This window comes from Bacillus sp. NPDC093026 (assembly GCF_044754665.1).
GTDB classification, from domain to species: domain Bacteria; phylum Bacillota; class Bacilli; order Bacillales; family Bacillaceae; genus Bacillus; species Bacillus maqinnsis.
This window is the reverse complement of record NZ_JBIVPN010000001.1, coordinates 864227-921897: the sequence shown is the minus strand read 5'-3', so window position 1 is coordinate 921897 and position 57671 is coordinate 864227. Positions and strand designations below refer to the sequence as shown.

53 protein-coding genes and 2 pseudogenes (2 of these 55 running past the window's edge) are annotated in these 57671 nt (G+C 39.4%); 36 read left to right on the top strand and 19 right to left on the bottom strand.

Annotated features, from left to right (window positions below; all coding sequences use genetic code 11):
• The 6 genes from ACIQCE_RS04685 to ACIQCE_RS04660 all read left to right on the top strand — a co-directional run.
• Nucleotides 1-977, top strand: partial view of a PrkA family serine protein kinase gene (locus ACIQCE_RS04685; RefSeq protein WP_400493789.1) — the 3' portion only. It extends 919 nt beyond the left edge of the window; 977 of the gene's 1896 nt are visible here — the last part of the coding sequence; the start codon falls outside the window, past its left edge; it ends in the stop codon at nt 975-977.
• Between the two features lie 142 nt (nt 978-1119).
• Nucleotides 1120-2283: a sporulation protein YhbH gene (gene yhbH / locus ACIQCE_RS04680; RefSeq protein WP_353856298.1), complete on the top strand. Its 1164-nt coding sequence runs from the start codon at nt 1120-1122 to the stop codon at nt 2281-2283.
• Between the two features lie 362 nt (nt 2284-2645).
• Nucleotides 2646-3278: a biotin/lipoyl-containing protein gene (locus tag ACIQCE_RS04675; protein WP_353856297.1), complete on the top strand. Its 633-nt coding sequence runs from the start codon at nt 2646-2648 to the stop codon at nt 3276-3278.
• A 39-nt stretch (nt 3279-3317) separates the two neighbouring features.
• Nucleotides 3318-4937 carry a DHA2 family efflux MFS transporter permease subunit gene (locus tag ACIQCE_RS04670; protein WP_400493788.1) on the top strand — a complete coding sequence of 540 codons (1620 nt, stop codon included), beginning with the start codon at nt 3318-3320 and terminating at the stop codon, nt 4935-4937.
• 17 nt (nt 4938-4954) lie between these two features.
• Nucleotides 4955-5479 carry an NAD(P)H-dependent oxidoreductase gene (locus ACIQCE_RS04665; RefSeq protein WP_400493787.1) on the top strand — a complete coding sequence of 175 codons (525 nt, stop codon included), beginning with the start codon at nt 4955-4957 and terminating at the stop codon, nt 5477-5479.
• 16 nt (nt 5480-5495) lie between these two features.
• Nucleotides 5496-5855: a hypothetical protein gene (locus tag ACIQCE_RS04660; RefSeq protein ID WP_400493786.1), complete on the top strand. Its 360-nt coding sequence runs from the start codon at nt 5496-5498 to the stop codon at nt 5853-5855.
• Between the two features lie 114 nt (nt 5856-5969).
• Here the strand turns inward: ACIQCE_RS04660 and cspB are convergent, their stop codons facing one another.
• The 3 genes from cspB to ACIQCE_RS04645 form a co-directional block, all read right to left on the bottom strand.
• Nucleotides 5970-6170: a cold shock-like protein CspB gene (cspB, locus tag ACIQCE_RS04655; RefSeq protein ID WP_353856293.1), complete on the bottom strand. Its 201-nt coding sequence runs from the start codon at nt 6168-6170 to the stop codon at nt 5970-5972.
• 212 nt (nt 6171-6382) lie between these two features.
• The gene (locus tag ACIQCE_RS04650; protein WP_400493785.1) at nt 6383-7474 is read right to left on the bottom strand and encodes a GGDEF domain-containing protein; all 1092 of its coding nucleotides are present in this window, start codon (nt 7472-7474) and stop codon (nt 6383-6385) included.
• 398 nt (nt 7475-7872) lie between these two features.
• Entirely contained in the window at nt 7873-8283 is a 411-nt protein-coding gene (locus ACIQCE_RS04645) for a spore coat protein (protein WP_400493784.1), read from the bottom strand.
• A 154-nt stretch (nt 8284-8437) separates the two neighbouring features.
• On the opposite strand from ACIQCE_RS04645, the gene ACIQCE_RS04640 reads away from it, so the two are divergent.
• On the top strand, nt 8438-8944 hold the full coding sequence (locus ACIQCE_RS04640) for a YhcN/YlaJ family sporulation lipoprotein (protein ID WP_400493783.1): 507 nt from the start codon (nt 8438-8440) through the stop codon (nt 8942-8944).
• 150 nt (nt 8945-9094) lie between these two features.
• Nucleotides 9095-9970, top strand: a complete 876-nt coding sequence (locus tag ACIQCE_RS04635) for a hypothetical protein (RefSeq protein WP_400493782.1) — start codon at nt 9095-9097, stop codon at nt 9968-9970.
• A gap of 28 nt (nt 9971-9998) precedes the next feature.
• Here ACIQCE_RS04635 and ACIQCE_RS04630 read toward each other — a convergent pair whose 3' ends face one another.
• Complete coding sequence (locus ACIQCE_RS04630; protein ID WP_400493781.1) at nt 9999-10634, bottom strand: spore coat protein; 636 nt, start codon at nt 10632-10634, stop codon at nt 9999-10001.
• A 145-nt stretch (nt 10635-10779) separates the two neighbouring features.
• Between ACIQCE_RS04630 and ACIQCE_RS04625 the strand changes: the two genes are divergently transcribed.
• From ACIQCE_RS04625 to ACIQCE_RS04615, 3 genes and pseudogenes are all read left to right on the top strand, one after another.
• A complete protein-coding gene (locus ACIQCE_RS04625) occupies nt 10780-14160 on the top strand; it encodes a CheR family methyltransferase (protein ID WP_400493780.1) in 3381 nt (1126 codons plus the stop codon).
• Nucleotides 14161-14256: 96 nt separating this feature from the next.
• Nucleotides 14257-15651, top strand: a pseudogene (locus ACIQCE_RS04620) (thermonuclease family protein); the annotation flags it as partial.
• Nucleotides 15652-15839: 188 nt separating this feature from the next.
• Complete coding sequence (locus tag ACIQCE_RS04615; RefSeq protein ID WP_400493779.1) at nt 15840-16406, top strand: class D sortase; 567 nt, start codon at nt 15840-15842, stop codon at nt 16404-16406.
• A gap of 47 nt (nt 16407-16453) precedes the next feature.
• On the opposite strand, the gene ACIQCE_RS04610 is transcribed toward ACIQCE_RS04615, so the two are convergent.
• Nucleotides 16454-17362, bottom strand: a complete 909-nt coding sequence (locus ACIQCE_RS04610; protein WP_400493778.1) for an RluA family pseudouridine synthase — start codon at nt 17360-17362, stop codon at nt 16454-16456.
• A 127-nt stretch (nt 17363-17489) separates the two neighbouring features.
• Between ACIQCE_RS04610 and ACIQCE_RS04605 the strand changes: the two genes are divergently transcribed.
• The 13 genes from ACIQCE_RS04605 to ACIQCE_RS04545 all read left to right on the top strand — a co-directional run bounded on the left by ACIQCE_RS04605 (nt 17490) and on the right by ACIQCE_RS04545 (nt 34183).
• Nucleotides 17490-17816: a DUF5365 family protein gene (locus tag ACIQCE_RS04605; RefSeq protein WP_400493846.1), complete on the top strand. Its 327-nt coding sequence runs from the start codon at nt 17490-17492 to the stop codon at nt 17814-17816.
• A 308-nt stretch (nt 17817-18124) separates the two neighbouring features.
• Nucleotides 18125-18823, top strand: a complete 699-nt coding sequence (locus ACIQCE_RS04600) for an HAD family hydrolase (RefSeq protein ID WP_400493777.1) — start codon at nt 18125-18127, stop codon at nt 18821-18823.
• Nucleotides 18807-20345 carry a GNAT family N-acetyltransferase gene (locus tag ACIQCE_RS04595; protein WP_400493776.1) on the top strand — a complete coding sequence of 513 codons (1539 nt, stop codon included), beginning with the start codon at nt 18807-18809 and terminating at the stop codon, nt 20343-20345. The genes ACIQCE_RS04600 and ACIQCE_RS04595 overlap by 17 nt, the downstream gene beginning before the upstream one ends.
• A gap of 376 nt (nt 20346-20721) precedes the next feature.
• Complete coding sequence (locus ACIQCE_RS04590; RefSeq protein WP_400493775.1) at nt 20722-21141, top strand: VOC family protein; 420 nt, start codon at nt 20722-20724, stop codon at nt 21139-21141.
• A 651-nt stretch (nt 21142-21792) separates the two neighbouring features.
• Complete coding sequence (locus ACIQCE_RS04585) at nt 21793-23385, top strand: PucR family transcriptional regulator (RefSeq protein WP_400493774.1); 1593 nt, start codon at nt 21793-21795, stop codon at nt 23383-23385.
• A gap of 254 nt (nt 23386-23639) precedes the next feature.
• The gene (locus ACIQCE_RS04580) at nt 23640-24980 is read left to right on the top strand and encodes an aspartate aminotransferase family protein (protein WP_400493773.1); all 1341 of its coding nucleotides are present in this window, start codon (nt 23640-23642) and stop codon (nt 24978-24980) included.
• Between the two features lie 318 nt (nt 24981-25298).
• On the top strand, nt 25299-25856 hold the full coding sequence (locus tag ACIQCE_RS04575) for a glycerol-3-phosphate responsive antiterminator (protein WP_353856279.1): 558 nt from the start codon (nt 25299-25301) through the stop codon (nt 25854-25856).
• A 215-nt stretch (nt 25857-26071) separates the two neighbouring features.
• Complete coding sequence (locus ACIQCE_RS04570) at nt 26072-26887, top strand: MIP/aquaporin family protein (RefSeq protein ID WP_400493772.1); 816 nt, start codon at nt 26072-26074, stop codon at nt 26885-26887.
• A gap of 16 nt (nt 26888-26903) precedes the next feature.
• Nucleotides 26904-28400 (top strand): glycerol kinase GlpK, encoded by a 1497-nt coding sequence (glpK, locus tag ACIQCE_RS04565; protein ID WP_400493771.1) that lies wholly within the window; start codon nt 26904-26906, stop codon nt 28398-28400.
• Between the two features lie 139 nt (nt 28401-28539).
• Nucleotides 28540-30201, top strand: a complete 1662-nt coding sequence (gene glpD / locus ACIQCE_RS04560) for a glycerol-3-phosphate dehydrogenase (protein WP_400493770.1) — start codon at nt 28540-28542, stop codon at nt 30199-30201.
• 186 nt (nt 30202-30387) lie between these two features.
• Nucleotides 30388-32133: a phospho-sugar mutase gene (locus ACIQCE_RS04555; protein WP_400493769.1), complete on the top strand. Its 1746-nt coding sequence runs from the start codon at nt 30388-30390 to the stop codon at nt 32131-32133.
• 257 nt (nt 32134-32390) lie between these two features.
• Entirely contained in the window at nt 32391-33536 is a 1146-nt protein-coding gene (locus ACIQCE_RS04550) for a GAF domain-containing sensor histidine kinase (RefSeq protein ID WP_400493768.1), read from the top strand.
• Nucleotides 33533-34183, top strand: a complete 651-nt coding sequence (locus ACIQCE_RS04545; RefSeq protein ID WP_400493767.1) for a response regulator — start codon at nt 33533-33535, stop codon at nt 34181-34183. Before ACIQCE_RS04550 ends, ACIQCE_RS04545 begins: the two co-directional genes overlap by 4 nt.
• 113 nt (nt 34184-34296) lie before the next feature.
• Here the strand turns inward: ACIQCE_RS04545 and ACIQCE_RS04540 are convergent, their stop codons facing one another.
• A complete protein-coding gene (locus ACIQCE_RS04540) occupies nt 34297-34545 on the bottom strand; it encodes a YhdB family protein (protein WP_353856273.1) in 249 nt (82 codons plus the stop codon).
• A gap of 128 nt (nt 34546-34673) precedes the next feature.
• Between ACIQCE_RS04540 and ACIQCE_RS04535 the strand changes: the two genes are divergently transcribed.
• Nucleotides 34674-35057 carry a YqzG/YhdC family protein gene (locus ACIQCE_RS04535; protein WP_400493766.1) on the top strand — a complete coding sequence of 128 codons (384 nt, stop codon included), beginning with the start codon at nt 34674-34676 and terminating at the stop codon, nt 35055-35057.
• 157 nt (nt 35058-35214) lie between these two features.
• Here the strand turns inward: ACIQCE_RS04535 and ACIQCE_RS04530 are convergent, their stop codons facing one another.
• Both ACIQCE_RS04530 and ACIQCE_RS04525 read right to left on the bottom strand, forming a co-directional pair.
• Entirely contained in the window at nt 35215-36690 is a 1476-nt protein-coding gene (locus tag ACIQCE_RS04530) for a catalase (RefSeq protein WP_400493765.1), read from the bottom strand.
• A gap of 159 nt (nt 36691-36849) precedes the next feature.
• Nucleotides 36850-37281: an Rrf2 family transcriptional regulator gene (locus ACIQCE_RS04525; protein ID WP_353856270.1), complete on the bottom strand. Its 432-nt coding sequence runs from the start codon at nt 37279-37281 to the stop codon at nt 36850-36852.
• A gap of 182 nt (nt 37282-37463) precedes the next feature.
• Here ACIQCE_RS04525 and ACIQCE_RS04520 point away from each other — a divergent pair, with 182 nt between their 5' ends.
• Nucleotides 37464-38663 (top strand): globin domain-containing protein, encoded by a 1200-nt coding sequence (locus tag ACIQCE_RS04520; RefSeq protein ID WP_400493764.1) that lies wholly within the window; start codon nt 37464-37466, stop codon nt 38661-38663.
• Nucleotides 38664-38718: 55 nt separating this feature from the next.
• Complete coding sequence (locus ACIQCE_RS04515; RefSeq protein WP_400493763.1) at nt 38719-40143, top strand: SpoVR family protein; 1425 nt, start codon at nt 38719-38721, stop codon at nt 40141-40143.
• Nucleotides 40144-40199: 56 nt separating this feature from the next.
• On the opposite strand, the gene ACIQCE_RS04510 is transcribed toward ACIQCE_RS04515, so the two are convergent.
• A complete protein-coding gene (locus ACIQCE_RS04510; protein WP_400493762.1) occupies nt 40200-41564 on the bottom strand; it encodes an alkaline phosphatase in 1365 nt (454 codons plus the stop codon).
• Between the two features lie 336 nt (nt 41565-41900).
• Between ACIQCE_RS04510 and ACIQCE_RS04505 the strand changes: the two genes are divergently transcribed.
• Together ACIQCE_RS04505 and bcaP are read left to right on the top strand one after the other, a co-directional pair.
• Entirely contained in the window at nt 41901-42707 is an 807-nt protein-coding gene (locus tag ACIQCE_RS04505) for a C40 family peptidase (RefSeq protein ID WP_400493761.1), read from the top strand.
• A gap of 451 nt (nt 42708-43158) precedes the next feature.
• Nucleotides 43159-44559: a branched-chain amino acid transporter BcaP gene (gene bcaP / locus ACIQCE_RS04500; protein WP_400493760.1), complete on the top strand. Its 1401-nt coding sequence runs from the start codon at nt 43159-43161 to the stop codon at nt 44557-44559.
• A 64-nt stretch (nt 44560-44623) separates the two neighbouring features.
• Here bcaP and ACIQCE_RS04495 read toward each other — a convergent pair whose 3' ends face one another.
• Genes ACIQCE_RS04495 through ACIQCE_RS04485 form a run of 3 tightly spaced genes read right to left on the bottom strand, consistent with a single transcriptional unit; the run spans nt 44624 to nt 46444 of the window.
• Nucleotides 44624-44914 (bottom strand): anti-sigma factor, encoded by a 291-nt coding sequence (locus ACIQCE_RS04495; RefSeq protein WP_353856265.1) that lies wholly within the window; start codon nt 44912-44914, stop codon nt 44624-44626.
• Complete coding sequence (locus tag ACIQCE_RS04490) at nt 44902-45960, bottom strand: anti-sigma factor (protein ID WP_400493759.1); 1059 nt, start codon at nt 45958-45960, stop codon at nt 44902-44904. Before ACIQCE_RS04490 ends, ACIQCE_RS04495 begins: the two co-directional genes overlap by 13 nt.
• Nucleotides 45953-46444, bottom strand: a complete 492-nt coding sequence (locus ACIQCE_RS04485; RefSeq protein ID WP_400493758.1) for a sigma-70 family RNA polymerase sigma factor — start codon at nt 46442-46444, stop codon at nt 45953-45955. Before ACIQCE_RS04485 ends, ACIQCE_RS04490 begins: the two co-directional genes overlap by 8 nt.
• A 395-nt stretch (nt 46445-46839) precedes the next feature.
• On the opposite strand from ACIQCE_RS04485, the gene ACIQCE_RS04480 reads away from it, so the two are divergent.
• Nucleotides 46840-47442 (top strand): lysophospholipid acyltransferase family protein, encoded by a 603-nt coding sequence (locus ACIQCE_RS04480; protein ID WP_400493757.1) that lies wholly within the window; start codon nt 46840-46842, stop codon nt 47440-47442.
• 37 nt (nt 47443-47479) lie between these two features.
• On the opposite strand, the gene ACIQCE_RS04475 is transcribed toward ACIQCE_RS04480, so the two are convergent.
• A complete protein-coding gene (locus ACIQCE_RS04475; RefSeq protein WP_353856262.1) occupies nt 47480-48811 on the bottom strand; it encodes a hemolysin family protein in 1332 nt (443 codons plus the stop codon).
• Between the two features lie 60 nt (nt 48812-48871).
• A pseudogene (locus tag ACIQCE_RS04470) lies at nt 48872-49344 on the bottom strand (MerR family transcriptional regulator).
• Nucleotides 49345-49649: 305 nt separating this feature from the next.
• Between ACIQCE_RS04470 and ACIQCE_RS04465 the strand changes: the two are divergent.
• Nucleotides 49650-51032 carry a hemolysin family protein gene (locus ACIQCE_RS04465; RefSeq protein ID WP_400493756.1) on the top strand — a complete coding sequence of 461 codons (1383 nt, stop codon included), beginning with the start codon at nt 49650-49652 and terminating at the stop codon, nt 51030-51032.
• Nucleotides 51033-51119: 87 nt separating this feature from the next.
• Nucleotides 51120-51512, top strand: coding sequence for a transcriptional regulator (locus tag ACIQCE_RS04460; RefSeq protein ID WP_400493755.1), 393 nt, complete (start codon nt 51120-51122; stop codon nt 51510-51512).
• On the opposite strand, the gene crcB (ACIQCE_RS04455) is transcribed toward ACIQCE_RS04460, so the two are convergent.
• Genes crcB (ACIQCE_RS04455) through ACIQCE_RS04445 form a run of 3 tightly spaced genes read right to left on the bottom strand, consistent with a single transcriptional unit; the run spans nt 51509 to nt 52994 of the window.
• A complete protein-coding gene (gene crcB / locus ACIQCE_RS04455; RefSeq protein ID WP_400493754.1) occupies nt 51509-51874 on the bottom strand; it encodes a fluoride efflux transporter CrcB in 366 nt (121 codons plus the stop codon). The genes ACIQCE_RS04460 and crcB (ACIQCE_RS04455) overlap by 4 nt on opposite strands.
• A complete protein-coding gene (gene crcB, locus ACIQCE_RS04450) occupies nt 51875-52273 on the bottom strand; it encodes a fluoride efflux transporter CrcB (RefSeq protein WP_400493753.1) in 399 nt (132 codons plus the stop codon).
• Nucleotide 52274: 1 nt separating this feature from the next.
• Complete coding sequence (locus ACIQCE_RS04445) at nt 52275-52994, bottom strand: glycerophosphodiester phosphodiesterase (protein ID WP_400493752.1); 720 nt, start codon at nt 52992-52994, stop codon at nt 52275-52277.
• Between the two features lie 307 nt (nt 52995-53301).
• On the opposite strand from ACIQCE_RS04445, the gene ACIQCE_RS04440 reads away from it, so the two are divergent.
• The 3 genes from ACIQCE_RS04440 (at nt 53302) to ACIQCE_RS04430 (ending at nt 55414) form a co-directional block, all read left to right on the top strand.
• Entirely contained in the window at nt 53302-53403 is a 102-nt protein-coding gene (locus ACIQCE_RS04440) for a YhdX family protein (protein WP_264009245.1), read from the top strand.
• Between the two features lie 160 nt (nt 53404-53563).
• Entirely contained in the window at nt 53564-54652 is a 1089-nt protein-coding gene (locus ACIQCE_RS04435; RefSeq protein WP_400493751.1) for a mechanosensitive ion channel family protein, read from the top strand.
• A 30-nt stretch (nt 54653-54682) separates the two neighbouring features.
• The gene (locus tag ACIQCE_RS04430) at nt 54683-55414 is read left to right on the top strand and encodes an NAD-dependent protein deacylase (protein ID WP_400493845.1); all 732 of its coding nucleotides are present in this window, start codon (nt 54683-54685) and stop codon (nt 55412-55414) included.
• A gap of 55 nt (nt 55415-55469) precedes the next feature.
• Here ACIQCE_RS04430 and ACIQCE_RS04425 read toward each other — a convergent pair whose 3' ends face one another.
• The gene (locus ACIQCE_RS04425; protein ID WP_400493750.1) at nt 55470-56324 is read right to left on the bottom strand and encodes a polysaccharide deacetylase family protein; all 855 of its coding nucleotides are present in this window, start codon (nt 56322-56324) and stop codon (nt 55470-55472) included.
• Nucleotides 56325-56620: 296 nt separating this feature from the next.
• Here ACIQCE_RS04425 and dat point away from each other — a divergent pair, with 296 nt between their 5' ends.
• Nucleotides 56621-57478: a D-amino-acid transaminase gene (gene dat / locus ACIQCE_RS04420; protein ID WP_400493749.1), complete on the top strand. Its 858-nt coding sequence runs from the start codon at nt 56621-56623 to the stop codon at nt 57476-57478.
• A gap of 41 nt (nt 57479-57519) precedes the next feature.
• Here the strand turns inward: dat and ACIQCE_RS04415 are convergent, their stop codons facing one another.
• Nucleotides 57520-57671, bottom strand: the 3' end of a protein-coding gene (locus tag ACIQCE_RS04415; protein ID WP_400493748.1) for a universal stress protein. The gene runs 352 nt beyond the window's last position; the window shows 152 of its 504 coding nt (coding positions 353-504); the start codon falls outside the window, past its right edge — the gene reads right to left on this strand; it ends in the stop codon at nt 57520-57522.

The following is a 57671-nucleotide window of genomic DNA, read 5'->3' as shown; positions in this document are numbered from 1 at the left end:
AAAATGAAGCCTTGCATTCAAGAATTATCGTGATGCCGATTCCTTATAACCTAAAAGTGACAGAGGAAGAGCGGATTTATCATAAAATGATTTCAGAAAGTGATGTAGCGGATGTTCATATTGCGCCGCATACGCTGAAGGTGGCGGCAATGTTCTCCATTTTGACGAGATTAAAGGAGTCGAAGCGGTCTGATATTGATCTGGTGAAAAAAATGCGCCTCTATGATGGAGAAAATGTCGAAGGCTTCCAATCCGTTGATATTGATGAGATGAAAAAGGAATTTCACGACGAAGGGATGAGCGGAATTGACCCTCGATATGTGATCAATCGAATTTCATCGACCATTATTCGAAAGAATATGGAATCCATTAATGCACTTGATGTGCTTCGTTCTTTAAAGGAAGGATTGGATCAGCATCCGTCTATTTCCAGCGAAGATCGGGAACGGTATTTGAATTTTATTTCTGTCGCCCGAAAAGAATACGACGATATTGCGAAAAAGGAAGTTCAAAAGGCATTTGTGTATTCCTATGAAGAATCTGCGAAAACGCTCATGGATAACTACTTGGATAATGTTGAGGCTTACTGCAATAAAAACAAGCTTCGTGATCCGTTAACAGGTGAAGAAATGAATCCAGATGAAAAGCTCATGCGTTCGATTGAAGAACAAATCGGTATTTCTGAAAACGCCAAGAAGGCTTTCCGGGAAGAAATTTTAATTCGGATTTCCGCTTATGCTAGAAAGGGCAAGCGCTTTGATTATAATTCACATGAAAGATTAAGAGAGGCGATCCAGAAGAAGCTGTTTGCTGACTTAAAAGACGTTGTGAAGATCACGACTTCAACAAAGACGCCAGACGAGCAACAGTTGAAAAAGGTAAACGAAGTGGTGGCTAGGCTGATTGATGAGCATGGTTATAATTCAACAAGTGCAAATGAACTTTTAAAATATGTAGGCAGTCTTCTAAATCGTTAATAAATGAAGGAGGCATTATCGGCGTTTATAAGCACCGGTAATGTCTTTTTTAAAAATGATCGTCAAATCTGTATGAAGCATTGCATATGATAAAGGAATCTATCGCTAGAAGAATTATGTAAACAGGTGAGGAGGGGGATGAATGTCCCAGCAAGATAAAAGTCAGTTTATTGTTTCTCAGGAAGACTGGTCCCTCCATCGTAAAGGTTATGACGACCAGCAGCGCCATCAGAAAAAAGTAAAAGAGGCGATTAAAAATAATTTGCCGGATCTTGTCACAGAGGAAAGTATTATTATGTCCAATGGGAAAGATGTTGTCAAAATCCCAATCAGATCATTGGATGAATATAAAATTCGATACAATTATGATAAGAATAAGCATGTGGGTCAAGGAGATGGAGACAGTCAGGTTGGAGATGTCGTCGCACGTGATGGATCAGATGGCAAGCAAGGACAGGGGAAGGGCCAAGGTGCTGGAGATCAAGCGGGAGAGGATTATTACGAAGCAGAAGTCTCATTAATGGATCTTGAAGAAGCGTTGTTTCATGAGCTAGAGCTGCCAAACCTGAAACAAAAGGAGCTTGACGATATCATTGTCGAACAAATTGAGTTCAACGATATTCGTAAAACAGGTTTAACAGGGAATATTCATAAGAAACGAACGATGCTCTCGGCATTTAAACGAAATGCGATGACTGGAAGTCCTTCTTTTTATCCCATATATCCAGAGGATATTAAATATAAAACGTGGAATGAAGTCACCAAACCAGAGTCGAAAGCTGTCGTTTTAGCAATGATGGATACGAGCGGGAGTATGGGGCTTTGGGAAAAATATATGGCAAGGAGCTTTTTCTTTTGGATGACACGCTTCTTACGGACAAAGTATGAAACGGTCGATATTGCATTTATTGCCCATCATACCGAGGCGAAGGTTGTAGATGAGGAGAATTTCTTCTCGCGAGGTGAGAGCGGCGGAACCATTTGCTCATCTGTCTATCGGAAGGCACTAGAGCTAATAGATGAACGATATCCGCCATCACGGTATAATATTTATCCTTTCCATTTTTCTGATGGTGATAATTTGACCTCCGATAATGCTAGGTGCGTGAAGCTTGTTACTGAAATTATGAAGAAAGCCAATTTATTTTGCTATGGCGAAGTGAATCAATATAATCGGCACTCGACGTTAATGTCAGCGTATAAACATATTCAGGATGAGAAATTTAAGCATTATATTTTGAAGCAAAAATCAGACGTTTTTCTCGCATTGAAAAAATTTTTTCAAAAAGAAGAAGTCCTTTCTTAAATAGCACATTTGAAAAAACCTTTCAGCATAAGGGCTGAGAGGTTTTGTTGTGTGGAGAAGGAAGTGATATCCAGAAAAAAAGTAAAACTTTCTCTTTGACATTTCAATTTTCATTTATTAATATTTAATCTTGTTAAATATAAGTTTTTCAAAAGATGCCGATCGTCTTTTCCTCTTTTTCTGCTCTTTGCTCATAAGTGAACAATAAAGTATAAATGGCTGCACACCATTTTTAGCGGAGCAGAAGAAAGAGAAACCTTGCGGATATATGAGTTTGTTTCATATTCTGTCAGATGATGGGTATTCTAAGTTTGCTAAAGCAGATGACACTATATTTTCATACATGAAAGGAGAAACAAAACATGAACAGAGGTCGTTTATTGCTAACGAACATTATTGGTCTTATTGTGATTCTTGCCATTATTGCAGGAGGTGCTTATTACTACTACGAGAGCACAAACTTTGTGAAAACAGATGAAGCAAAAGTGACAGGTGATATGTATCAAATTACAGCACCAGTAGCTGGACAAATCAAAGGCTGGGATATCAATGAAGGTGACGAAGTGCAAAAAGACAGCACAGTTGCAAAAGTGGAAGGAGAAGCAAAAACAAATATCAAAGCAGTTGCTGACGGCACATTAGTCAAAAAAGAAGTGCAGAACAATCAACAAGTGCAGCCGGGTACAGTACTTGGAGAAACAATTGACCTAAGCAAGTTGTATATTACAGCTAACATCAAAGAAACAGATATTAAAAACATTGAAAAAGGCGACAAAGTGGACATCGTTGTAGATGGTGATCCTGATACAACATTTGAAGGAACTGTTGAACAAATTGGTTATGCAACAAACTCAACGTTTAATATGCTACCAGCAACAAATTCAAGTGGTAACTATACAAAAGTGACACAAAAAGTGGCAGTGAAAATTTCAATTAAAAACCCATCTGACAAAGTGCTTCCAGGTATGAATGCATCTGTCAAAATTTCATCTTAATGATGAGTGATATGAAAAAATGAAAGGAGGTTGTCTGAGATGGCAAATCAACCTGCAGCGACAAAACAGGGAACAGGCTCCTTGTCTTTACTGATCATCTTAATGGCCGGTTTATTCGTAGCGATTTTAAACCAAACGCTTTTGAATGTAGCCATGCCTCATTTAATGACAGAATTTAATGTCAGTGCGACGACAATTCAGTGGCTTACAACAGGTTACATGCTTGTCAACGGTGTGTTAATTCCGTTATCTGCGTTTTTAATTACACGTTTTGGACAGCGTAGTTTATTCCTTTTGGCCATGATCTCATTTACACTGGGTACATTTATTTGCGGAATTGCGCCTAACTTTTCTACGATGCTCATTGGCCGCTTAATTCAGGCAGTCGGTGGCGGTATCTTGCAGCCGCTTGTCATGACAACAATCCTTTTTATTTTCCCTCCAGAAAACAGAGGGAAAGGAATGGGGATTTTTGGTCTGGCGATGATGTTTGCACCAGCTGTAGGGCCAACATTGTCTGGTTATATTATTGAACATTATACTTGGCGTATTATGTTTTATGGCCTTGTACCAATCGGTGCGATTGTCATTATTGCGGCTTTCTTTATGTTTAAAAATATTATAGAGCCAAGGAAGATCAAGCTGGACAGCCTCGGTGCCGTTCTTTCTGTTGTCGGATTTGCTTCGCTTTTATACGGTGTGAGTGAAGCGGGAAGTGATGGTTGGACAGATCCGATCGTTTTATCCACAATCATTATTGGTGCGATTGCGATCATGATCTTTATTATCCAGCAGTTAAAAGTGAAAAATCCAATGCTTGACTTCCGCGTGTTTAAATACAGCATTTTCTCTTTATCAAGTGTCATTAACATCATTATTACCATCGCATTGTATACAGGAATGTTCTTACTTCCAATTTATTTGCAGAACCTTGTTGGATTTACTGCCTTGCAATCGGGTCTGTTGATGCTTCCTGGAGCGATTGCGATGCTGATTATGTCACCAATTTCAGGGATTTTATTTGATAAATTTGGGCCTCGTCCGCTTGCGATTGTTGGGATGTTGATTACAGTTGTCACAACTTACGAATTTACAAAGCTCACCATTGACACCTCTTACAGTCACATTGTGCTCATGTATGCAATACGTGCATTTGGTATGTCACTCTTAATGATGCCTGTCATGACAGCGGGAATGAACCAATTACCACAGCATTTAAACAGTCATGGTACAGCAATGTCCAATACGTTACGACAAATTAGTGGTTCTATTGGTACAAGTTTGATCACGACGATTTATACGAATCGCACGACGTTCCATTATTCAAATATGGCTGATCAAACAAATACAACGGATCCGTTCTTTATGAATTCGTTCCAATCTTCTGTGTCCAATGTGATGCATCATATGGGCATGACAGCAGAAGCGGCTCAAAAATATGTTTATACCCAGCTCTTTACAAAAGCACAAGTTGATTCAAACGTGATGGGGATTAATGATGCTTACATGTGGGTTACGTTATTCTGTGCGGCTGGTGTCATTCTTAGTTTATTCCTACGTGATGTACGTAAGGATAAAGAGCGCAAAGTGAAACAGCATACAAAACAAGAAATGACTTTGCTTCCAGCACCTAAGGAAGCAAACCAAGATGCAAGATAAGTGTGGAGGGACTATAAATGAAAATGTATGTTGTATACGATAGTGAAGGTGACCATACGAAAGCATTGGCTGAAGCCATTGCAGCGGGTGCGGGTGAAACAGAACATGCAGAAGTCTTCATTGACCATGTGAAGGATGCTGATATTCGCAAGCTCGATCAAATGGATGCGATTATTTGGGGCTGCCCTGGTCACTTTGGTACCATTAGTTCTGGATTAAAGACTTGGATTGATCGCCTTGGTTATTTATGGGCAGAAGGGAAACTCATTGATAAAGTTGGTGCAGTCTTTTGCACAACTGCTACGACGCATGGCGGGTTAGAAATGACAATGCACAATCTGATCACGCCTATGCTCCACCAAGGAATGATTGTTGTAGGTCTTCCTGGAAATGTACCGGAGAATGCTTTATACGGCTCTTATTATGGAGCAGGTGTGACATGTCCGGTTGATTCTGACGACTTGATTTCTGATGAAGGAATTGAGCTTGGAAAGGCACTAGGAAGACGTGTAGCATCAGTGACAGCGTCATTTAAGCGATAAGGAGAGGGTTCTTTTGGTGACGATTATTGTAGCGTTAGTAGCTGCTGTCCTTGTAATTATTGGATTAGTAGCGTTCAATGTCAGATACGCATCGGTCGAGAAGGAAGAAGAGAGTAAAAAAGATGTGCTAATTCAGCCTGACGTGCCACGCAATGAGCCGGAAGCATCCGCTAGACATGTAGAGCCAGAAGAAGAAACAAACACATCAGAGCCTTCTCAAACAAATAATCATGCATCTGGCGATGATTTCTACAGACAGGCACTTCAAAAATTTAAACAGCCAGAATCACCTATCAAACAAGAGGAACCAGACCAAAAAATGAATGATGACATGTATCGTGCTGCCTTGCAGAAGTTAAAGCAGAAGGATGAATAAAAAGAGAACCCGACCCGCGGTTCTCTTTTTTCATAAAAAAATAAAAAACCGCCGGCAGATGCCGAGCGGTTTCCTTTCACTCTATAAAGTGCTAAAAGAGCTATTGCTCTTAGATTACGCTTTGTTAACGTTAGCAGCTTGTGGTCCACGGTTACCTTCAACGATTTCGAAAGAAACTGATTGACCTTCTTCTAAAGTTTTGAAGCCATCGCCTTGGATAGCAGAGAAGTGAACGAATACATCATCTTGACCCTCAACTTCGATGAATCCGAAACCTTTTTCAGAGTTGAACCATTTTACTTTACCTTCTAACATGAAATTTCCTCCTAAAGCGATCAAAACGCTTAAATTCACTATTCTTGCTCTTACACAAACTTCAAAGACGAAAACTCTTTCAAAACTTTCTTCTTAAAGGTGATAACGAACAAAAATAATTACTTTTACTTTACCAGTGTTTGCGCGAAAAAACAACAGTAATCCGAAAACTTTTTTAAAAATAATTACATGTACCAAAATGAGGAAAAATTCTATGTCGGATGGTCTCTATTTCTCGCAGAAAAGCTCACTTGATTTCGACCTGATTGCTTGGCTTTATAAAGTTCTTGGTCAGCAATAATGGGTAATTGCTTGATGTCTGTAAGCGTTCCTGGGTAATAAGCACATCCGATTGAAACTGTAATATGAATGGATGTCCCATTTTGTAAATAAATCGGCTGATCGGCTATTTTTCTCCGCAATCGTTCTGCACTTTGCCATGTTTTTTCAACTGAGCAATTAGGAAGAAGGACAGCAAATTCCTCTCCTCCGATACGCCCAATGTAATCAGAGCTTCTTGTGTTTTTGATCAGCGTTGTCCCGATTTCTTTTAATACGATATCTCCCTCGTGATGTCCATATTGATCATTGATGGATTTGAAGTAATCAATGTCTATATATAAAAGGGATATTTGATGGAGAGGCTGCTTTAACTTCAAAGAAAAAGCGTGACTCAGCACTTCGTCAAATTTTCGTTTGTTTAAAACACCTGTTAAAAAATCATAATGAGCTTGGAATTCATACAAATTTAAAAGCTGATATGCTTTTGTTTGATGCTCAATGACGTAAAAGTTAAACACCCCGGCAATATACGAAAAAATCCAATAGGTGAAGTGCAGTTCAAACGATGTTTCGTGCACAAAGATGATAAATAAAATGGATGCCATCAGGTTACCTATCGTAATAGATAACAGTATTTTCACTACATGATTCATATGGCGTTCAGCAATTAGATAAGAGGCTGTGACGATCATTGTCAAAGAAAAAATATTCACGAAAGAAACGACATTTGTTTCGATTAATAATCGTCCAATGATGACAATACATGTTGCAACAAATGTTTGTACAATACTTCCATAAAAAGCCGTTAAAATGAGGGGAATATGTCTTAAGTCAATCATTGCTTGCCCTGTTTTAATAAAGAAGAACATTAATACAACACTAAGCAATCCAGATGCAATTCCTTTACATAATTGTCTGAGTAAGGTGTCTTCCTTTTTTGAAAAATACTCCTTAAACACAAGCATAAATAAATAATGGAATGTGACAAGGATTGTTAAATTAATAAAGAGGTCTCTTAACAAATGAAATCACCTTTTTAAAATTACTAAAATTTGTTTGAAAAGGAAAGTAAAAAAAGATAATTAATATAAAGTTCACTATGAGGGGGATAAGGCGTATGAGGGAAAAGTACTTTATTATATGCAGATCCAGACTGTGAATGATCACCAAATGCCAATTGAATACAAGATGTGAGGTTTCTTCTTGAGATTTAAGAGGAGCATTCTTGGTAACAGTTTGACTTGAAGGTGTTGGGATGCAAAATGTTTGCGTGTATACATGTAAGACAGTGGGCAGGGTGAAATCATGAAGGAAGAGATTTTGCTTATTTTATTCGTTATTACTCACAACTGTCGAAGGCTCTTTTTATAAAGAGCATATTCAGGTAAATAATCAGGAGCCTAGATTGGCCCCTGATTATTTATTTGTGCTCTATTTCATTGATCACTTGCTGGATGGAATCATCATCCATGACATTCATGACACTTTCATCAAGGTGAAGAGGCTTTGCATAAGCTCCTCTTGGCGGTTGATTTGGCCTTGATGATGAATGATGTTGATGATCTGTTTCATTCGGTTGATCTGATGAGAATGCCTGCTTCATCATTTGAGCGACTTCTGCAGTACCTTTTGTCTCTTGGTGCGCGTGCGATTGCTTTTGAGAATGCTCATGCTGTTGATGATTATGCTTATTGCCTTTCATCATAGGAGACATCTTCATAGTCGCCATGCCTTTCAACCTTTTCCGTAAAACAGGGGAGAATAGTGCAATAATGGCTGTTGAGCCAGTGATCAGTGCGCCTGTGCTAATGCCTTTTCTTTTTTTAAACAAACGAATCCCTCCATTTGATCGTGATGATACTTCTTCATCTTTTTTAGGATGACCAAACGATGTTTATTTATGAATTCATTTTGCTGTCATAGATGATATGTGCATAAAAAGTCTCTTTTATGAAAAACCTAGGAACAAAAGGAGGGAATCATTGATGAATAAGAAATGGATGCTATCTATACTACTTGTTCCCACTCTGATCACCACTGGGTGTGGAATGAACAACCAAGGTGATGAGCGAAGAGGAGCGATGGAACGTCAATATGAAAATGTCACATATAAAAATGATAACATGCGACAAGATCAGCCAGATGTCGAAACACCGCAGAAGGTAAAAGTGGCAGATAAGGCGTCAAAGCTCGTAGCCAACATGTCGGAAGTAAAAACAGCTCATGTGCTTGTCACAGGTAAAAATGCATTTGTTGCAGTGGTACTTGAGGGGAATAAAAGCGGCAATGTGACAGACGAATTAAAAAAGAAAATTTCAGACAAAGTGAAATCAACTGATCGACAAATTGATAACGTGTATGTATCTGCTAATCCAGACTTTGTTGATCGTATGAAAGGATACGTCAAACGCATTAGAAGCGGAGAGCCAATTTCAGGATTCTTCGACGAATTTACTGAAACAGTCAGACGTGTCTTCCCTGAATCGAAATAGCTACGACAAAAGCCGTATGTCATATGCGGCTTTTTTGTTTTAAAGAGAACCTCCCACATCATGCTGCATAAATTAACAAATATATCACCTCTTGTTGATCTTTGTTTTTTCATAGAAAGAGGATGCAGGATGATTTCAGGTGGGGAGTAAATGAAAGCCAATCAGTCATTAATTCAAAAGAAGCTTGTAGGCGGTATGATTGCAGCAGGTCTCATTTTTTATGCCTTCACCGCGTACTTAGTTTATGTTACATTTCAGTTCACAGGACAATATTTAGAGCAACAGTCATCTCCCAAAACGGTCTTAACGGAGGGGCTCAATAAGCAAATCTATGATCATATTCGAATTTACTATGCAGAGAAAGAGAAGGTATTCGTTGATCTGACGATAGAAGCTCTGGAGCAGGCAAAGAAGAGGACAGCTTCTGTGTTTCAATTTGAAACAGACAAACCTTTAGACATTATTTATTTCGATGATAAAAAAACCATTGAACAATTTGCAGGTATTCAGCATATTACAGGCTTTTATTCTGATCATGACCAAATGATTGGATTATATCCTGATAAGCGGGATGAACTGTTGAAAAAAGAGACATTGTCTCTTTACTTTTTCACAACCTTATTTATTCATGAATATGCTCATTTTGTATTTTATGAAAAGGTTCATGCATATGAAGTATCTCCTGCGATCTTTCCTCTATGGTTCCATGAAGGAGTAGCAGAATGGACAGCCTATGACGTCTTAAATGCGACATCTGAACGGTTTGAGGTCATCCCTTTTCATTCACTTCATTCCGATAGTGATTGGCAGGAATCACGGGTGAAATATGAGACAGATGTCTATGTACAAAGCTATTATATGATCTATGAGCTGGTACAATTTTACGGACGAGACATCATTCATGAGATCATGAAGGAAACCGCTAAAACTGGTCGCTTTGAAAGAGGATTTGAACAGGCAACAGGCCAGTTGCTGACTGAATTTGAAGAACAGTTTAAGACAACGTACGAAAGAAAAAACGGCTGATAGCAATACAGGTCAGCCGTTTTTTCAATTAATGAAGTGGTTTATCTGCTTTACTAGGCGGCATTTGAATTTGCTCTTTCATTGGAACGAAAGCAGAAGTCATAGCTTTCATGTCTTGTACAGAAAGCTGAGGGACTTGATAATATCCATGTTTGTTTTGATATAAAAATATTTCATACGCCATTTCGATAAAGTTTGGAATTTGAGCGGAAAGAACACGTCTAACGACTGGATTTGTTACTTCTAAAGCCGACATTGCTAGTAATCCTGAGTGTGACTTGACCAAATTAAGCATATGGCCTGTAATGCCTAAGTCTTTAACATCCTGTAACGATTGATTTGGTTTTTTCGGCTGTGATGGTTTGATGCCGTACGTCACCTGTGTCTTTTCTTTCATCATATAAGTCGATGTTTCTTCATTAGGCTTTTGTCCGGTAGAAAAACTATTGACAGTGACATTATACTGGGACAAAACGAATTGATATTGGCGATCCAAGATGTCGGTTAATACAGGATCTTGGATAAACTGCCTCAAGATCATATATTGATCTAAAATGTTGATCATCCCTGCTAAAATTTCATGTAAATCGAATAATTCATGCCCGCCATGGTTGAATTCAGGCTGCGGAGCACTGCCTTGTAATGGTTGCTGTTCGTTTTGCATAGAGATTCCTCCTTCTATTTTATACAATCTGTTTTAATGTGAGGAAGTTCTCCCTTTTTCATGCAAAAAACATTATTTACAATTAGAGGGTTTTCTTTCTTTTTGTCGAAAAAAAGTATCAGACGAATGAACATGGGGGTACCAGATGCAGGACAAAATCATGAATCGTTTGATAGAAGGCAAACATGTGCAGGCACCAGTGATTGGAATAGGTGTTACACCGTTTGAACAGCACAGTCTTAAGGCATTTTTTCAGTCGTTTCCACATGAACTGAATGCCTCTTTTATTGTCGTGCAAAATTGGGTGTCGAGCGATTGGATAGCAGATTTGGAAGAACTTGTTTTACCGATTGGTTACCGGGCAAAAACGATTAGTCATGGCGAAAAAATCATGAAAAACACGATTTATTTTTGTCCGCCTAATGCCATTGTGACGTTGACAGAAAACAATCAACTGTATGTATCAGAACGTCTTCCATCGGATAAGCAATGCTCTGTCGACTCTTTCTTTCAGTCACTTGCAAAAGTTCAAAAAGAGAAGGCTTTTGCCATCTTATTTCAAAAAGGCCATTGTATGGGGAGTGGTTTGCTTCAATTAATCGAGCAAGGCGGTACAGCAGTGTCTTGTAGTGATTTAGAAATTGGTTTTGACAGCATCTATCATCAAACATTCACAGATCCTTCTGCCCTTGCAACATATATAGCCAACATTTTGAACGTCCCACATGTCGATTTAGCAGATCGGGTACTGGGAAGAATTATTGAACGACTTGAAATGTACAAAGGTATCGCTTTTTCAACCTATGAAAAACAAAGAATGCTATCTGTTATTCAAAGACGAATGCGAAGTGCAAAAAAGCCGATTTCATTATTGTCAGAGTACGATCGCTTATTAGAGATGGAGCCAGATGAGCTTGATCGTTTACATGTCCAGCTTTTGAACGGAGCTACTTCTTTTTTTCGAGAGATGGAAGCCTTTCGCCTATGTGAAAATAAGATCATTCCAACAATTATTGAACATGTGGTAAAAAGCGAGAAACCTTGTTGTCGTATTTGGATTGCAGGATGTTCAACGGGCGAAGAAGCCTATTCTTTTACCATTTTATTTTTAGAAGAAATGAAGCGAAGACAAGTTTCAATAGAACTGCAAGTGTTTGCAACAGATATCAATCGGAAAGCCATTCAGACCGCAAGCAAAGGCCTTTATTCAGTAGAGGCAATGGCAAGGGTGCCAGAGAAATGGCGGGTGCGATATTTCAAAAAGAAAGGTGACGCTTTTATTGTGAAGCAGTCGCTTAGAAAACATATTGTCTTTGCCCCTCACAATTTATTGATCGATTCACCTTTTATCCACCTCGATTTTATCAGTTGTCGAAATGTTCTGATGTACTTCCAGCCAGAAGTGCAAAAACGAGTATTGTCCCGTTTTCAGTATGCTTTAAAAGATCAAGGGGTTTTGATATTAGGGACAAATGATAAAGTGCCTAATATCCCTCACTTGTTTCATCTGTTAAATGAAAGGTGGAACATTTACACTCATTCAAGCGTTCCTAAATGCAATGAACATCCGAATAATGCCAAGTTTCATGAAGAGTTGAAAAAACGAGCTGCAGAATATATGAAAGAAGTGAGTGCAAATTATGACGCATGTATGGTGATCAATGATTGTGACAAAATACTTGCCATTTCAAATGGTGCCTATTCCTTCCTAGACCATTCAGAAGTGCCGAATCAATCGTGTGAGTATGTGACACCTGACTATATGAAGGAGATGATGAGACAAACATTACAGAAGGTGTGGACAGATGAGACAGAGATTGTTTTTCAACATGTGCTTATTTCAAAAAAGGGCAGGAAGCAGTATGCAGATTTTACAGTGAAAAGTTTTGATCGCCGTTTTAAGGGAGTATACGTCATTCTCATTCGGATGAATGTGCTAGAAAAAAATCAAATGAACGGCAGGTACCTAGGCATGTCGGACCCAAACTCAGTCTATCAACAGCGTATTGTCGATTTAGAAAATGAACTTAATGAAGTAAAGCAAAAAGAGCAAGAGGCAAGGGCTCAATTGAAAATAAAGAACGCGCAAATAGAGGAGCTTCAGAAAAAGCACGAAGAATTTATCAATATCATAAACAACTTAAAGGTGACTAGAGAAGAGCTCTATCGTCCCTCGGTGAAACCTGAGCTTGCGACGTTGTTTGTGGATCAAGAGATGAATATTCGCTATTTCACGCCTGCAGCAGCATCTTTATTCACTTCGGCACAATTGCAGCATCATCAATCCTTTCAGTCGATTGCACAGGAGATGGCGCATGAGACGCTTTATCATGATATTCAATCCGTTATGTCAGACAGACGTGTCATTGAGCGTGAGATTGAGACAAACGAAGGGGAGCAATTTACCGTTCACATTACGCCTATTTTTTATCAGGATTATGAGGGAGCGGCGATGACATGGATTAAAATGACTGAAATCACGAAAATCAAACAGTCTCTTCATCTTGCGGTGACAGCACTGGATAACAGTCATATTCATATTGTTGTCGCAACTGAGGAAGGGATCATTCAATGCGTGAACCAGCGTTTTTGTCACTTTGTGCAACAGTATGAATTCGATCTGATCGGCAAGAATATTTTTTCGGTCTATCAAAGGTTGTGTCAATGTGATGATTTAGCGAAGCAATGGGATGTGTGCCTAAGAGAAGGTAGCTGGACAGGTGAGATGTACTTTCAAGATTTATCAGGACGAGAACATTGGGAAAGAGTCTCTTTACACCGAATTGATGACCCTGACAAAATGCAGTCAACAGTTATGCGCATTTCAGAGGATATCACAAACCAAAAGCAGTCAGAGAAGATGCTGATGAAATCTGAGATGCTGTCAGCAGTTGGTCAGCTTGCAGCTGGCATTGCTCATGAAATACGTAACCCGCTTACATCGTTAAAAGGATTCTTACAGCTGATGATTCAGAGTAAAAAATATCAAAAGGATTATGCAGATGTGATGATGTCAGAGTTTAATCGGCTCGAGGCGATTATTAATGAATTCCTTGTGCTCTCTAGAAGCAAGTCGGTGAAATTTGAACCTGTTCATGTCAACCTACTGCTAGAAGAAGTGAGTATGGTCGTTGAATCTCAGGCCGTATTAAAAGGGATATCGATTCAAAAAAATCTTTCACCATCTCTGCCGCAGATTCAAGGAATTCCAAATGAATTAAAACAGGTTTTCCTCAACATACTGAAAAATGGAATTGAAGCAATGGATGGCGTAACAGGCGTCATTCAAGTGACATCAATGCTAAAAAATAATCAAGTTATTTTAATATTTGAAGACCAAGGAAAAGGAATCCCAGAAGATGCGATTAGTAAGTTAGGGGAACCTTTTTATACGACGAAAGAAAAAGGAACAGGGCTTGGGCTTATGGTGACGAATAAAATCATTGAAAGTCATGGTGGTACAATCCATTTTGAAAGCAAGAATTTAAAGGGAACAAAAGTGACCATTACGTTTCCAATAAAATAAAAGCTAGAGATGTTTACATGAAATCCATTCAAATTCAACATTTCCTTTGTAAACTATGAAAGAGGTCAACTATAAAGAATAGGGGAGAGAAATGAAATGAAGCATATTCAAACAGTTCGATTGATCTGTTGTTTGATTTTGGTGATATGTAGTCTGCAATTCGTTTTGTCTGGCACTTTCACATTAGAGCAGGCAAGAGCTTTTGAGAAGAAAGTAACGACATGGCAACATGTGAAACCAATGAAAATCAAAAAAGCTCGACAGTTGATAGGAGAAACAGTGACAGTAAGTGGGGTTGTGACAGCGGATCAATCAGCCATAGGGAATGGGAAATTATCTACATATATTCAGGACAAAACGGCAGGAGTCAATATTTATTCAGCACAGCCAAAAAATTTCCCAGAACTGAAAGCTGGCATGAAGGTGACGGTCACTGGCAAAGTGACTACTTATAAAGGACTGATTGAGATCGTTCCAGAACATGGTCGCATCACAATAGATGCAAAGAATCAAACATTACCAACTCCGAATCGAATCTCGATTAAACAATTTGAAACTGGTCAAGCAGATAAATATGAAGGAAGCCTTGTGAAAGTAAAAGGCTATGTTGAATCAAAACCAGCTACACCTTTTGGTGGTGGATATAATGTGATCATTCTAGATGAAAAGTACACTAGCACGATCCTTAGGGTCATGGTAGACACAGAAGCAATTGATCAAGTGAAGTCTAGCCAATGGTATGAGTTTACAGGTATCTTAAGCAGGTATGACACGTTGCAGGTGCTTCCAAGGCATCAGCAGGATATCAAACGTTTAAAACGCCAGCCGAAGCCACCAAAGATCAAGAAAGAATATTCAGCAACCGTTGACCGTGTTGTAGATGGAGATACAATTCATTTAAAAGAACCTGTGCTTGGTACAACGAAAGTACGCTTTGTCAATATGGACACACCTGAAACCTACCACAAACCTAAAAATGAATTAGATGAAAACCAATTACGCTTTGGGCAAAAAGCAACAGACTATTTAAAAACACTCTTATCAAGTGGCGATAAAGTCACATTAACTATTGGTTCGGAAGTGAAAGACAGCTATGGGCGTCTTCTTGCTCAAGTGAAAACGAAAAAAGGTGTAAACACAAATTTGGAGCTTGTGAAAAAAGGCTATGCATCCACTTACTTTATTTGGCCGGTTGGAAATGACAAAGACTATCACACCTTCCAGCAAGCTGTGAAAGAAGCGAAGGAGAAGGGGATTGGAATTTGGAATCAAGCAGACCCGCTTTTGGAACAGCCATTTGAATTTAGAGCACGTGAGCAGAAAAAAGGATTAACACGTTATGTCGGTGATTCATCTGCGAAAACCTACGTATCACCTGATGAGTGGAAAGAGATAGATGTAGACAAACGAGTATTCTTTGCTTCTAAAGAGGAGGCAGAGCGTGCTGGATATAGGCCAGCAGAGGTGTCTGGAGAAGTGCCTTTAACCATTAATCCTGAAATAGGTCCTACAGACTTAGAAGCAACAGCTGCGTTCGTCAATCGCTTTAACGGTGTATCTATTTTGTTTCAAAAAGAGAGGCAAATTAAAAAAGCATTACAAGAAGATATAGCGACTGCAAGCTAAAAGCGTTCATGAAAGGCAGCCTTGAGTCTTAAAAGATAAGAAGGAGTTTAAGTATGATAAAGTGGCTTGCACTTATTGTGATGACTTCAGGCATTGTCTTGGTCGGGTGGGGAATATGGCAAATGGTCTCTACTCACCTTCAAACAGAGCAAACGTTAGATGAAGCCAAAAAAGTGGTAGCTGTTGATGATTTTATGTCAAAGGAGCAGTTTTCCCCTGAAGTCGGCAAAGGATCTGGCATTCTCATTATCCCAAGACTTAAAGCTGACCTTCCAATAGTAGAAGGAACGGAAGCTGACGATCTTGCCAAAGGAGTCGGGCATTACAAAGGCAGCTATTATCCTGATCAACATGGGCAAATTGTGCTGTCAGGGCATCGGGATACTGTGTTTCGACGTACGGGAGAGCTTGATATCGGGGATCAGTTGAAGATTAAGGTTCCGTATGGTGAATTTGCTTATGAAATCACTCATACAAAAATTGTAGATCAGCATGATACTTCTATCATCACCTTGCAAAATAAAAATGAAGAGCTGGTGTTAACGACATGTTATCCGTTTCATTTTGTCGGGAATGCACCAAAGCGATACATTATTTATGCCAAACGAACATCTGTTTAATGTAATAAGAGCCTGCTGGATAACGTGCAGGCTCTTATTTATATGGTTTAGTGCTTTATTGGCTCCATCAGCTTGACCATATCAGATGGAAGCGGGGCCTCAATGATAAGATGCTCTCCTGTAAACGGATGTTTCATTTCAACTTTTTTGGCGTGAAGAGCGCATCGAGTGATCCCATTACTCATCCCGCCGTATAACGAATCTCCAACCAAAGGATGGCCTATGCTGCTGAGGTGTACACGGATTTGATGGGTCCTCCCAGTGTCTAATTGGAGCTGGACTGCTGTGATATTGCGGCGTTTGTCCACACCCATCACCTGAAAATGAGTGATGGCTTTCTGCCCAGTTGGAGAAATTCTACGTCTCACTGCATGGTGCTTGTCACGGCCAATCGCAGCTGTAATGGTTCCTCTCTTTTTCTTGAACACCCCTTCTGCAATGGCGAGATATGTTCTGTTGATCATTTTTTTGGAAAGCATCTGATCAAGTACAGTATGTGCTAATCTGTGTTTGGCAAATATGACAGTACCGCTTGTGTCTTGATCGAGCCGATGAATATGTCTAACCCGTTTCTCCTCACCATTTGCTTGATAATGGAAGGCGACTAGGTTTGCAAGGGTGCCTGTCTGTCCTTTTTCATTCGGATGAGTTGGGCGTCCAGCGGGCTTTTGGACAATAAGTAAATGCTCGTCCTCAAACAATAGATCTAAATCACCATATTCTGGCGTGACATCACTTGTTTCAAATTCAAATAAATCAATTGTGACATTGTCGCCTGTACTTACTTTTGCAGCGTGATATGCTGGCTGTTGGTTTAATCGTACTTTTTGATGTTTGAGCCAAAAGTGAATAATCGGTTTAGAGGCAGATACCTCAGTTTTTAAGAAGTGACTTAATGATGTGTCGTTGTGGTGCTCATTTACTTTCAGAGAAAGCATGTGTCCTTTAATGTTCATGAAATACGTTCCTCTCTTCTCAACACATGGTGATATATAGGAAACACTTACCTTGGCGAATGCCTTTTTTTCTGTGCTATTCTGAATGGAGAATAACGACAGAGAGGGTAGATGTCACGTGAGATTAATGAAAGCTGCTACAGAACTTCAAGAACAGGCAATTGAAGAAATATCAAAAGAGTTCTATCATCTCTTATCCCATCATATGGACGGTTACAAGCAGCAGCGCGCCTTCACATTTATCGATGGGGTATACAACGGTACGATGGATGATGCCTTTCGAATTTTAACTGGACTTCAGCTTGTACATACCATTATTTTAAAGCCTAGACGTCATTTAACAAAACGAGACCGTGAGCTATTTGAACGAAATCGTGCGCAAATCAATGAGTGCGGCTTTTTCTTTCCGTTTGACCTAGACGATTTTGAGAGCCGTCACCTTCAAAATGCGTAAAAGTTGGTGTGAACTTCCTTGTTAACTTACAAGATGGGCGCACATACTATTTTTAAGGGAACGGAGAAACCTGTAATGATCTGTAATACCAACCCCGCTCTTTTTCACATTGCATATTCTCCACGAATCGGAGCGCTTGGATCTCTTGCAGAATGAATAGAACATGTTAGGAGCCTGACAAATCGTTGCAGGCTCCTTTTTTACATCATCATTTTAGCAGACATTCATCTTTGAAAGTAAATTTTATTAGCGTTATGATAAAAGTGAGTATCATTTTTTAGACTTTCGTAAAAAAAGGAGTGGCCTCGTTGGTAAAGGCGATTATATTTGATTTTGATGGATTAATTTTAGATACAGAAACTCATGAATATGAGGTTTTGCAGGAAATGTTTGCAGAGCATAAGGCAGAGCTGCCTCTTTCTGTTTGGGGCAACGTCATTGGCACGCAAGCAGGCTTTAAACCATTTGAGTATTTGGAAAAGCAGCTCGGTACACCATTGGATCATGAGGCGCTCACAACGGACCGACGTACCCGTTTTCAAAAAAGAATCATGAATGAATCAGCAAGACCTGGAGTGAAAGCTTATTTGGAAGCGGCAAAGGAGCTGGGGATTAAGATTGGTCTTGCCTCTAGCTCTGACTATAAATGGGTGTCTGATCACCTAAAACAAATTGGTCTTTTTGATTATTTTGAGTGCATCCGCACGTCAGATGACGTGGAGGAAGTGAAACCACATCCAGAACTTTATTTGCAAGCTGCAAGTTGCTTAGGTGTAGAGCCGGCGGATTGTGTAGCTTTTGAGGATTCTGTAAATGGATTAATTGCAGCAAAACGAGCGGGCATGAAATGTGTGATTGTTCCAAACAAAGTGACGAGCACCCTTCAATTTGAAGAATATGATTACAGGTTAGAATCAATGGCTGAAATCGAATTGCTCCAGCTTTTCCATCAGCTTGAAAAAGAGGATCAGTCAGGGGGCATAAGAAACAATGACAGAAAAGCTTGATTTAACGAGGTTTGAAAAAAGAATGGTCATTCGCAATATTAAAAAAGAAGATATTGACCGAATCATTGCATTGCAAGAGGTATGTTTCCCAGGAATGGATCCTTGGAAAAGAGAACATTTAGAAAGTCATCTCGAACATTTTCCAGAGGGGCAGTTCTGTGCAGAATTTGAGGGAGAAATCATTGGTTCATGTTCAAGCTTATTAATTAATTTTGATGAATACGATGATCGTCATACATGGCAAGACATTACTGATGATGGTTACATTACCAATCATAATCCTGATGGTATGAATATGTATGGGATTGAAGTGATGGTTAGCCCTGAGTACCGGCGCATGAAAATTGGACACCGGTTATACGAAGCAAGAAAAGACCTAGCAAGAAGATTAAATTTAAAAAGCATTATCATTGGAGGACGTATTCCGAATTATCATAAATATCAAGAAGAAATGACTCCTCGCCAATATGTTGAACAGGTCATGCTGCACAAAATTTATGATCCTGTTTTATCATTCCAGCTTTTAAATGAGTTTAGTCTGATGCGGATTAATCCTAATTATTTACCGGATGATAAAGCATCAAGCACGTATGCAACTTTAATGGAATGGAACAATGTCGATTATCGCCCGCAGTCAAAGCGGTATTATAAATCGGCTTTCCCTGTCAGAATTTGTGTCATTCAATATGCAATGAAACAAATTCACTCCTTTGAGGAATTCATGAATCAAGTGGAATATTATGTAGACGTGGCATCAGATGCTTCGGCTGACTTTGCCGTTTTCCCGGAAATTTTTACAACACAGCTTATGTCTTACTTAGAAGAGAGATCACCAAGTCTTGCGGTTCAGCGAATTACCGAATATACCGAGGACTATATTAATTTGTTTACAGACCTTTCTGTGAAGTACAACATTAATATCATTGGCGGATCACACTTTGTTGAAGAAGAAGGGAAAATCTACAATATTGCGTATTTGTTTAGACGTGATGGTACGATTGAAAAACAATATAAGCTTCATATAACTCCGAATGAAAGAAAATGGTGGGGAATTTCAAGTGGCGATCAAGTCCGGGTGTTTGATACCGATTGTGGTAAAATTGCCATTCAAATTTGCTACGATATTGAATTTCCTGAGCTAGCACGTATTGCTGCTGATAAAGGGGCGAAAATTATTTTCACTCCGTTTTGTACCGAAGATCGGCAAGGCTATTTAAGAGTCCGTTATTGTGCCCAGGCAAGAGCGGTTGAAAATCAGATATATACGGTTATCTCTGGAACAGTCGGTAACCTTCCGCAAACAGAGAATATGGATGTCCAGTATGCACAATCTGCTATCTTTGCACCATCTGACTTTGAGTTTGCAAGAGATGGTATTGTGGGTGAGTGTAATCCGAATATCGAAATGGTTGTTGTTGGTGATGTCGACTTAGAAATTTTAAGAAGGCAGCGTCAGGACGGAACCGTACGTCAATTGAAGGATCGTCGCAGAGATGTCTACCATATTGAATATAAAAAATAACCAGAACAAGCGCCTTGTTTTATGCGAGGCGCTTGTTTTGGTTTTACATGTTCTTTAACGACACGACAGTGTAGCGAACCGAACTGGGCAAAGCCTTTGACAGCGAAAAGGACACCTGACTAGATGAGAGATCCAGCATATATCTACTTCCTAAGCGCTTTTTTTATTCAGGGATCACATGCGATTGAAAGAAGGGATGGTGAGAGTCATCATTTGTTTTTTAAAAAGACAAAGGTTTGAGAACATCAATGATTTTTTATTTATGTAAAATTAAGGTGAATAAGGCGGAGCGCTGATTTTTTCATATAACAAAGGGATGCTGTAGCAAAAGATGAATATACTGAAAATAGGCAATTCGTTCGGAAAGGGGAGGACCATGGGGCGACAAGCAAAAAATGTGTATATCAATTTGCCTGTGAAACATGTGAATACATCGAGGGCTTTTTTTGAGCAGCTCGGCTTTGATTTTCATCAGAGATTTTCGAATGATCAGGTAGCTTGTGTGATCATCAATGAGAGGATGATCGTCATGCTTATCTCTCATAAGCATTTCCAGTTTATTTCAGAGAAACAGTTAGTTGATGCCAGAAACGCATCAGAAATCATCATATCTTTGCAGGTAGATACGAGGGAAGAGGTAAATGAACTGGTGAAGAAGGCGATACAAGCAGGAGGGTCACCGTTTAAGGAGAAGCAGGATTATGACTTTATGTATGGATGGAGCTTTCAGGATCTCGATGGTCATTTGTGGGAAGTGTTTTATATGGATGAGGAGAAGGGAAGCAGTCTTTCCTAAGAGTGCTTCTTTTTTATTGTTTATCAGTGGTATGATTATGACGAAGGGAAGAGAATAAGAAATTCTTCTAGTGAAGTATAGACATGGAGTTGTTATTGTTCGGAATTTTCCTGATTGGGTATATCGGGCAGAAGGCAATTGGTTTTGGTATACATAAGCTCTCATCAATGTCTTGATATGAGATGTCACCATTTCTTGCTTTCATCTAAAAGTCGTTCTTATAAATGACTGCACATGCCTGTTGCTAGGGGGCTCTGATTGGTCTATTATTTCAGTTGATTGACATTTCGCTACCTAAAGAATTGATGACAGGCGTTCTGCTTGTATGAGATGCATCTATACAGCGATGATGTTGATTTTGGTATGATGCTTGTGGTCATTTAAACAAGTGGGGATGATCGCATTTGGATTTACTTGATTTAAAAACCGGTAGATGATCTTAATCTAGTGAAACAAATGATGATCTTCGTCACAGCAATGTCAACTGTAGCGAATACAACATGGCTGTACAATGTCGAACGAAACCTAGGGTTGTCTCAAGCACGACTTTTCTCAGTGTGATACTGAGTATTGTCACTTTACTGTATTATGATGGATTTTGTCAATGCATCCTCTGGGATAGGGGATGGCTAACAAAGGGGGAACTTATGAATGAATGTAGATGTTCATTTCCAAGTGAATGATGTGTTGAAAACAAAGCATTTTACTCATGCAAAGGTGTTAGCGGGGGAAAAGGGGCTGTTTCGAGAAGTGAAATGGGTACATGTGTTAGAAGTGCCTGCTGTAGAGGATTTGTTAAATGGAGGCGAACTCATTTTAACAACGGCCGCAGCTTTTCATGATCAGCTCGATGTGTTTAAAGAATTTTTAAAACAGCTCATTGATTCAGGTGCAGCAGGCTTATGTATTGAATTTGTTCCGCTTCGTTATGATGTGCCAGAAGCTTTGATTGAATATGCAGATCAACGGGACTTCCCTCTGATCCTGTTTACCAAGGAAGTAAAGTTCGTCAACATTACACAGCATATCCATACGATGATGATTGAGCGTCAGTATCAAATGATGGCTGATTTAGAAACATTATCTTCAAGGCTCAATGAACTTTTACTGACACCTCATCCGCAGATGGACATTCTGGATCAAGTGTATCGTCATCTGAGAGGGATTCTCTTATTAATTCCAGTTCAAGGAGAGCCGATTATCTTATGTGAATCATCAAAGCAAACCGAAGAACTTGTTATGACGTATTTGCAACATGCTTCACTGCCAGAAGGTTATCAAGTATACCAAAAGCCAGTATTTGCACTCAAACAAACATTTGCAAACCTTGTGTTAATTCATGAACCAAATACACTCTCAGAATTTGAAATGCTCGTCATGGATAAAGGAGCGAATGCTCTTGCCCAGCAAACTCTTAGGGAGCTATATACAGAAGAGCTGAAGAAGACGAAAGAAAACGAATGGCTGCAAAAATGGTTTCATGAAGAGCATACAGAAAGGGATATTTTAGAGCATCTTGAAGAAACAGAAGGACTGAAAAAACCGACAGGCTGTGTTGTAATGCTCTTTCAAAAGAACCATAAAATAGAAGAGATTGCAGGGAATCTTTATTTTCTCGTATCTTGCCGTGCCATCTTTCAGCGTGCCGGTTTTCACCTGATTTCTTATGAACATAAAGGACAAACCTTGTTTATTTTAATGAATACGAGGAAGATAGAGGATTGGAAAGAGCGCGCTGAGAAAGCGGCAAATGAAATGAGGCAGTCATATGAGCGAGAGCAACATAATGGGACAGTCATCAATTTTGGGATCGGTCTTTACTGTGATCAGTTTCATCATATGAGGAAAAGCTTTCAGACAGCCAAAGAAGTCCTTCATTTAAAGAAAGTAATGCCGCATCGTGTGAAAAGTCCATTTTATCAAGATTTGCATATGCTTCGGTTAATGCCTGTCATGAAAGAAAGCGGCCTGCTTGAAAGTATGGTGAAGGAGTATTTAGAGCCAGTTATTTTATATGATAAGCAAAATAACGGAAGACTGTACCAAACGTTGAACATATTTTTACAAACCAATGGTTCTAAAAAAGAAACAGCGAGCCAGCTCTATATCGTCAGGCAAACACTTTATCATAGACTTGATAAATTACATGCCTTGCTTGGTGAAGATATGATGCAAGCGCCGAAACGTCAGGCACTTGAATTTGCTATTTTGGCTTATGAATTCTTGCAAGGAAGTCGGCATTAACAGCTTTCTGTTAGATCTGACGAGACTTCGAGTACAATGTCTTATCATTCTTTTCAATCAGTTGACGATCTGTCTAATGTAAACGGCCCGTACCCTTTTTTATAATGGAAAGAAATGATAGGTAATCTGATTCAGGTGGTCTTGTTTCAGTTTCATATGCTTCGCTTTTCTTCCATATACTGAATGGAGAGGCAATGTTATGGACCGTCTAAGCTTCTTTTATGATGAAAACGGATACATGGGGGCGTAGAAAGATGAAAATGCATGAGCAGGCTCAAAATCTTCAGAAAAAAGACGATCAATTGATTTGGCATCAAATGAAAGGCACAAACAAAGAAAATGAAAGTATGGTCATTCATGAAGCAGATGGCGCATGGGTGACAGATATTCATGGAAATCAGTATTTAGACGGGATGTCTGGTCTTTGGTGTGTGAATGTCGGCTATGGCCGAAAGGAGCTTGCTGAAGCGGCGTACAAGCAATTAAACACCATGCCATATTACCCGCTCACACAAAGTCACGTACCGGCGATACAGCTTGCTGAGAAGTTAAATGAATGGCTTGGTGGTGACTATGTCATCTTTTTTTCAAACAGTGGTTCTGAAGCCAATGAAACGGCATTTAAGATCGCAAAACAGTATCATGCGCAAAAGGGAGAAAGCACACGAACAAAATTTATATCTCGTTATCGATCCTACCATGGAAATACAGCCGCAGCCCTTGCTGCAACAGGTCAAGCGCAGCGTAAATTTAAATATGAACCATTAGGACAAGGCTTTATTCATGTCGCACCACCTGATCTGTACCGCTACCCCGAGGATCAAGATCATTTGGCAAGTGCAGATGCCATTGACCAAGTCATGACTTGGGAATTAAGTGAGACGATTGCAGGGGTGATAATGGAACCCATTATCACGGGAGGCGGTATATTAATGCCGCCAAAAGGGTATTTGAAGAAGGTGAAAGACATCTGTGAATCCCATGGAGCGCTGCTGATTGTTGACGAAGTGATTTGCGGATTTGGCCGGACAGGGAAGCGATTTGGTTTTATGCATGAAGAGGTAAAACCAGACATGATTACAATGGCGAAGGGAATCACTAGCGGCTATTTACCACTTTCCGCAACCTGTGTAAAACGTGAAATATATGAAGCTTATGCAGGTGAAGACACGTATGACCGGCTGCGTCATGTGAATACATTTGGAGGTCATCCAGCTTCGTGTGCACTTGCTCTTGTCAATATTGAGATCATGGAAAATGAGCATTTAGTTGAACGCTCTGAAACACTTGGTAAAGCCATGCTGGATCGTTTGCAGGAATTAAAAGAGCATCCATTCGTTGGTGATGTAAGAGGAAAAGGCTTGCTATTTGGAATCGAGCTTGTTGAAGACCAGCAGTCAAAAAAGCCTGCTGATGCGAGTGTCTTAGGCCAATTGATCGCAGAATGTAAAAAGCGCGGTCTCATCATTGGGAAAAATGGTGATACTGTGGCTGGCTATAATAATGTAGCGCAGCTTGCACCGCCGCTTAGTATCACAGATGATGATGCCTCGTTTATCATCAATACATTAAAAGAAAGCATGGCCCAGCTATAAGCAGAGATGTTTCTCTGCTTTTTTGTGTTAGTAGCGTGTGTGAATGTCACTCTTTATCAGAGAAAGTAATTGATCATATTCTTTACAAAGTCACAATGTTTTCTTTTGGTTTTCTCTCGCTAAAACCAATGTTTATTATTCTTATGTTATCCGGAACGATTGTTGATATGAGAATTTTTCATAGACAAGGATTAACGATTGGTACAAACTATGATATTGAATGACCAATGGGCACACGATATGTGTATTGAAAAAACGGAGATAATCTATTACTGTAAAAAGAAGGTTGGACCAATTCATAAAAGAAGGAGACGGCATATGAGTTTTCATGATCAACCAATACTACCTGCTGTTCGCAATATGAAGCAATTTGAAGAGTTTTTGAAAAGTCCATTTACATACGGGGTCCTCCTTGATGTACACTTAGGCCGGCTAAAGGGCATCATGAAAGAGGCAGATGTACACAATAAGAAGATGTTTATCCATGTAGATTTAATCCACGGAATCAAACATGATGAATATGGAACCGAGTTTATTTGTCAGGAGATGAAACCAGCTGGAATTATTTCTACTAGGTCTTCTGTCATAGTAAAAGCTAAGCAAAAAAAAGTATATGCCATTCAGAGAATGTTTTTACTTGATACAAGTGCGATGGAAAAAAGCATGGAGTTCGTCGGAAAGCACCGCCCAGATTTTATTGAAGTATTGCCAGGTGTAGTGCCAGATTTAATTTCAGAAGTACGCGAAAGAGCTGGAATACCAATATTTGCAGGGGGATTTATTCGGACAAAAGAAGATGTGGAAAGAGCGCTTGAGGCAGGAGCAACAGCAGTCACCACATCAAATATAGAGCTATGGAAAGCGTTCCAAAAATGAAAAAGATAAAGGATGAAAATTGATTGACAACGTTTTCACTCTCTGATACTATAGCACTAAGTTAATCTAATGTGATGGAGAAACGGAGATCCACAACAACGCTTTACTAGGTGACATTTTACCCTGATGTAAAGTATGTTTGTTGTGGATCTTTTATCTTTATCTTTTTTTACACATTCATAGGGGATGGCAACTGAACCAGAGGAGGAATTTTTATGACACCATTTTGGGGTGAAGTCGTAGGTACAATGCTACTCATTATTTTTGGAGGCGGTGTATGTGCAGCAGTTAATTTAAAGAAATCGTTCGCATACCAGTCCGGCTGGATTGTCATCGCTTTCGGATGGGGATTTGCAGTAGCGATTGCAGCTTATGCAACCGGTGGAATTAGCGGGGCACATTTAAACCCAGCGCTTACGATTGGTCTGGCATTAGAAGGGAGTTTTCCTTGGGCTGACGTTCCAATGTATATTGTTGGTCAAATGCTTGGCGCATTACTCGGAGCTATTATTGTCTTTTTACATTACTTACCGCACTGGAAAGCGACAGACGACCCAGGAGCAAAACTTGGTGTTTTCTCAACTGGTCCAGCTATTCCATATACCTTTGCGAACGTACTAAGTGAGGTCATTGGTACATTTGTATTGGTTCTTGGGATATTGGCGATTGGTGCAAATAAATTTGCAGACGGGGTGAACCCGCTGATTGTTGGCTTTTTAATTGTAGCAATTGGTCTTTCTTTAGGTGGAACAACCGGTTATGCGATTAACCCAGCACGTGATTTAGGACCTAGAATAGCTCATGCGATTCTGCCGATTCCAGGTAAGGGTCCATCTAATTGGAAATATGCTTGGGTTCCAGTAGTTGGTCCGATTTTAGGCGGAGCATTTGGCGGTGTTTTCTACAATGCAGCCTTTAAAGCAAACGTTACACCAGCCTTTTGGATTGTAAGCGCTATTTTAGTTGTGGTATTGTTAGGACTCTATTTCACTACAAAAAACCAAACGCAATCAGTCAATGAAAGCATATAAGGGGAGGAAAAACACCATGGCAAAAGAAAAATATATTCTTGCATTAGATCAAGGGACAACAAGTTCAAGAGCGATCTTATTTGATCAAGAAGGTAAAATTGCACATACAGCACAGAAAGAATTCAATCAATATTTTCCAAACCCTGGCTGGGTAGAGCACAATGCAAATGAAATCTGGAGCTCTGTTCTATCTGTTATTTCAACAGCCCTTATTGAATCAGGGATTGAAGCAGACCAAATCGCAGGTATCGGGATTACAAACCAGCGCGAGACAGCGGTTGTTTGGGATAAACATACAGGCGCACCAGTATATAATGCGATTGTTTGGCAGTCTAGACAAACATCTGGCATTTGTGAAGAGCTGAAAGCACAAGGACATAGTGAGACATTTAGAAATAAAACAGGTCTTCTCATTGATGCTTACTTCTCAGGAACAAAAGTAAAATGGATTTTAGACAATGTAGAAGGTGCGCGTGAGAAAGCAGAAAACGGGGACTTGCTGTTTGGAACAATTGATACGTGGCTCATTTGGAAAATGACTGGCGGCAAATCACACGTGACAGACTATTCAAATGCATCAAGAACATTAATGTTTAACATTTATGAACTGAAATGGGATGAAGAATTACTCGAAATTCTAGGCATACCTGCTTCTATGCTTCCAGAGGTGAAACCATCTTCACACATTTATGGTGAAACGACTGATTACCATTTCTTCGGCAAAAATATCCCGATTGCAGGAGCAGCGGGAGATCAGCAGTCTGCTTTATTCGGTCAGGCTTGTTTTGAAGAAGGAATGGCGAAGAACACATATGGCACAGGATGTTTCATGTTGATGAATACAGGGGAAAAAGCAATTAAGTCGGATCATGGATTATTAACGACCATTGCATGGGGCATTGACGGTAAAGTGGAATATGCTTTAGAAGGAAGTATATTTGTTGCTGGTTCAGCAATTCAGTGGTTACGTGATGGACTCAGAATGTTTAAAAACTCTAAAGACAGCGAAGTCTATGCAAAGCGTGTTGACTCAACAGATGGCGTCTATGTCGTTCCAGCATTCGTTGGTCTAGGCACGCCATATTGGGATAGTGATGTAAGAGGTGCTGTATTCGGTCTAACACGCGGTACTTCTAAAGAGCACTTTGTCCGTGCAACATTAGAATCACTTGCTTATCAAACGAAAGATGTTTTAGATGCGATGGAAAAAGATTCAAATATCTCATTAAAAACATTACGTGTTGATGGCGGGGCAGTGAAGAATGATTTCTTAATGGGCTTCCAAAGTGATTTACTGGATGTACCAGTAGAACGTCCAGAAATTAATGAAACGACGGCACTCGGTGCAGCCTACCTTGCGGGATTAGCTGTTGGCTTCTGGAACGACCGTTCAGACATAGCGAAACAATGGAACCTTGACAAGCGCTTTGAACCTAAGATGGAAGAAGACAAAAGAGCCTCGTTATACAGCGGATGGAAAAAGGCTGTAAAAGCAGCTCAAGTTTTCAAATAAACAAAAAGTATGGTATACTATGGGTAAGTTAATAGAACGGTTGGAGAACTGGAGAGACCGCATGCACCTAAGTGTAGTGATACGCTTTGGGTGTTTGCGGTCTCTTTTTCTTTACCGTACAACATGGGAGGAACAAGAGATGACTTTTTCTAGCTTGGAAAGAGAACAGATGCTTCAGGAAATGACAAAAAAACCGTATGATGTATTTATCATTGGTGGGGGTATTACAGGTGCTGGTACAGCACTTGATGCGGCTTCACGTGGAATGCGTGTTGGTTTAGCTGAAATGCAAGACTTTGCGGCAGGTACGTCTAGCCGTTCAACAAAATTGGTGCACGGTGGTTTGCGTTATTTAAAACAATTTGAAGTGAAGATGGTTGCAGAAGTCGGCAAAGAACGTGCCATCGTGTATGAAAATGGGCCGCATGTGACAACACCAGAGTGGATGCTTCTTCCGATGCATAAGGGCGGGACATTTGGTAAATTTACAACGTCAATTGGTCTGAGAGTGTATGACTTTTTAGCAGGAGTGAAGCATAGCGAACGAAGAAGCATGCTCAGTGCGAAAGAAACACTTGAAAAAGAACCGCTTTTGAAAAAGGACGGTCTAAAAGGCGGCGGTTACTATGTGGAATACCGTACAGATGATGCGCGCCTCACAATTGAAGTCATGAAAGAGGCAGTGAAATTCGGGGCAGAAGCTGTCAACTATGCGAAGGTGAAAGAATTTATTTATGACAAAGGCAAAGTCATCGGTGTGATCATTGAAGACGTCATGACAAATAAAACGTATGATGTGTATGCGAAGAAAATTGTCAATGCAACAGGTCCGTGGGTAGATCAGTTAAGAGAAAAGGACCATTCCAATGAAGGGAAACACTTACAGCATACAAAAGGTATTCACTTAGTATTCGATCAATCGGTTTTCCCATTAAAACAAGCGATTTATTTTGACACGCCAGATAAACGGATGGTCTTTGCCATTCCAAGAGAAGGCAAAACGTATGTTGGCACAACTGACACTGTGTATAAAAAACAGCTTGAGCATCCGCGTATGACAAAAGCAGATCGTGATTATGTCATCCAAGCGATTCAGTACATGTTCCCAGACCTCAACATTACAGAAAAGGATGTTGAATCCAACTGGGCAGGTCTTCGTCCGCTAATTCATGAAGAAGGCAAAGACCCTTCAGAAATTTCTCGTAAGGATGAGGTATGGACATCACCTTCAGGGTTGATCACAATTGCTGGAGGGAAATTAACTGGTTATCGCAAAATGGCTGAGCACATCGTGAACCTTGTACGTGATGAGCTCAAAAAAGAGACTGGTAAAGATTACGGACCATGTAAAACAAAACATATGCCAATCTCAGGCGGACATGTCGGAGGATCTAAAAATATGGCATCCTTTGTCCAAGCAAAAACGACAGAAGGTGCATCCATTGGTTTAACGGAACCAATTGCAAAAAAACTAGCCGAAAAATACGGCTCAAATGTCAGCAATATCTTCAAGCGTGTAGAGCAGCTTCAAGACGAAGCAGACAAACGAAACATCCCACCTTATGTATTGGCTGAGCTTGTGTATGCTATTGAAGAAGAAATGGCCGTCACACCTGTTGACTTCTTCTTAAGAAGAACAGGAAGCCTATTATTTAATATTAAATGGGCGAAAACTTATGCACAACCAGTCGTGGAATATATGGCAGATCGTTTTGGCTGGGATGAAGAGACAAGACAAAAACATCAAACAGAATTAGATCAGTTGTTCCATGAAGCAGTCGTACCGCTTGATGCTGAATAAGAGAAAAGAGCCGATGTTCTATCGGCTTTTTTTGTTGTCATTGATAGAAGCGTGTAGGGAAATGTATTTTTACATTAGATCATTGTTGTGTTGATGTGCCAATGATATAGCATGACATTCATTGCGATTCCATATAGAATAACAGTAGATGTGATTTTATTGATGAAAAGAACTGGGAGGACGACCATGAGTTGGAATACAAATTATGAGCGTTGGATCAATGATAAGCAGCTAGATACTGAGCTAAGAGAATGGCTAGAGGCACATGGAGACGATCATCAAACTCTTGAAGACTGCTTCTACAAAAATCTTGAGTTTGGAACTGGAGGAATGCGCGGGGAAATTGGTGCAGGCACAAACCGCATGAATGTATACACGGTTCGAAAAGCATCGGCTGGTCTTGCTGCATATATTGGGAAACACGGAGAAGATGCAAAAAGAAGAGGTGTTGCCATTGCATATGATTCTCGCCATAAGTCTCCTGAATTTGCGATGGAAGCAGCGAAAACGCTTGCTTCAAATGGCATTCAAACGTACGTATTTGACGAACTGCGTCCAACACCAGAACTATCATTTGCTGTTCGGGAGCTGAATGCATTTGCTGGTATTGTCGTGACAGCTAGCCATAATCCACCTGAATATAATGGCTATAAAGTATATGGCGAGGATGGCGGTCAGTTGCCGCCATTTGAAGCAGATCAAGTCATTGAGCAAGTGAATGCCATTGAGAACGAACTTGCAATTTCAGTAGACACAGAAGAGGCATTGAAACAAAAAGGACTGATCAAAATGATCGGTGAAGAAATAGATCAAGCCTATCTTGAAAAGTTAAAAACCATATGTGTGCATCCTGAGCTTGCAGAGGAAGCCTTTGTGAAAGTGGTGTTTACCCCGCTTCATGGTACAGCCAATAAACCTGTCCGAAACGGGCTCAAAGCACTTGGCTACCAGCATGTGACGGTTGTTCCTGAACAGGAAAAGCCAGATCCGCAATTTTCTACTGTCACTTCCCCAAATCCGGAAGAGCATGCGGCGTTTGAATATGCAATCAAACTCGGTGAACGTCAAAATGCGGACATCCTGATTGCGACAGATCCAGATGCAGACAGACTTGGAATTGCTGTGAGGAACCATGAAGGGGAATTTACTGTCTTAACAGGCAACCAAACAGGTGCACTTCTTCTTCATTATTTACTATCTGAAAAACAAAAACTTGGTCAGTTGCCACCTCATCCAGTAGTGATGAAAACCATTGTTACGAGTGAGCTTGGGCGTGCTGTTGCGACAGCATTTGGTGCAGAAACGATTGACACCCTCACTGGGTTTAAATTTATTGGAGAAAAAATCAAGCAGTTTGAAGAAACCGGAGAATACACATTTCAATTCGGGTATGAAGAGAGCTATGGTTACTTGATCGGTGATTTTGTCCGAGATAAAGATGCAGTGCAAGCGGCTCTCCTAGCAGTTGAAGTCGCTGCCTTTTATAAAAAACAAGGCAAGTCATTATATGATGCGCTAATCGATATCTATAAAGAGTTTGGCTTTTACCGCGAGGGGCTAAAGTCGCTGACACTAAAAGGAAAAGAAGGGGCGGAGCAAATCTCTGCGATACTTCATACCTTCAGAACAAATCCACCTACTGCAATAGCAGGTGAGCGCATTACAGTGATCGAGGATTATCAATCAAGTAAACGACACCTCGTGACAGAAAAAAAAGAAGAAGACATCAAGCTGCCGACATCAAATGTGCTGAAATATTTCCTTGAAGACAGCTCATGGTTTTGCTTAAGACCGTCTGGTACTGAACCTAAAGTGAAATTTTATATCGCTGTGAAAGGCGAATCATTGACAGATAGTGAAGAGAAGCTAAAGCACTTATCAGAAGAAGTGATGAAAGTTGTTTATGACATTGTTGAAGAAACAACCAAATAAAGAAAACAGACAGCGTGTACACAAAACCTGAGATCTTGAGCGTCGGTGCTCACGAATGTATCATTCGCTGCGCATAAATAGCCTCATCTTCCTAGACTTCAAGGGTCATCAATCTGAAGCCATCATGCACATGATGGCTTTTTTTCTCATCCAAAAGTCTGAGGAAAAATCATCCTTTTCGATAAAGAGTCAAGTGATCGCTCATGTTATAATCAAAAGCAATGATAAGAGGAGGCGGCATATGCCGGGTAAAAAACATGGGAGAATATAAAGAAAAGGTCAAAACGTTAAAAACGTTAAAAGAAATTGCTGAAAAATTAAATGAAGGCATGGAAATGAAAGACACGCTTCATGAAGTACTTCATATGCTCATGGATGTGACGGGCTTTCAGACAGCATGGATTTATTTTATAGAAGATGATGGCTCGTATGAGTTGATGGCAGAAGTCTCATTACCTGATGCACTTGCGAAGCATAAAAGGCAATTGATGTGCCAAAATGATTGTTACTGTGTCAATCGATACACAAAAGGTTTGCTTCAATCAGCAACCAATATCATTAACTGCAAACGAATTGAAACCGCCATCAAGAACAATCTAGGAGATACTGAAGGGATTACTCATCATGCCACAGTACCGCTAAAGGCATATAAGCGTACGTTTGGTTTATTAAATGTGGCGGCAAAGGGCAAAGTGACATTTACTCAAGAAGAGCTCAACTTGCTTGAAAGTATTGCGCTTCAAATTGGTACCGCCATACAGAGAATGAAGCTAGTTCAAAAGGAACAGCAACATGTACTGCTGGAAGAAAGAAATCGGCTTGCACAGGATTTACATGATTCTGTCAATCAAATGCTGTTTTCAGTTAGTCTCACTGCAAAGGCAGCGCGTCAAATGACAAGCGATCAGAAACTAGGGGAAATGATAGATTTTATTCAACATTTATCTCAGGATGCACTGATTGAAATGCGTTCACTCATTTGGCAGCTTAGACCAAGAGGACTTGAAAAGGGGTTCACATCAGCCATTGAAGAGTATGCACAGCTTTTAGGACTTACCTGCAAATTATCTATGTCAGGCTGTATGGAAATTGATCACGCTCAGCATGAGACATTGTTTCGCGTATGTCAGGAAGCATTGAATAATTGCCAAAAACATGCTGGTGTTCAAGAGGTCGAAGTCAAGCTCGAGCAATTTGCAGAGACGTTCGATATGAAAATCATTGATCGTGGAAAAGGCTTTCATTATGATGAACAAATGAACCTTCCTTCTTTAGGGCTAAAAGGAATGGCTGAACGTATCCAAAGAATGGGTGGTACATTTGATATCTACTCTGAGCTGAATAAAGGAACCACCATCCATGTGCAAGTACCATTTTCTCTAGAAAGGAAGGGATCGTCATGAGAGTAGTCATTGCGGATGATCATCATATTGTCAGAAAAGGTCTAGTGTTTTTCTTGCAAACACAGCCTGATGTCGACATTATCGGTGAAGCATCAAATGGAGAAGAGGCACTTGAGGTTGTCAGGCAGACAAAACCTGACATTGTACTGATGGACTTATCTATGCCTATCATGAACGGGATTGAGGCGACCAAACAAATCATGACGGAAATGCCTAAAACCCGTATCGTCATCCTCACAAGCTATGCTGATAAAGATTATGTCATTCCTGCTATTCAAGCTGGTGCAAAAGCGTATCAGTTAAAGGATGTGGCGCCAGAGAAGCTACTCACCACAATGATTGAAGTGCAAAATGGCACGTATCAGCTTGATGGTCATATTACGAGCTTTCTCGTGCAGCATATTACTGACCCACAGGACCAGAAATGGGCGCTCATGAAAGAACTGACAAATAGAGAACGAGAAGTTTTATTTGAAATTGCAAAAGGCAAAAGCAATAAAGAAATTGCCTCATCTCTTTTTATTTCAGAGAAAACAGTCAAAACGCATGTATCGCACTTATTATCGAAACTAGAGCTTGCAGACCGAACGCAAGCCGCTCTTTATGCAGTTGAATATCAAAAAAAACAGCCAAAAGAATTGCTGTAAAAGAATACAGAACCAAATTGAAGAAATATTTTATATGTAAAAAGAAGTTTATTCTCATAAAGTCAGGCTGTCGAGATTTCCTCAACAGCCTGAAGCTGAAACATCAGCTTTTTTTATGTGTAAATTGGTTCTGAATAAAGGTCGGAGGCGGCAACCTCTGAAGCATGGTCAATGTACTGCAGTAGCCCATTTAAACATTTTTCAACATCTGCATCGTTTCGATTAAATTGATACGCATGAAGGAAATGCTCAATACGTTTAGAGAGCAAGTCATCTTGCGTACGCACCATAAGAATAAGTAAATTATCCCATTGCGAACGATGCGTGTAATAAAGCGCCTTATCATAATCGGCCACATTCATTAAACCTTCTCCTTTCCCTTGAGAAGTCCTCATTAGTTTGCACGGATTATATCGTCTTTCTCAAAGGAAAAATTGGAGTCCGCATGAAAAGCGTACCGGCAATTATAGGCTGAATAAAATAAGGATGTATGAAAGGCAGTTGTTCAGCAAAACCTAATCAAAATATACATGAAAGTGAGTTCAATAAAAACATGCAGCCGAAATTGTGGATGCTTTTCCTAGTAGGGGTGATCTTACTTGGCAGTTTCATCACTCATCCTACATTAAAAGCGATCGGACAACCTGTTGAAAAATGGGAAAGAATTGCTTATACCGCCTTGCAAGACGAATATGAAGGCGCATCATTAAACGATTATCATTATATTGGACGGACACAGGTCAATGATGAGCAGACAAAAGATGTATTTCGTGTAACTGTCAAAAATGGTTCAGCCCTTTTTGCAGCTCATGCTGAAATTTATTTTCACCCTGTGACCGGTCATTTAATCAGTATCAATGTTTTTCGTCTATAAAAAAGCACCTCTAATTCAGAGGTGCTCAGCGTGTAGACAGATCCCTGCGTGCTGTGCTCACGAATTTCATATTCGCTCCGCACAAGTACTCGGGTCCTCCTAGACTTCAAGGATTTTTAATTCACGCTGAAAAGATGCAAAGGGCTAAAATAAAACATTATTTCATGCTTCCCTGAAGATAAGAGCGAATGTCAACACCGAGTGAATCCGCTAATCTTTGTCCATAATCTTCATCCGCACGGTAGAAGTTGCAAATCGCAAGTAATTTCGTTTTTTCATTTACATTTTTCAAGTCAGCTGTCAGGTTCTTGATCAATGCTTGCTTCTCTTCTTCAGAATAGCTTCGATATTTTTCCCCCGCTTGTTTGAAGTCGTTTGGTTTTTCGATTTTTTCTCTCACCATACGATCACCATGAAGAACAGGTTCACTTTCTTTGTAGTGAGGGTTTTCTTTTGGCTGATCATCGTAACGATTCGGCTCATAGTTAATGGAACCGCTTGGGCGTGTCGTTGTCATAAAGCCATCTTGCTGGTTATTGTGTACAGGAGCATAAGGACAATTAACCGGAATATGCATATAGTTTGGACCAAGACGATGACGCTGCGTATCAGGATATGAGAATAGACGACCTTGAAGCAATTTATCTTCAGATGCTTCGATTCCTGGAACAAGTGCACTTGGCGTGAAGGCAGATTGTTCTGTTTCAGCAAAGAAGTTTTTGGGATTACGGTTTAACGTCATGCGTCCTACTTTTTGAAGTGGATAATCTTCTTCACTCCAAGTTTTTGTTGGGTCACATGGGTCATAATCAAGGTCATCATAATCGCTAAGCGGCATAAGCTGGACATATAAATCCCATGCTGGATAGTTGCCTTTTTCAATGCGGTCAAATAAATCTCTTGTTGCATGCTGGAAATCTTTCGCTTGAATCTCTGCAGCTTCTTCCATAGTCAAATTGCGAATACCTTCTACTGGTCTCCAGTGATATTTCACATATTTGGTTTCTCCATATTTGTTGACCCATCTAAAGGTATGGACACCAGAACCACGCATTTCGGCATAGTTAGCAGGGATACCTTCATCAGAGAACAGCCATGTGAGCATGTGTGTTGATTCAGGTGTTAAGGTCATGAAATCCCAATAACGGTCAGGATCTTGAATGTTTGTTACAGGATCTGGCTTTAGAGAGTGAACCATATCAGGAAACTTCATCGCATCACGAATAAAGAAGACAGGCAAGTTATTACCGACCAAATCGTAGTTCCCTTCTTCTGTATAAAATTTGACAGCGAAGCCGCGAGGGTCACGCAATGTTTCAGGTGAGCCTTTCGGGTGAATCACCGTTGAGAAGCGAACAAAAACATCTGTCTGTTTCCCTTCTTCACTTAAAAAGGCTGCTTTTGTATGTTTCTCCATACTATTTTCGACTTCAAAGACACCATAAGCTCCGGCACCTCTTGCATGAACGACACGCTCTGGAATACGTTCACGATCAAAGTGTGCAAGCTTTTCGATCAAATGATAATCATCAAGAAATGAAGGTCCACGGTGACCAGCAGTTCTGGAGTTTTGGTTATCGCCAACAGGCACGCCTTGGTTCGTCGTCAAATTTGTATGATTGGAATTTGTCATTCTTTTCTCCTCCTGTAAACAAAAAATGGTTTCTAACAATCTATATACCCTAATTATATTGGATCAAACATGATAGTCAATATTTATTTATAATAATTTTAAATAAACTATTATTACAAAAAAGTAAAGAAAAAGACGAAAGAAATTGAATTCTTCCGTCTAAAGCAGGTGTTCTCTAAGAGCATCTTTGTTTTGTGTTAAGTCTTTTAATGTGTATTGGTCAAGAACACATAAATAAGCGGTGAGCGCTTCATGAAGAACATGCTTCAATGAACAAATAGGGGAGATAATACAGCTGTTTTTTTGGGGATTAAAACATTCGACCATGACTAAATCATCTTCTGTATAGCGGACCACTTCACCAATATTAATGCTTTCTGGACTTCTTCCAAGTCTAATACCACCATTTCTCCCGCGAATTGTTTCCACATATCCGCGTTTTCCAAGATGGTAAATCACCTTGGTCAGATGATTTTTAGAAATGCCATAGATATCTGCAATCTGCTGAATATTTGACAGTTCATTGTTTTCTCTTGATGCTAAATAAATGAGTACCCTTAATGAGAAATCTGTGTAATTCGTAAGTTTCATTTGACGACCTCTAAACCTAATAGAGTTTTGTATCATCGTACCACATTTCGGACAGGAACTGGTCGAAAAAGTGTTAAATGTGACAACATTTAAAACATGTATTATAAATATTGCTTTTACAATCCCTCATCCATTACGATTAAGATGTATTTTAAATACATCTTTTGAAAGAAGGAATTTCTATGTTATCCAATGCGCAAATAAATACGATTAAACAATCAGCTCCTCTACTAAAAGCCGAGGGAATAACACTTGTTACCGTTTTTTATCAAAATATGATTAGACAGCATCCAGAGTTACTTCATCAATTTAATAAAACGAATCTCATGAACGGCAGTCAGCCAAAGGCACTTGCCGCTATACTATATCAAGCCGCACTTCACATCGACAGAATAGAAGAGCTGCTGCCTGCAATGAAACAAATTGCTCATAAACATGTCAGTGTACAAGTGAAAAAAGAGCAATATCCTATCGTTGGGTATCATCTACTTGAGGCGATGAAAGACGTTTTTGGCTTAACAGATGAGGATGACACATTATTGGCATGGAAAGCTGCATATGACGTCATTGCCAATGTATTAATCACAATTGAAGCAGAATTGATAAAAGAAAACGTGAAGCAAAGAGGCGGCTTTTCGGACTCCAAGCCTTTTATCATCAAAAAAAAGATACAGGAATCCCCATCCCTTATCTCCTTTTATTTAGTGCCAGAAGACGATGATGAGCTACCAATGTATCAAACAGGCCAATACTTAACTGTGCAGGTAGATATGCCAGGTGAAACTTACGTATCTAGCAGACAATACAGTTTATCAGATCAATATCACCCGTCGTATTACCGTATAACAGTCAAGCGTGCTGGTCATGTTTCTACATATTTACATGATGAAATGAATGAAGGGGACGTTCTTCAAGTGAGTATGCCTCAGGGAATGTTCTGCTTAAATGAAGAGAGTACGGAGCCTGTTTATTTGATCAGTGCCGGTTCTGGAATCACGCCAATGATTGGTTTGATGAAAACCGCTGCATCCAACAATCAGCCATTTACAATGATCCATGCAGATCGCCTAGAGGACGTGACTGCCTTTGAAAAAGAGCTTGAAACGGTTCTTAAGACATCTTCCAATGGCCGAATCATCCTTTGTAACGAACAATTTGAGCAGCGTGCAGGATTTGAGCTGGTGGAAAAAATGGCGACCCGTATTGATGAGCCATTCCTGCGATCAGTTATTGGAGAAGAGAAAGGTCAATTTTATCTTTGCGGCTCACCAACATTTACAAATGACATGATCAGCATATTAAAAAAGATGGGAATTGACGATCAGTATCTTCACTTTGAGGCATTTGGCGGGCAATCAACGAAAGAAATTGAAGTCGTCTAAACCTCATGTTTTTCTTATTCCGTTCATATAGTAGGGATAAGTCCGATGAGGAGGGATGGTATCCTTGAGCGTATCTGAAAAACGTCTCTTACAAAGAGCCATTGATGAAATTACAGAAATTGCAGAAGGATTTGGTCTAGATTTTTATCCAATGAGGTATGAAATCTGTCCCGCGGAAATTATTTATACGTTCGGTGCATACGGTATGCCAACACGCTTTAGTCACTGGAGCTTTGGGAAGCAATTTTATAAAATGAAACTCCACTATGATTTAGGATTAAGCAAAATTTATGAGCTAGTAATTAATTCAAATCCTTGCTACGCCTTTCTACTTGATAATAATTCGCTTGTTCAAAATAAATTAATTGTTGCTCATGTATTGGCACATTGTGATTTTTTCAAAAATAATTGCCGATTCCAAAATACAAAACGTGATATGGTAGAAAGTATGGCAGCGGCGGCAGAACGAATCAAAGAGTATGAGATTCATCATGGAACAAAAGAGGTAGAGTCCTTTTTAGATGCGGTCTTAGCCATACAGGAGCATATTGATCCTTCTCTTGTTCGTCCTAAATTAAGCTGGAATATTGAAGATGAAGAGGAACTAGAAGAGGAGAAGCTAAAACAAAAAACACCGTATGATGATCTGTGGGGAATGGATGAAGGAAAGACAATTGAGAAAAAGAAACCAGTGAAGCAGTTCCCGCCAAAGCCAGAAAAAGATCTTTTGTTATTTATTGAGGCGCATTCACGTGAGCTTGAGCCGTGGCAGCGAGACGTTTTGACCATGCTTAGAGAAGAAATGCTCTACTTTTGGCCGCAGCTTGAAACAAAGATTATGAATGAAGGCTGGGCATCTTATTGGCATCAGCGAATTATGCGTGAACTTGATCTTGATTCAAGCGAATCAATAGAGTTTGCCAAATTAAATGCCGGGGTGGTGCAGCCATCTAAGACAGGAATCAATCCATATTATTTAGGATTGAAAATATTTGAGGATATTGAGGAGCGCTATAATCATCCAAATGAGGAATTAAAAAGAGCTGGTGTGACAGAAGGATCAGGTCGTAGCAAAATGTTTGAAGTGCGTGAAATAGAGTCGGATATTTCTTTTATCCGAAACTATTTAACAAAAGACCTCGTGATGAGAGAAGACTTGTACTTGTTTCAAAAACAAGGGAGAGATTATAAAGTCATTGATAAGGAATGGAAGGCAGTTCGTGATCAACTCGTAAGCATGAGAGTAAATGGCGGATTTCCTTATTTGACGGTCATAGATGGTGACTATTTAAAAAACAATGAACTATATATTAAGCATTGGTATGAAGGCATTGAGCTGGATCTAAAATATCTAGAAAAAGTGCTTCCTTATTTGTATCAGCTCTGGGGAAGAAGTGTTCATATCGAATCAGTTCTTGAAGACAAAGAAGTCATGTTTTCATACGATGGAAAAGGTGTTCATAGGAAGTATCTTGCTTAAATAGATCAAAAAAGATGTCTTTTTGAGGGACATCTTTTTTGTTGTGATACACAAATTTATTGGTTTTTAAGCAATTGAAAGATATGTTTGGCTTGATCTGTGTTTTCCATGATACCTTTTAGTTGCTGGCTTGATGGTCCGTATGCAAAGAATGGTACTTCGTCCCCAGTATGGCCTGAGGTGGTCCAGCCTGTATGTGACCTAGTGTTGATCACTTTTTCAATGGCATCATCAATGTTGACAGCTTCTTTTGTTGCAGCCGCTTTTTCAACAGAAGCGATTTCATCTTTAGTGAAATCGAGGTCGATATATTGTTTGAGGGCTGATTCAACAGCCATACCATTTGCTATTTTGTTTGCTATATAGTCAGGCGTTTTTTTCGCTGCTTTCACGGGATTGACATTCCAGCTTCCTGACCCGTCAGCACCGAAGGAAAGTCCGCCAGTTGAATGGTCCGCAGTTGCGATCACAAGTGTGTTTTTATCCTTTTTAGCAAAACGAATGGCTTCTTCAAAGGCTTTTTCAAAATCTTTCATTTCACTCATGGCACTGACAATATCATGATCATGCCCCGCCCAGTCAATTTGACTGCCTTCTACCATGAGGAAGAATCCTTTTTTGTTTTTAGAGAGTTGCTGAATCGCTGAGGAAGTCATTTCTTGCAGGGAAGGGGTATTTTGATCACGATCAATCGCTTTATCCAGACCGCCATCAGCAAAAATACCTAATACCTTTTGATTGTTATTTTTGTTGAGTGCTGTTTTATTTGTTACATAATGATAACCTGCTTTTTGGAATTCCTTCGTTAGGTCACGATCTTTTCGGACAAAGTCCACAAGTCCTCCGCCAAGCATGACATCAACTTTGTGTTGTTTCCCGATTTTCTCATCAAAGAAATCATCGGCAATGGCCGCCGTATTCTTTCTTGACACATCATGTGCAGCATATGCTGCAGGCGTGGCATTTGTTAATTCAGATGTCACGACAAGACCAGTGGACTTCCCTTTACGCTTTGCTTCTTCTAAAACGGTTTTAAGCTTCTTACCATTCTGATTTACGCTAATGGCATTATTGTATGTTTTTTTCCCAGTGGCCATTGCTGTACCAGCAGCTGCTGAATCTGTGATGTTGCTTTTAGCGTCATTAGGGTATGTTTTTTGCATGCCAGTGAGGTAAGGGTCAAACGCTGTCTGTTTAGAAAGGTCTCCGTTGTGTTTAAATGAGCGGTAAGTTGAAAGGTAAGGTGTTCCCATGCCATCACCAATGAGTACGATGACATTTTGCACTTCATTTTTAGGTTTCTTTTTGGCCTCGGCTTTGTCAGCCTGTCCAAATTCAATTCCTGAAAAAATACCAATCGACAGAACGGATGCCGCTACTACAGCGGCTATTTTCGTATTTGAGCTTTTCAACACACTCATTCATTTTGCCTCCTCTTATGTATTTTTCTTACATTGATCATGGTAGAGCAGAATTGTGAATTCTTTTTAACAACACCGTAAAGTTCACTTTAAAATTGAAAAGGCTCACTTTACATAGAATGGACAAAAAACAGAAATGAATGTATCTTTATCCATGATTTTTTGTCATGGTTGTGTCATGAAATTGAAATATAAAGAACCCTAAAAAAAAATGATTTTTGTCGAATTAATAAGCAAAATGTCGCAGGAAGTCAAGACTATTTCTTTTGGTATTTGCTCCTTATAATAGAAAGCAGATAAAAATACGGATTAGATAGATACATACAGGAGGAACAGATGAAAAAACAATTGATCACAGCTGCAAGTGCAGTTCTACTTGGAACGACATTATTTGCTGGAGCTGCTTCTGCACAATCAGTAAAGGTTCAAAAAGGTGACTCTCTTTCCGTTTTAGCGAAAAAATATAAAACAACTGTGAGCAAAATTAAATCAGACAATAAGCTAAAATCTGATGTGATCTATGTTGGACAAACATTAAAGGTGAATGGGACTACTGCTACAACAACGAAAGTGAAAACCTCTTCATCGGCGGCAACCCATAAAGTCGTGAAAGGGGATACGTTATCTAAAATTGGCAAGAAGTACGGAATGACGGTGAAAGAACTCAAATCATTAAATAAACTTAAAAGCGATCTTATCAAAATTGGGCAAGTGTTAAAGGTGAAAAAGACGTCTAAAGTAAAGTCAGCACCTGTCAAAGAAAAAACAGTCTCTGCCTCTTCATTAAATACTTCTAAGCTCGTAGCAGATGCCAAAGCACAAAACGGTACACCATATAAATGGGGTGGAACGACACCGAAAGGCTTTGATTGCAGCGGGTTTATGTGGTATATCATCAATAAACAAACAAAGATTCCAAGACAAACAACAGAAGGTTTTTGGCGCTCTATGAAAAGTGTCTCTAAGCCAAAAGTTGGGGATTTTGTCTTCTTTACAACGTATAAGTCTGGTCCATCTCATATGGGTGTATACATTGGAAGCAACAAATTTATTCATGCATCGTCTGACGGGGTTACCATTAGCGATATGACATCAAGCTACTGGAAGCCAATTTACCTCGGGGCTAAAACATTTGTAAACTAATCATCTCAAAAGAGACTGCCGATGTGCAGTCTCTTTTCTAATATATAATTTGTGTAAGATCATCAGACATATTTCATATTTTCAATATCAGTCTAAAGGCTTTTGCCTATCATCAATATCAACATGTTTAGAAGAAGAAACGGTTAATTGCCGTTGGCTTATAATTATATTAAAAAAGATAATTTTTGTTTTTTATCATAAATCGAGAGGAACACGTTGTGTGTTGACTAGATATTGAGAAGAATTAAATCCATATTTTTACAGATATTTCGCTGTTATATGTTAATTTTTTAATCTATTTTTTAAAAAAGTGTTTTTATTTTTTAATTTTCATATATAATAATTTTACGCCAACAATTTATTGCGCTAAATTTAATCTAAATATTCAGAAAATATCGCAAATTATGTGCATGGCGTCTTTAGACTGATATTAAGTTTTGGGAGTGATATGATGAGCAATTCATTGTTTAGAAAAAAGAGTATTTCAGAGCTCATTGCGGCAACACAAGGAGAGAAAGCCTTAAAGAAGGAACTAGGGTCATTTGACCTAACCATGCTAGGGATTGGTGCCATTATAGGAACAGGGATATTTGTTCTTACAGGTACGGGAGCTGTCACAGCTGGACCAGGACTCGTTCTATCATTTATAATCGCAGGTCTTGCTTGTTTGTTTGCAGCACTGTCTTATGCGGAATTCGCATCGACTGTTCCCGTTTCAGGGTCTGTGTACACATTCACTTATGCATCGATGGGAGAATTTTTAGCATTTATCATAGGATGGGATTTAGTTTTAGAATACATGCTGGCCGCAAGTGCTGTTTCTGCAGGTTGGTCTGGCTACTTTGTTTCATTTTTGAATGGCATAGGCATTCATATACCGGTTGAATTAACAGCAGCACCAGGTGGTTTAAAGGGGCAAGTGACATATTTTAATCTTCCTGCATTTATTATTTTAATGATTATCACCTTCTTGCTGTACATCGGTATTAAAGAATCAAAGCGTGTCAACAACGTCATGGTGATTATGAAAATTGCTGTGATTCTGCTCTTTATTATAGTGGCAGTGAAATATGTAAAGCCAGAAAACTGGACACCATTTGTTCCGTTCGGTACATCAGGTGTATTAAGTGCAGCAGCACTCGTGTTCTTTGCTTTTATTGGATTTGATGCTGTTGCATCTGCTGCAGAAGAGACGAAGAATCCTTCACGCAATCTGCCAAGGGGCATCATTACTTCTTTATTGGTCTGTACGATTCTGTATGTCGTTGTAAGTGCAATCATGACGGGAATTGTACCCTTCATGAACTTTGATGGAGTGTCACATCCTGTGTCTCTAGTGTTACAAGTAGCGGGGCAAAACTGGGTGGCTGGAATAGTTGATGTAGGTGCGATTTTAGGGATGACAACGGTGATGCTTGTCATGCTGTACGGTCAAACGCGTGTCATGTTTGCGATGTCTCGTGATGGTCTTGTGCCAAAAACACTTTCGAAAGTCCATCCAAAGTATAAAACACCTTATATCAACACACTCTTTTTCGGTACATTGTCTGCATTAATGGGAGGGCTCATTCCACTTGATGAACTTGCAAGTCTTGTCAATATCGGTACACTCTCAGCCTTCATTCTTATTTCAGTGGCAGTGATCGTGATGAGAAAAACACAGCCTGATGTCCCAAGGGCATTTAAGTGTCCAGCAGTTCCACTGATCCCAATATTGGCCATTCTCTCATGTGGATTGCTCATCTATAAGCTTGGTACTATTACATTTGTTCGTTTCTTAGTGTGGCTTGCCATTGGGTTAGTTGTATATTTTTCATATTCAAGAAAAAATTCAGAATTAAACAAAAAATAATCGTCACACACATAAAAAGCCAGTGTCTCACTTGGTAAAGTCAAGTGGCACTGGCTTATATGGTTTAAAAACCTAATTGAAGATCTACATCGATGGAAACAATCGCATAGACACAGACGATGACAAAAATATTCAAGACAACGCCTAGGAAACCTGGACCAGTACGCCCTTTTTTAATGATCAGTTCAATAATGCCAAAGGGAACTGCGGCCATTGCAAAGGGCAGCATTTGAAAAGAATAAAATGTCACGTTGCTTATAATGGCGAGGTTCAACATAAGCAAAGATAAAATAGCAGTGCCGACAGAGATCCAGCCAAACACATTATGCTCTTTAAAAATTCTTACCAATTCCATAATTCCACCTCGCTTACTTTTGCCGTTTTAATTCGTTTATTTTTCAAGAGCTTCTCGATTTCTTTAGAAGGTCCTGTGATGACAGAGCCATAAATGGCGACGCCATTTTGATTGATATAGCGTATCCGATTAGATAGATCGAGTTCAGGTCTGCCGGAGATGGCTTTCACCCATGTTGGGTGTTGATTGACATAGGCAAGCGCATCTTTAAATTGATCTACTTCTGTTTTTGATGTGTGCTGAAGTTCTTTTAAAAACTCTGAGTCTTTGCCAGGAAAACCGATCGGACGCTGATTACCACTTAATGAATCCTCTGTTTTAATGGCGTTCCATAGCACTTTTATATCGTATTTCTTAGCAAATGAATAGACGTCCTTTGGTGTATAGGCTCTGTCATACGATACATATACTTCACTCACTGTTCCTTCTGGCAGTTTGTCTAATGTTGTCAGTGTTTGTTTTTTAGATGCATCTGCTTGAATAGAAGGATGGCTAAAGAACTGTTCTGTATTTTTGGCATTGTCGCCATAAAAAGAGACTGTTGGCTGCTTTATTTTATCAAAAAACATTTCAATTTGCTCGCTGCCAATAGCTTCTGTTTTGTTGCCAATTTGTTTTTGAAGCTTTAGCTCTGTGTTCATGCCGAACAGTTTGACTTGTCCTTTTAAATCCTTCATATCAATCGCTACGTTTGGTTTTGTCAGTGCAACAGTTATTGCGGCCGTTTCCATAAAATGATTGCCTTTGCTTTCTGCTCCGCCAACCCCGTAATATAGATAACTTCCAAGTGTACAGAGCGGCAAAATAATGAGGGTAGAGATTACGGCAAGTACTGAAATGCGTAAATAAGATTTTCTTTTTCCATACTGTAAAATGGCTCTTTGCTTTTCAGGACTGATCGAAAAGTCCGTCCAATCTGAGTCGTGTAGTTCTTGACTTAAACGCTTTTCATTTTCTTCAAGCTCTTCTTCAAACGCCATCATTTCTTCCTCATTCATTTCGCCATTATTATATTGTTCCCATCGCTTGTTAAACTCTTCATTCATCATTAACACCTCTATTGTAAAGTGCTTTTAGGCGCTGCCTTGCACGAAATAAAACACTTTTAAAATTTGCTTCAGTAATATTCATGACCTTGGATGCTTCCTTGTAGTTCAGTTCTTTTAAATAATACAGTGTCAACGCTTCCCTGTAGTTATCTGGAAGCTGCTCTAAATACATGGTGAGCACTTCTTTTATTTCAATCTGTTCAGCAGGACTTTGTACAGATGTTTGTAAAAGACCACCAATCAGATCATCCGATATGGTCACTTCTTTTTTATGTTTCCTGACATAATCAATAAAAGCATTTCGTGCTACCTGAAATAACCAAGGCTTCACTTTGCTATGGTCGTAGGAATGAATATGTATATAAGCACGCATAAAGGTTTCTTGCAATAAGTCTTCTGCCAAATGTTTGTCTTTTGTCATGGAGAGCAGAAACCTGTAAACATCGTTCATATACATTTGATAAATTTCATCGATCGTCACTGATTTTTCTCCCCTCTATGTTATACACGCATAAGAAAGGCATAAAGTTGCACGAAACTTCTAATAGGCCGTACATCACTCTTTATTCTCTTTCACCAAATCAAAATCATTTCTTCTTATCATAGCGAAATTCGTTTCATTTATAAAGCATTTTCAATAGAACAAATCAGGAAAAAAACTCGAAAAACGACAGAATTGGACAAAAATCCTATTCAACTCTCTCCTACATTTCAAATCTAAAAATTCGAAAGAACAGCAAGACAAAGCGAATAAATGGTATGTTTAAAGACGGTGACAGTCATTTTTACAGCATGTCTAAATTTTTAGTACCAGGTAATAAAAAATTTGTTATAATAGAAACGAATCCTTCATTTTTCAGACAAAGGAAGTGCAGTATGTATAAATTTTCAGGATATACCTTAAAAGCATTATTTGCTCTCCGAGGCGGAATAAAAGTGTACCAAAAAGAGAACCTGCCAACGGATCGAGGTTTTGTCATTGCTTGTACGCATGAGGGTTTTGTGGATGTTCTTGCATTAGGGGTAGGAATTCTCCCGTTTGAGATCCACTACATGGCGAAAAAAGAATTGTTTGCAAATAAATGGATTGGTGGATTCTTAAAAAGGATTCATGCTTTCCCAGTTGATCGAGAAAATCCTGGACCGAGCAGTATTAAAACGCCTATTAAATTATTAAAAGAAGGAAAGATCGTGGGAATTTTTCCAAGTGGAACACGAACAACAGGAGATGTCCCTTTAAAAAGAGGGGCTGTCACTATTGCACAATTGGGAAAAGCTCCGATTGTGCCAGCAGCCTACAAAGGCCCATCTAATGCGAAAACCCTTTTCAAGAAGGGGAAAATGCGTTTAATCATTGGGGAGCCGATCGAGCTTACTGAATTCGAGCATCTGCCTCCAAAAGAAAGATTAGGTGCTATGACCGAAGTGTTAAATACAAAAATTAAAGAACTAGAAGCACAATTAAAAGAGATGGCATAAGAAAACGACCACTTGCTTAGGCAAGGGTCGTTTTTTCTTATGAAGCGCCTTCTTCGGCTGCTTCTAATAGTTGTTCATTTAATTTCTTCACTTCAATGTATGCTACGTGATGCCCATCGACTTCATTAATAATAAATTCATAGCCTTGTTCACGAATGGAGTCATTTTTCTCCACTTCATATTTCTGCGTGAGGAACCAGCCGCCGATCGTGTCAACTTCTTCATTATCAAGTGAAATACCTAAGAGCAGGTTGACTTGATCCACAAGGACTTTCCCATCTAAGATGTAGTGGTCTTCGCCAAGTTTACGAACTTCGTTGATTTCGTCTATGTCGAATTCATCACGGATTTCTCCGACAATTTCTTCTAAGATATCTTCAACGGTGACAAGTCCTGCTGTTCCGCCGTATTCATCTGATAAGATGGCCATGTGTACACGTTCACGCTGCATTTTGAGCAATAAATCATGAACGGGAACCGTTTCAATCACATGAATAATCGGATTCACAAACTTTTCGATCGTATCACTTGTTGAACACTCTCCACTAATGCAGGCTGTGAGAACCTCTTTAATATTTACTACACCGATAATATTGTCTTTGTCTCCATCTTCAATTGGATAACGTGTATATTTCTCTACCTTGGTGACTTTCAGCATTTCCTCAATGGTAATGTCATGGGGGAAGCTGACGACCTCGGTACGAGGAATCATAATTTCTTTCGCCAACCGGTCATCAAATTCGAAAATTTTATTGACATATTTGAATTCAGACTGGTTAATTTCGCCGCTTTTATAGCTTTCTGATAAAATAATCCGCAATTCTTCTTCAGAGTGTGCCATATCATGCTCAGATACTTGCTGAAGACCAAACGCTTTTGTTAATAAACGAGCAGATCCATTTAAAACCCAAATGAACGGGAACATCACTTTGTAAAATATCATCAGTGGTCTAGCAAAAAGCAGAGATACTTGCTCAGCCTTTTGAATGGCAAGCGTTTTTGGCGCAAGCTCTCCAACCACAACGTGTAAAAACGTCATGATACTAAACGCAATAATAAAAGTGATGATGTGACTAGCTGATTGAGGAATCGACAGTTCTGCAAATAGTGGTGCAAGCATATGCGCAATGGTTTCTTCCCCTAACCAACCAATACCAAGTGCGGTAATGGTAATCCCAAGCTGACAGGCAGATAAATACTCATCAAGATGAGTCGTTACGTGCTTAACAGCAACTGCTGTTTTATTACCTTCTGCTATTAATTGATCAATTCTTGAGCTTCTTAAGCGAATGATCGCAAACTCTGACGCCACGAAAAATGCAGTCAAAGCTATGAGTAAAGCAACTATGAGTAAATTAACTATGTCCAATTAAGGCCTTCGTTCTGACTGTTGAGAACGAAGGTAACACCTCCTGTTTAGTAAAAGATTTTAACTTAACAGCAGTAAAAATGATTGGACAGCCGTCATTTTTTCAGGAGTAAGCTGCTCTTTTAATTTTTTCACGTTGTTCTGGTTGAAGCTGCTTACAACGTGCCAAAATGCGGTCCATATGCTCATTCATCCGATCAATATCAGAGGTTAAATGGACAAGTTCATCTTGTTCTTCTTTTTGGGAAGGGAATTGTTCATCTAATCTGGATTTGATGTCAGAAAGAGCCAATCTCTGCTGTTTGCAAAAAACGATTAATTGTAATCGTTTTAAAGCATGTTCATCGTAATAACGATAATTCGAGCAAGATCTAACAGGCGCCAGCAGTCCTAGATTTGTATAGTAGTCCACTGTTCTTTTCGTTACCTGTGCAATCTGTGCTAGTTCACCAATACGATACTTTTTCTCAGCCCCATCTGAACATCTCCTCCTAACCGTCACGTTATAGTTTATGAAAATAGTTTAATATAATTCGAGGCTGAAATACAAGTTAATTGTTTATTTTCCCTGTCAATATAAAGAAACAGAGGGGATTTCCTTTCGTTTTTGATTGTCATGCCAAAAATAAAATGACCTTACATGAATTTTCAGATTATTTATGATAAGATAAAATGAATACCGTTTCATATATATGTAGAGTGATGGATTTTACGTAAATCGGAGGTGGTTAGGTGGGACCCTCAGTTTAGTCTTATTTAATCAGTTAACCGCTTTACAAAAGACAACATCATTAACCAGGAGGTGACTCCTTGTTCTTTCGACAAAGAGCAAGGTTAAATGGACGATATTGTTAATCTGAGTATAGTCGGTGTTTTGATTGCTTTAACCGCTTTCTTTGTTGCATCTGAATTTGCCATTGTAAAGGTGAGAAGTTCAAGAATTAATCAGCTTGTTGCAGAAGGGTCTAAAAAGGCCATCATGGCGAAAAAGGTGACATCAAGGCTAGATGAATATTTGTCAGCCTGCCAGCTTGGAATTACGGTGACATCACTTGGTTTAGGGTGGATTGGTAAGCCGGCAGTGAAAGAACTTTTCGTACGCAGTTTCGGTTTGACAAACATTCCTGATTCAGCAATCAGCCTGATCTCAGCAACACTTGCGTTCTCAATTATTACCTTTTTGCATGTGGTCGTCGGTGAGCTTGCGCCAAAAACGCTCGCCATTCAAAAGGCAGAAAAAATGGCGCTTTGGATGGCAGGTCCACTACATGCTTTTTATATCCTCATGTTTCCTGTCATTTATGTGTTAAATGGTTCAGCACGTTTATTAACCAAAATGATGGGAATTGATATGGGTTCTGAAAAAGAACATTCCCATTCGGAAGAGGAATTGAAAATTTTATTGTCTGAGAGCTTAAAAAATGGAGAAATCAATCCATCAGAATATAATTACATGAACAAAATTTTTGATTTTGATAATCGAATAGCTAGAGAGATTATGATTCCGAGAAAAGAAATATGTGCCATTCCAGAAGATATGCCATTGGATGAAATACTGGCCATCATGACAAAGGAAAAGTATACACGCTTTCCTGTGTATTCAGGGGATAAAGACCATGTCATTGGCATGCTCAATAAAAAGCAGCTCTTTTCAGATATTGTATATCAAGAAAAAAAAGATCAAATCAAGATCAAAGATTACATTTATCCAGTGATTGAAGTCATTGACACCATTCCGATTCAGGAGCTTCTCGTTAAGATGCAGCGCGATAGAATGCATATGGCGATCTTAACAGATGAATATGGCGGAACGTCAGGACTTGTCACGACAGAAGATATTTTAGAAGAGATTGTTGGCGACATTCGAGATGAATTTGACCAAGATGAGCAGCCAGTCATTCAAAAAAAAGCAGATCATCATTACGTATTAGATGGCAAAGTGAGATTGAGTCAAATTCAAGATTTCATCGACCTTGCCTATGATGATGATGAAATTGATACAATTGGTGGCTTAATCTTAAAGGAAAATATTGATATCGAGGAAGGGCAATCAATGTATATTGATGACATCTGTATAAAGGTTCTAGAAATGGACGGTCGATATATAAAAAAGATCGACCTGAAAAAAGGTATCACTTCATTAGAGGAAGGAACCTCACTGACTGGGTTTGATATAAATGAGCCACTGTTAGTAAACGAAATGACCTTGAGCGAAAAATAAGCTCAAGGTTTTTTTAGGTATTTAGCCTCTTTTTATAGAATGTACGTTCGCATATAATAGGAACAAACGTTCGTTAGGGGGATGGACATGCTTTGGTATGAAACAGCTAGTATAACGGAGAAAAAAAACTCAATGAAACGAATTGAGTTTCATTTAAAGAACTTCAAAAATTATCAGGCTGCGATCTTAAATATTGAAAGGCAGCTTGAAAAAAGAAGCCCGCTGCATCAAGATCAATTGACGTGGAAAAAGCTTGAGGACCAGAAAAGCCAGTATGAATTGATTGTTGCATGTATTGAAACAGCTTTAAAAGAATTGGATGAAATAGAACAGCAACTCATTGATTATAAGTATTTTCGTGATTGGCGCATGGCAAAATGTGCTCTTGAAATCGGTTATAGTGAAAAAACGCTATTTTTATTGAAGCGGCAACTGATGGACCAACTACTCATCAGCTTAGCTGCCATCACCAACATTTAAAAAAGCGCTTGTCCCATTTGATACAAGACGGCAAAAAGGAATAAAGAGCCTAAAATTGTCACAAGTAAATAGACGGTCAGTTTGCCTATTTGGCGTTGCAACAGCAGGGTAGCGGCTTCTACACTAAAAGTGGAGAAAGTAGTAAAACCGCCAAAAAAGCCAGTTCCAATGATCACAAGGAGTGGATGATTGGATACGATCACACCTGTAAGTAAACCTAAACCGGCTGCGCCTAATAAATTAATGAGAATGATACTATACGGGAAACGAGCATGTGTGTCTGCTTGCTGAAAATACTTGCTCATCAAAAAACGAAGCGCACTGCCAATCCCTCCAGCTATGGCTGTATAAAAAATAATCATTTATCTGTTTCCTTTCGTCTGTTGTTTCCTTTGATGAAATAGCCGCTGCGCTATGATGAGTCCGGTTAAAGCAGCAGCAACTCCGGCAAAAACTGAGAGTAATATATACATCATACTTGAAGTAAATTGCCCAGCCTGCAGAAGGAACACAGTTTCTTTAGAGAATGTGGACATCGTTGTAAAGCCACCGCAAAACCCTGTCCCGATCAAAGGGTAAACGAACCTTTTTTTCTGCTGAAACATAAAGGATCCTGTAGCAAGGCCAAGAAACAGACTGCCTAAGACATTTTCAATCAGTGTAGCATAGGGAAAGGTTTGACTGAGGACAGTTTGACTTAGCTCATATCTGCATAGTGTACCGATGAATCCACCAATAAAAACGGCGAGATAAGCTTTCATTTCAATCATTCCTCCTTTTGAAAAAAAGTGGATGATCAGTAACCACTCCTTCAATTGGGTATTTTTTTATACGATTGGCTGTTTTTTGATCTTTTATTGTCCATATAAATACACCCATCCCACTTGAGTGGATGCGGTCTATCCAAAAACGATTCATCATGGTTTTCTTCATATTTAGGCAATCAGCGAAGGTGCTGTACACCGCTAATTTTCTTTTCATCAGTTTTCCAACTGATGGCTTAATAATAAAAGCTGTTTGAAGAGCAGGGTAGTAAGCTTTGATTCGTTGAAGCGCAGTGTCATTAAAAGATTGCACCATGATATGACGTGAATATGAGAACCGATTAATGATATTGCTAACTGCCTTTTCAATGCCAATCTGTCGTTTTGGATGCTTTAACTCGATTAATATGCCGACACGTTGACTATATCTTTCAAGAATTTCTTGTAAGGTTGGCACTCGTTCATTGGCATATCTTTGATGAAACCAGCTTCCGGCATCTAGTTTTTTTAGCTCATCAAGTGTATACCCCATGACTGGTCCGCTGCCATCTGTCGTTCGATCAACTGTATCATCATGTATCACAACGACCTGCTGATCCATTGTAAACTGAACGTCTAACTCAAGATAATCTGCACCCTGCTGAACTGCTAAATCGAAAGCGGCTATCGTATTTTCTGGGGCATCGCTTGATGATCCTCTATGCGCAATAATATACACATGCTCCAGCTCCCTGCAATAAGTTCTGGTCTTATCATATCAGATGCTTTCTAGATTTTCCTTATTTACTCTATGTAGGGGGAGAAAGCAGTATGTGATATTCAAGGAGTGTGTGACTTCAATTCATGTCATCATCATGAGAAAATTTCAGGCATAAGTCATGCTTTTATTGAGTACATCTGAATGACATCAATTTTTCTTCGATCAATTTTGTCCAAATCGTCAGCGTTCCTCAAATTATTAGTGCTTTCGTCATATTGACTGAAAATTCTGATGTTTTTATAATGGTGAAAAGGAGGCGAGATGATTGGGTAAAGGGAGAATTAGAGTGGAAGAACGTATTAAGGCCGAAACGGATGCTGAAATGTTTAAAGCGACTCTCCTTGATCAGACTCAGAAGAAAAAGTAGTTTGTTGCCCGTCGATATGTCTCTAGCGAAAATTTCATAACTAATTATTATGCCTCGGGAGTTGTCCCGAGGTTTTTTGCATAGAGGTCAGACATTTAAGAGGGGATTTAAACGAAGATTATATTATAATAGAGAGGATTGCTTTAAAGGAGAGACAGACATGTTTACACAAAAATTTATGGATACGTATTTTACATTGGATATTGCAATCCAAATTGGGATTAGTCTTTGTATTTTATTGCTTTTTTTATTGCTTCGAAAGGTGTTTACGAATTATTTGTTTCATATTATTTTTAAATTGACAAATAAGTCTAAAACAGAAGTCTTTAATCAAATTGTAGTGGCGTTCGAAAAGCCTGCCAGAATGTTTTTTGTGGTATTAGGTTTATATTTCGCTTTAAGACAGGCGCCATACTTTGAGCACCATATGGATGTGATTATTAAGCTGTATAGGTCTTCAATTATATTGATGTTGACGTGGGGGCTTTGTCATTTAACCGCTTCTTCTTCCTTCTTATTTCAAAGGGTCAAATCGAAGTTTGAATTAGAAATGGATGATATTCTAGCACCATTTTTATCAAAAGTGCTTCGCTTCATTATTATTGCACTGAGTATTAGTATCATTGCACAAGAATTTAACTATGATGTGAATGGTCTTGTGGCAGGGCTTGGTCTAGGCGGTCTAGCATTTGCGCTAGCCGCGCAGGACACGGTGGCGAACTTCTTCGGAGGAGTTGTGATTATTACAGAAAAGCCATTTACAATGGGTGATTTTGTGGAGACACCGAGTGTGTTAGGTACTGTAGAGGACATTTCATTTAGGAGCACAAAGTTTAGAACACCTGCCGAAGCGGTTGTGACGGTTCCGAATTCCACACTTTCAAAAGAGCCAATTACAAACTGGACAAGAATGAATAAGCGTCAGATTACATTCTCGGTTCATGTTTCCTACAATACACCGAAGGAAAATATTGATAAATGCATCAAGCGTCTAAAAGAAATGTTGCAAGAGCATGATGGTGTTCATAAGGAAACCATTATGGTGAACCTCGATCTTTTGGCAGACAGCTATTTGAATTTATTTTTCAACTTTTATACAAACACAACTGTTTGGTCAGAGAACCTGAATATTAAACAAGACATTAACTTTCGCATTATTGATATTTTCCATCAAGAAGGCGTAGAATTTGCCTTCCCAGGTCAAACCATTTACATGAAACAAAAGGGTGAAAAGCAGACTAGTGAATAAAAGGGGGGAAGTGGTGTGGATCAAATAAAAGTGGCAGCGCTAAGAGAAAGATTGGCACAAGCTGAACATATCACGGTACTTTCAGGTGCTGGGATGAGCACTGAGTCAGGTATCCCAGATTTCCGGTCAACAGGTGGATTATGGACAGAAGACACATCTCGGATGGAGGCGATGAGCCGATCCTATTTTTTATCACATCCCCATCAATTTTGGCCAAAATTCAAGGAATTGTTTCAGATGAAAATGAGTGGAGATTACGAGCCAAATAGAGGGCATGCTTTTTTAGCCAACCTTGAGAAGCAAGGAAAGCACGTGGATATTTTCACTCAAAATATCGACGGCCTGCATAAAAAGGCGGGAAGCGAGCATGTCTATGAACTGCATGGTTCGATTCAAACAGCGACTTGTCCTTCATGTCAGACGCAATATGATCTCCCCTTTTTACTAAAAGAAGAAGTGCCGGTTTGTCAAAAGAATTCCTCGAGTGGCAAACCATGTGGTCGTGTGCTGAAACCAGATGTAGTTCTTTTTGGAGACAGGGTGCAGCATTTTGACCAAGTGGAACGGTCACTCCGGGAAACAGAGGTGCTGTTGGTCATTGGAACGTCCCTAGAAGTGGCTCCTGCCCGATATATTCCGGAAGATGCTGCCCGATTTCCTTCCATCTTTAAGGTGATGGTAAACTTGAGTGAAACAGAATATGATCCGTTATTTGATCTAGTTTTTCACGAACGGATTGGTGATCTCGTAGAATCTCTATAAAGAACAAGCCCGCATCCTACAAAGGTGCGGGCTTGTTATGGTTCGTTCCAATTATTTATTGATGTAGTGGACTCATTGTTTCATCAAGTACTTCAAATGTATAACCCTTCGCTTTAAGCTGAGTGATAAGGCTGCCTAGATATTTAGCAGTAGCTGGCTGATCATGCATTAAAATAATTTTAGGTTCCTTTTGGTTTTTTGTTTCAAGCACATGTAGTTGGTTCAATACCTCTGGAACATATTTTGAGCTTTTATATTTCCAGTCAAGGCTATCAATTGTCCAATCCCAGTAAATAAAGCCTTTTTCTTTAAGACGTGTTTTTTGCTGATCTGTTAAATTCGGGACACTGCCATAAGGTGTTCTCACAAGGTGTGTATATTCTCCTGTGACAGATGCTAAAATGCGTTGATCTTCTTTCATTTCATTTACGGGAGAATCGCTATACTGATAGAAGCGTTTTACATCATGTGTGATGCCATGGAGCCCTAATTGATGTCCCTCTTGATGCATTCTTTTCACAGCTAATGGGTGCTCTTTGATTTGCCGCCCAAGCATAAAAAATGTCGCTTTGACTTCATATGCCTTTAACACATCTAATAGCTGGTTTGACGTAGCAGAAGGACCGTCATCAAATGTGAAAAAAATCGTTTTGTCCGTTACATGTTTGTTTGGATTGATCTTAAAATGTGCATCTAATGTTTTGGCTGAATCATCTTTTGCTTTCAGACTAATGCTGGTGTCTCGGAATTCACTGCTAGCAGACATTTCAGCTTTTTGATCTGCTGCTTGCATATTGGTTTTAGACATATCCCATATAAAAAAAAGAATAAGTGTGAGAATCACTAAACCAATCGCCTTTGAGAGAAGCATTACATTTGAAGGTGTCTGTTTTTTTGTAACCCATTGCATTACAATCGCTCCAATAAATCAAAAAGTTTGTGTCGAATCATGTCTTGGATTTTGTCTTTTTTCATTGTATTTTGTCGTGCTCATATTGTGTAAGTATACAGGAAAATAGAGCCTATGAATATAGAAGATGCTAAAAAATTGGAATCTTTTTGGTTATGAATCTATATTTGTTAAAATAAAAGGTTATCCATGATTAAGATATGAAATAATTCTGAATCATCATTGAATCGTTTACATTTATCCGCTAAGATAGCATCAGAATCAACCATTAAAGCAAAGCGAAGGAGAGAATCCATATGAAAGTATTGTACAATGGAGATTTGATTGAAAAAAAGGATGCACGTGTTGATATTGAGGACAGAGGTTATCAATTTGGTGACGGTGTCTATGAGGTCATCCGTGTTTACAATGGTACTTTGTTCACGTTAAAAGAGCACACGGAGCGTCTTTTCAATAGTGCGAAAGAAATCGGCATCTATCTGAAAGGTACGGTATCGGATATGGAAGAAAAATTAAAGCAGCTAGTTGTTGCCAACCAATTAACAGATGGCGGCGTGTATATTCAAGTCACAAGAGGAGTAGCTCCTCGTAAACATCAATACACTGATTCTCTCATCCCTCAAATTACGGCTTACACGTTTCAGGTGAAAAAGCCTGTTCAAGAGCAAATAGCCGGTGCAAAGGCATTGTTATCAGAGGATCTTCGCTGGTTAAGGTGTGATATTAAAAGTTTGAATCTCTTATATAATGTCATGGAAAAACAAAAGGCTTCTGAGGCGGGGGCGTTTGAAGCGATTTTAGTCAGGGACGGTTTTGTGACAGAAGGAACCTCCTCGAATGTATATGCAGTCATTGATGGAGTCGTTCGTACACACCCAGCAAACAATTTAATATTGAATGGGATTACCCGCAGGAAGCTGTTAGAGGTATGTGCTGAACAAGGTTGTAGCGTGGAAGAAACACGTATCAGCAAAGAAGAGCTACTCTGTGCACAAGAAATCTTCATCAGTTCAACTACTGCTGAAGTGGTTCCGATTACTGAATTAGAAGGAAAGCCAGTAGGAAAAGGTGTTCCTGGAGATATAACGAAGCGTATACAGGAAGGTTTTCAACAAAAAATCAAGCATGAAAGTGAAGCATCCATTTCCTCATAAATGAAAAAGGCTGTAAACATTCGCTTACAGCCTTTTCTTATTTATTTCACAATAAGCACAGGGATATCTGATTTTGATGAAAGCTTTTCACTGACACTGCCAAACAGCATTTTTTTCAATCTGCTTTGGTCACGTGCTCCCATCACAATGAGGTCCGCTGATATTGTTTCAGCATATTCGATAATCGCATCTG

Coding starts and splice junctions, on each gene's coding strand:
- yhbH (WP_353856298.1), top strand. CDS start 1,120: ATGTCCCAGCAAGATAAAAGTCAGTTTATTGTTTCTCAGGAAGACTGG.
- ACIQCE_RS04675 (WP_353856297.1), top strand. CDS start 2,646: ATGAACAGAGGTCGTTTATTGCTAACGAACATTATTGGTCTTATTGTG.
- ACIQCE_RS04670 (WP_400493788.1), top strand. CDS start 3,318: ATGGCAAATCAACCTGCAGCGACAAAACAGGGAACAGGCTCCTTGTCT.
- ACIQCE_RS04665 (WP_400493787.1), top strand. CDS start 4,955: ATGAAAATGTATGTTGTATACGATAGTGAAGGTGACCATACGAAAGCA.
- cspB (WP_353856293.1), bottom strand. CDS start 6,170: ATGTTAGAAGGTAAAGTAAAATGGTTCAACTCTGAAAAAGGTTTCGGA.
- ACIQCE_RS04640 (WP_400493783.1), top strand. CDS start 8,438: ATGAATAAGAAATGGATGCTATCTATACTACTTGTTCCCACTCTGATC.
- ACIQCE_RS04635 (WP_400493782.1), top strand. CDS start 9,095: ATGAAAGCCAATCAGTCATTAATTCAAAAGAAGCTTGTAGGCGGTATG.
- ACIQCE_RS04630 (WP_400493781.1), bottom strand. CDS start 10,634: ATGCAAAACGAACAGCAACCATTACAAGGCAGTGCTCCGCAGCCTGAA.
- ACIQCE_RS04625 (WP_400493780.1), top strand. CDS start 10,780: ATGCAGGACAAAATCATGAATCGTTTGATAGAAGGCAAACATGTGCAG.
- ACIQCE_RS04615 (WP_400493779.1), top strand. CDS start 15,840: ATGATAAAGTGGCTTGCACTTATTGTGATGACTTCAGGCATTGTCTTG.
- ACIQCE_RS04610 (WP_400493778.1), bottom strand. CDS start 17,362: ATGAACATTAAAGGACACATGCTTTCTCTGAAAGTAAATGAGCACCAC.
- ACIQCE_RS04605 (WP_400493846.1), top strand. CDS start 17,490: ATGAAAGCTGCTACAGAACTTCAAGAACAGGCAATTGAAGAAATATCA.
- ACIQCE_RS04595 (WP_400493776.1), top strand. CDS start 18,807: ATGACAGAAAAGCTTGATTTAACGAGGTTTGAAAAAAGAATGGTCATT.
- ACIQCE_RS04590 (WP_400493775.1), top strand. CDS start 20,722: ATGGGGCGACAAGCAAAAAATGTGTATATCAATTTGCCTGTGAAACAT.
- ACIQCE_RS04585 (WP_400493774.1), top strand. CDS start 21,793: ATGAATGTAGATGTTCATTTCCAAGTGAATGATGTGTTGAAAACAAAG.
- ACIQCE_RS04580 (WP_400493773.1), top strand. CDS start 23,640: ATGAAAATGCATGAGCAGGCTCAAAATCTTCAGAAAAAAGACGATCAA.
- ACIQCE_RS04575 (WP_353856279.1), top strand. CDS start 25,299: ATGAGTTTTCATGATCAACCAATACTACCTGCTGTTCGCAATATGAAG.
- ACIQCE_RS04570 (WP_400493772.1), top strand. CDS start 26,072: ATGACACCATTTTGGGGTGAAGTCGTAGGTACAATGCTACTCATTATT.
- glpK (WP_400493771.1), top strand. CDS start 26,904: ATGGCAAAAGAAAAATATATTCTTGCATTAGATCAAGGGACAACAAGT.
- glpD (WP_400493770.1), top strand. CDS start 28,540: ATGACTTTTTCTAGCTTGGAAAGAGAACAGATGCTTCAGGAAATGACA.
- ACIQCE_RS04555 (WP_400493769.1), top strand. CDS start 30,388: ATGAGTTGGAATACAAATTATGAGCGTTGGATCAATGATAAGCAGCTA.
- ACIQCE_RS04550 (WP_400493768.1), top strand. CDS start 32,391: ATGGGAGAATATAAAGAAAAGGTCAAAACGTTAAAAACGTTAAAAGAA.
- ACIQCE_RS04545 (WP_400493767.1), top strand. CDS start 33,533: ATGAGAGTAGTCATTGCGGATGATCATCATATTGTCAGAAAAGGTCTA.
- ACIQCE_RS04540 (WP_353856273.1), bottom strand. CDS start 34,545: ATGAATGTGGCCGATTATGATAAGGCGCTTTATTACACGCATCGTTCG.
- ACIQCE_RS04535 (WP_400493766.1), top strand. CDS start 34,674: ATGAAAGGCAGTTGTTCAGCAAAACCTAATCAAAATATACATGAAAGT.
- ACIQCE_RS04530 (WP_400493765.1), bottom strand. CDS start 36,690: ATGACAAATTCCAATCATACAAATTTGACGACGAACCAAGGCGTGCCT.
- ACIQCE_RS04525 (WP_353856270.1), bottom strand. CDS start 37,281: ATGAAACTTACGAATTACACAGATTTCTCATTAAGGGTACTCATTTAT.
- ACIQCE_RS04520 (WP_400493764.1), top strand. CDS start 37,464: ATGTTATCCAATGCGCAAATAAATACGATTAAACAATCAGCTCCTCTA.
- ACIQCE_RS04515 (WP_400493763.1), top strand. CDS start 38,719: ATGGTATCCTTGAGCGTATCTGAAAAACGTCTCTTACAAAGAGCCATT.
- ACIQCE_RS04510 (WP_400493762.1), bottom strand. CDS start 41,564: ATGAGTGTGTTGAAAAGCTCAAATACGAAAATAGCCGCTGTAGTAGCG.
- ACIQCE_RS04505 (WP_400493761.1), top strand. CDS start 41,901: ATGAAAAAACAATTGATCACAGCTGCAAGTGCAGTTCTACTTGGAACG.
- bcaP (WP_400493760.1), top strand. CDS start 43,159: ATGAGCAATTCATTGTTTAGAAAAAAGAGTATTTCAGAGCTCATTGCG.
- ACIQCE_RS04495 (WP_353856265.1), bottom strand. CDS start 44,914: ATGGAATTGGTAAGAATTTTTAAAGAGCATAATGTGTTTGGCTGGATC.
- ACIQCE_RS04490 (WP_400493759.1), bottom strand. CDS start 45,960: ATGAATGAAGAGTTTAACAAGCGATGGGAACAATATAATAATGGCGAA.
- ACIQCE_RS04480 (WP_400493757.1), top strand. CDS start 46,840: ATGTATAAATTTTCAGGATATACCTTAAAAGCATTATTTGCTCTCCGA.
- ACIQCE_RS04465 (WP_400493756.1), top strand. CDS start 49,650: ATGGACGATATTGTTAATCTGAGTATAGTCGGTGTTTTGATTGCTTTA.
- ACIQCE_RS04460 (WP_400493755.1), top strand. CDS start 51,120: ATGCTTTGGTATGAAACAGCTAGTATAACGGAGAAAAAAAACTCAATG.
- crcB (WP_400493754.1), bottom strand. CDS start 51,874: ATGATTATTTTTTATACAGCCATAGCTGGAGGGATTGGCAGTGCGCTT.
- crcB (WP_400493753.1), bottom strand. CDS start 52,273: ATGAAAGCTTATCTCGCCGTTTTTATTGGTGGATTCATCGGTACACTA.
- ACIQCE_RS04435 (WP_400493751.1), top strand. CDS start 53,564: ATGTTTACACAAAAATTTATGGATACGTATTTTACATTGGATATTGCA.
- ACIQCE_RS04425 (WP_400493750.1), bottom strand. CDS start 56,324: ATGCAATGGGTTACAAAAAAACAGACACCTTCAAATGTAATGCTTCTC.
- dat (WP_400493749.1), top strand. CDS start 56,621: ATGAAAGTATTGTACAATGGAGATTTGATTGAAAAAAAGGATGCACGT.